At 41.5% G+C, this 42,658-nt stretch carries 45 protein-coding genes; 41 read left to right on the forward strand and 4 right to left on the reverse strand.

Annotated elements, in window-relative coordinates; genetic code table 11:
* Position 1: 1 nt before the first annotated feature.
* A complete protein-coding gene (locus CWC14_RS14310) occupies positions 2-604 on the reverse strand; it encodes a DNA-3-methyladenine glycosylase I (protein ID WP_138563520.1) in 603 nt (200 codons plus the stop codon).
* Positions 605-733: 129 nt separating this feature from the next.
* Here CWC14_RS14310 and CWC14_RS14315 point away from each other — a divergent pair, with 129 nt between their 5' ends.
* The 31 genes from CWC14_RS14315 (at position 734) to CWC14_RS14465 (ending at position 30,566) form a co-directional block, all read left to right on the forward strand.
* On the forward strand, positions 734-1,846 hold the full coding sequence (locus tag CWC14_RS14315) for a sensor histidine kinase (protein ID WP_013465561.1): 1,113 nt from the start codon (positions 734-736) through the stop codon (positions 1,844-1,846).
* Entirely contained in the window at positions 1,843-3,267 is a 1,425-nt protein-coding gene (locus CWC14_RS14320; RefSeq protein WP_138563522.1) for a sigma-54-dependent transcriptional regulator, read from the forward strand. Before CWC14_RS14315 ends, CWC14_RS14320 begins: the two co-directional genes overlap by 4 nt.
* A gap of 157 nt (positions 3,268-3,424) precedes the next feature.
* Entirely contained in the window at positions 3,425-3,757 is a 333-nt protein-coding gene (gene fliE / locus CWC14_RS14325) for a flagellar hook-basal body complex protein FliE (RefSeq protein ID WP_016899229.1), read from the forward strand.
* Positions 3,758-3,777: 20 nt separating this feature from the next.
* On the forward strand, positions 3,778-5,493 hold the full coding sequence (fliF, locus tag CWC14_RS14330; protein ID WP_138563524.1) for a flagellar basal-body MS-ring/collar protein FliF: 1,716 nt from the start codon (positions 3,778-3,780) through the stop codon (positions 5,491-5,493).
* Positions 5,486-6,526, forward strand: a complete 1,041-nt coding sequence (gene fliG, locus CWC14_RS14335) for a flagellar motor switch protein FliG (RefSeq protein ID WP_138563526.1) — start codon at positions 5,486-5,488, stop codon at positions 6,524-6,526. The genes fliF and fliG overlap by 8 nt, the downstream gene beginning before the upstream one ends.
* Positions 6,527-6,529: 3 nt before the next feature.
* Complete coding sequence (fliH, locus tag CWC14_RS14340; RefSeq protein WP_138563528.1) at positions 6,530-7,324, forward strand: flagellar assembly protein FliH; 795 nt, start codon at positions 6,530-6,532, stop codon at positions 7,322-7,324.
* Positions 7,325-7,342: 18 nt separating this feature from the next.
* The gene (gene fliI, locus CWC14_RS14345; RefSeq protein ID WP_008112184.1) at positions 7,343-8,677 is read left to right on the forward strand and encodes a flagellar protein export ATPase FliI; all 1,335 of its coding nucleotides are present in this window, start codon (positions 7,343-7,345) and stop codon (positions 8,675-8,677) included.
* Entirely contained in the window at positions 8,677-9,123 is a 447-nt protein-coding gene (gene fliJ, locus CWC14_RS14350; RefSeq protein ID WP_008112186.1) for a flagellar export protein FliJ, read from the forward strand. Before fliI ends, fliJ begins: the two co-directional genes overlap by 1 nt.
* Before the next feature lie 87 nt (positions 9,124-9,210).
* The gene (locus tag CWC14_RS14355) at positions 9,211-11,022 is read left to right on the forward strand and encodes a flagellar hook-length control protein FliK (RefSeq protein WP_138563530.1); all 1,812 of its coding nucleotides are present in this window, start codon (positions 9,211-9,213) and stop codon (positions 11,020-11,022) included.
* 57 nt (positions 11,023-11,079) lie between these two features.
* Complete coding sequence (fliL, locus tag CWC14_RS14360; protein ID WP_138563532.1) at positions 11,080-11,586, forward strand: flagellar basal body-associated protein FliL; 507 nt, start codon at positions 11,080-11,082, stop codon at positions 11,584-11,586.
* A 9-nt stretch (positions 11,587-11,595) separates the two neighbouring features.
* Positions 11,596-12,687: a flagellar motor switch protein FliM gene (gene fliM / locus CWC14_RS14365; protein WP_138563534.1), complete on the forward strand. Its 1,092-nt coding sequence runs from the start codon at positions 11,596-11,598 to the stop codon at positions 12,685-12,687.
* Between the two features lie 20 nt (positions 12,688-12,707).
* Entirely contained in the window at positions 12,708-13,106 is a 399-nt protein-coding gene (gene fliN, locus CWC14_RS14370; RefSeq protein WP_138563536.1) for a flagellar motor switch protein FliN, read from the forward strand.
* Positions 13,103-13,486 (forward strand): flagellar biosynthetic protein FliO, encoded by a 384-nt coding sequence (gene fliO, locus CWC14_RS14375; RefSeq protein WP_010387917.1) that lies wholly within the window; start codon positions 13,103-13,105, stop codon positions 13,484-13,486. Before fliN ends, fliO begins: the two co-directional genes overlap by 4 nt.
* 4 nt (positions 13,487-13,490) lie before the next feature.
* A complete protein-coding gene (gene fliP, locus CWC14_RS14380) occupies positions 13,491-14,231 on the forward strand; it encodes a flagellar type III secretion system pore protein FliP (protein WP_013465552.1) in 741 nt (246 codons plus the stop codon).
* A 41-nt stretch (positions 14,232-14,272) separates the two neighbouring features.
* Positions 14,273-14,542: a flagellar biosynthetic protein FliQ gene (locus tag CWC14_RS14385; RefSeq protein ID WP_010387922.1), complete on the forward strand. Its 270-nt coding sequence runs from the start codon at positions 14,273-14,275 to the stop codon at positions 14,540-14,542.
* Between the two features lie 2 nt (positions 14,543-14,544).
* Positions 14,545-15,324: a flagellar biosynthetic protein FliR gene (fliR, locus tag CWC14_RS14390; protein WP_024602030.1), complete on the forward strand. Its 780-nt coding sequence runs from the start codon at positions 14,545-14,547 to the stop codon at positions 15,322-15,324.
* Positions 15,325-15,333: 9 nt separating this feature from the next.
* Positions 15,334-16,464 (forward strand): flagellar biosynthesis protein FlhB, encoded by a 1,131-nt coding sequence (flhB, locus tag CWC14_RS14395; RefSeq protein WP_008112201.1) that lies wholly within the window; start codon positions 15,334-15,336, stop codon positions 16,462-16,464.
* A 71-nt stretch (positions 16,465-16,535) separates the two neighbouring features.
* A complete protein-coding gene (gene flhA / locus CWC14_RS14400; RefSeq protein WP_138563538.1) occupies positions 16,536-18,644 on the forward strand; it encodes a flagellar biosynthesis protein FlhA in 2,109 nt (702 codons plus the stop codon).
* A 21-nt stretch (positions 18,645-18,665) separates the two neighbouring features.
* On the forward strand, positions 18,666-20,156 hold the full coding sequence (flhF, locus tag CWC14_RS14405) for a flagellar biosynthesis GTPase FlhF (protein WP_138563540.1): 1,491 nt from the start codon (positions 18,666-18,668) through the stop codon (positions 20,154-20,156).
* Positions 20,149-21,006, forward strand: coding sequence for a MinD/ParA family ATP-binding protein (locus tag CWC14_RS14410; protein WP_138563542.1), 858 nt, complete (start codon positions 20,149-20,151; stop codon positions 21,004-21,006). Before flhF ends, CWC14_RS14410 begins: the two co-directional genes overlap by 8 nt.
* A gap of 26 nt (positions 21,007-21,032) precedes the next feature.
* Entirely contained in the window at positions 21,033-21,743 is a 711-nt protein-coding gene (locus tag CWC14_RS14415) for an RNA polymerase sigma factor FliA (RefSeq protein ID WP_138563544.1), read from the forward strand.
* Between the two features lie 40 nt (positions 21,744-21,783).
* Positions 21,784-22,167, forward strand: a complete 384-nt coding sequence (cheY, locus tag CWC14_RS14420; protein ID WP_008112210.1) for a chemotaxis response regulator CheY — start codon at positions 21,784-21,786, stop codon at positions 22,165-22,167.
* A gap of 16 nt (positions 22,168-22,183) precedes the next feature.
* On the forward strand, positions 22,184-22,957 hold the full coding sequence (locus CWC14_RS14425) for a protein phosphatase CheZ (RefSeq protein ID WP_054201713.1): 774 nt from the start codon (positions 22,184-22,186) through the stop codon (positions 22,955-22,957).
* 14 nt (positions 22,958-22,971) lie between these two features.
* Positions 22,972-25,188, forward strand: coding sequence for a chemotaxis protein CheA (locus CWC14_RS14430; protein WP_138563546.1), 2,217 nt, complete (start codon positions 22,972-22,974; stop codon positions 25,186-25,188).
* A gap of 53 nt (positions 25,189-25,241) precedes the next feature.
* A complete protein-coding gene (locus tag CWC14_RS14435; RefSeq protein WP_138563548.1) occupies positions 25,242-26,393 on the forward strand; it encodes a protein-glutamate methylesterase/protein-glutamine glutaminase in 1,152 nt (383 codons plus the stop codon).
* The gene (locus CWC14_RS14440; protein WP_028833993.1) at positions 26,386-27,150 is read left to right on the forward strand and encodes a flagellar motor protein; all 765 of its coding nucleotides are present in this window, start codon (positions 26,386-26,388) and stop codon (positions 27,148-27,150) included. The genes CWC14_RS14435 and CWC14_RS14440 overlap by 8 nt, the downstream gene beginning before the upstream one ends.
* A 5-nt stretch (positions 27,151-27,155) precedes the next feature.
* Complete coding sequence (locus tag CWC14_RS14445) at positions 27,156-28,118, forward strand: flagellar motor protein MotB (protein ID WP_138563550.1); 963 nt, start codon at positions 27,156-27,158, stop codon at positions 28,116-28,118.
* Positions 28,119-28,130: 12 nt separating this feature from the next.
* Entirely contained in the window at positions 28,131-28,901 is a 771-nt protein-coding gene (locus tag CWC14_RS14450; protein ID WP_008112222.1) for a ParA family protein, read from the forward strand.
* A gap of 3 nt (positions 28,902-28,904) precedes the next feature.
* Positions 28,905-29,627, forward strand: a complete 723-nt coding sequence (locus CWC14_RS14455) for a chemotaxis protein CheW (protein WP_138563552.1) — start codon at positions 28,905-28,907, stop codon at positions 29,625-29,627.
* 21 nt (positions 29,628-29,648) lie between these two features.
* On the forward strand, positions 29,649-30,146 hold the full coding sequence (locus tag CWC14_RS14460; RefSeq protein WP_008112225.1) for a chemotaxis protein CheW: 498 nt from the start codon (positions 29,649-29,651) through the stop codon (positions 30,144-30,146).
* A gap of 18 nt (positions 30,147-30,164) precedes the next feature.
* Positions 30,165-30,566: a DUF2802 domain-containing protein gene (locus CWC14_RS14465; protein WP_036981774.1), complete on the forward strand. Its 402-nt coding sequence runs from the start codon at positions 30,165-30,167 to the stop codon at positions 30,564-30,566.
* A 27-nt stretch (positions 30,567-30,593) separates the two neighbouring features.
* On the opposite strand, the gene CWC14_RS14470 is transcribed toward CWC14_RS14465, so the two are convergent.
* Both CWC14_RS14470 and fliK read right to left on the reverse strand, forming a co-directional pair.
* Entirely contained in the window at positions 30,594-30,902 is a 309-nt protein-coding gene (locus CWC14_RS14470) for an EscU/YscU/HrcU family type III secretion system export apparatus switch protein (RefSeq protein WP_138563554.1), read from the reverse strand.
* 2 nt (positions 30,903-30,904) lie between these two features.
* Positions 30,905-33,070: a flagellar hook-length control protein FliK gene (gene fliK, locus CWC14_RS14475; protein WP_138563556.1), complete on the reverse strand. Its 2,166-nt coding sequence runs from the start codon at positions 33,068-33,070 to the stop codon at positions 30,905-30,907.
* A gap of 113 nt (positions 33,071-33,183) precedes the next feature.
* Here fliK and ccmA point away from each other — a divergent pair, with 113 nt between their 5' ends.
* The 10 genes from ccmA to CWC14_RS14525 are packed head-to-tail and all read left to right on the forward strand — an operon-like array spanning position 33,184 to position 40,899.
* Positions 33,184-33,804 carry a cytochrome c biogenesis heme-transporting ATPase CcmA gene (gene ccmA / locus CWC14_RS14480; protein WP_076920609.1) on the forward strand — a complete coding sequence of 207 codons (621 nt, stop codon included), beginning with the start codon at positions 33,184-33,186 and terminating at the stop codon, positions 33,802-33,804.
* The gene (ccmB, locus tag CWC14_RS14485) at positions 33,804-34,490 is read left to right on the forward strand and encodes a heme exporter protein CcmB (RefSeq protein ID WP_090494420.1); all 687 of its coding nucleotides are present in this window, start codon (positions 33,804-33,806) and stop codon (positions 34,488-34,490) included. Before ccmA ends, ccmB begins: the two co-directional genes overlap by 1 nt.
* Before the next feature lies 1 nt (position 34,491).
* Entirely contained in the window at positions 34,492-35,229 is a 738-nt protein-coding gene (locus CWC14_RS14490) for a heme ABC transporter permease (RefSeq protein ID WP_036933067.1), read from the forward strand.
* Between the two features lie 2 nt (positions 35,230-35,231).
* Complete coding sequence (gene ccmD, locus CWC14_RS14495; RefSeq protein WP_008112240.1) at positions 35,232-35,435, forward strand: heme exporter protein CcmD; 204 nt, start codon at positions 35,232-35,234, stop codon at positions 35,433-35,435.
* A complete protein-coding gene (ccmE, locus tag CWC14_RS14500; RefSeq protein ID WP_008465420.1) occupies positions 35,432-35,911 on the forward strand; it encodes a cytochrome c maturation protein CcmE in 480 nt (159 codons plus the stop codon). Before ccmD ends, ccmE begins: the two co-directional genes overlap by 4 nt.
* A 1-nt stretch (position 35,912) precedes the next feature.
* A complete protein-coding gene (locus CWC14_RS14505) occupies positions 35,913-37,874 on the forward strand; it encodes a heme lyase CcmF/NrfE family subunit (RefSeq protein WP_013465538.1) in 1,962 nt (653 codons plus the stop codon).
* A complete protein-coding gene (locus CWC14_RS14510) occupies positions 37,871-38,443 on the forward strand; it encodes a DsbE family thiol:disulfide interchange protein (protein WP_013465537.1) in 573 nt (190 codons plus the stop codon). Before CWC14_RS14505 ends, CWC14_RS14510 begins: the two co-directional genes overlap by 4 nt.
* Positions 38,440-38,901, forward strand: coding sequence for a cytochrome c-type biogenesis protein (locus tag CWC14_RS14515; RefSeq protein ID WP_013465536.1), 462 nt, complete (start codon positions 38,440-38,442; stop codon positions 38,899-38,901). The genes CWC14_RS14510 and CWC14_RS14515 overlap by 4 nt, the downstream gene beginning before the upstream one ends.
* Positions 38,902-40,158, forward strand: a complete 1,257-nt coding sequence (gene ccmI / locus CWC14_RS14520) for a c-type cytochrome biogenesis protein CcmI (protein ID WP_138563558.1) — start codon at positions 38,902-38,904, stop codon at positions 40,156-40,158.
* 9 nt (positions 40,159-40,167) lie between these two features.
* Positions 40,168-40,899 carry an MlaA family lipoprotein gene (locus tag CWC14_RS14525; RefSeq protein ID WP_008112252.1) on the forward strand — a complete coding sequence of 244 codons (732 nt, stop codon included), beginning with the start codon at positions 40,168-40,170 and terminating at the stop codon, positions 40,897-40,899.
* Positions 40,900-41,102: 203 nt separating this feature from the next.
* Here CWC14_RS14525 and CWC14_RS14530 read toward each other — a convergent pair whose 3' ends face one another.
* Entirely contained in the window at positions 41,103-42,518 is a 1,416-nt protein-coding gene (locus CWC14_RS14530; protein WP_138563560.1) for an IS4 family transposase, read from the reverse strand.
* Between the last annotated feature and the right edge of the window lie 140 nt (positions 42,519-42,658).

Consider the following 42,658-nt stretch of genomic DNA (forward strand, 5'->3'; position numbering starts at 1 on the left):
TTTAACCTTTAACCTTTAACCCTAACTTTTTAACTTCTTCCTTCCTAAAACAGTTATTACTATGATCGTTAACCATTCCGCACGCCTGCATGTAAGCATACACCGTGGTTGGGCCTAAAAACTTAAAACCGCGCTTTTTTAAATCTTTTGCAAATAACGTTGATGCTTCAGTAACTGCAGGGTAATCCGCAAGCGTCTCTAAATCGTTTACCTGAGGTTTATTACCAACAAACCGCCACTGGTAATCACTAAAGCTGCCAAACTCTTTTTGAATAGCAATGAAGCACTTTGCATTATTAATTGTTGCGGCTATTTTTAAGCGATTGCGAACAATTCCCTCATTTTGCATTAATTTTTCTATGTCGTGTTCAGTAAAGGCCGCTACTTTATTTACGTCAAAGTTTGCAAAGGCGTTTTTATAATTAGCGCGCTTTTTTAATATGGTGTACCAGCTGAGCCCCGCTTGTGCCGATTCTAACGTTAAAAACTCAAAAAGTAGGTGATCGTTATACACAGGTACGCCCCATTCATGGTCATGGTAATCCACGTAGTCTGGTTTTGAAGTATCTAACCATGGACAGCGATACTGAGCTTTCTCTTTCATGCTTATTCCTTAGCGCGTCATTTTTACGGCACGTATTTTAACTGTTTAAATTGTTGATATTATAAGGAAATAATTTTGGTACATATTGTGCATTAGCCAGTATATCTACATTATTTTAGAGAGTTGATTATGGCCCTTGCAAGTGTGCTAAAACCCCAGTTTATTTCTGCTAATCAGTATAACCCATGTTTACTGCAAGAGGAGTATGTTGGTGAGTTGAGTGATTTGCGTCAACAAGCAAGTTGGCTCTCTCATCTGGTTGATACCATGCCTGCGGGCGTGATTGTACTTGATGGTAAGGGAATGATCGCTAAGGCAAACCAAATAGCTATCGATATGCTCGGCGAGCCATTAGAAGGAGAGAAGTGGTTTAGCGTTATTCAGCGCTCATTTCGTCCTCATCAAGATGATGGTCATGAAGTGTCGTTAAAAGATGGGCGCTTAATAAAGCTCGATATTACTGCACTCGCGCCTGAGCCTGGGCAATTAATATTAATGACAGATTTAACAGAAACGCGCCGTTTGCAAAAGCGCGTCGCGCATATGCAGCGTTTAAGTGCCTTAGGTAAAATGGTTGCGTCTTTAGCTCATCAAGTACGCACACCGTTATCAGCGGCTATGTTGTATGCCGCAAATTTAGGCTCAAAACGCTTACCCGAAGCGTCTCGCGGCAGTTTTCATACTAAATTAATGTCACGTTTAAAAGATTTAGAAACCCAAGTAAACGACATGCTGTTATTTGCTAAAAGTGGTGATCAGCAAGTGGTTGAGCAAGTGTCGATGCAACAGCTACTAAGTGAAGTTAAAGCCGGTGCCGATGCTATGGTAGCGCTCAATGATAGCGAATTAAATGTGAGCTTACCTGAACCCGATATTGAAATTATGGGTAACAAAACAGCATTGGCTAGCGCAATTCAAAACCTAATTCATAATAGTATTCAAGTCATTGGCAGTGGTGCACAAGTACATCTTAGTGCTTTGCGTGATATGCAAGACCCTGATTATGTTCGCATTAGTGTTAGTGATAATGGCCCTGGGCTTGATTTAGCACAAACTGAAAAAATATTTGAACCCTTTTATACCACTAAAAGCCAAGGTACTGGTTTAGGACTTGCCGTTGTAAGTTCAGTGGCCAGTGCACATCAGGGACGTGTTGAAGCAAACAACAACCCACAAGGGGGAGCAATTTTTAGTATGTTGCTACCTATTAGTGTCACATCTAAATTAGGGGAGTCACAATGAGTAACACTATTTTAGTTGTAGAAGATGACGCCGGACTTCGTGAAGCATTAATTGATACGCTTGAAATGTCAGGTATAGCCTGTATGGCGGCCAATAGTGCCGAGCAAGCTATGGTGCTACTAAAAAAAGAAGCATTTTCATTGGTGGTCAGTGATGTACAAATGGGCGCAATGAGCGGCTTGGATTTATTACGTAGTATTAAATTAAATTACCCTGATTTACCCGTACTAATGATGACGGCCTACGCCACTATTGATGATGCTGTAGAGGCAATGCGTTTAGGCGCGATTGATTATATGGCTAAGCCATTTGCACCAGAAGTACTATTGAATATGGTGAGTCGTTACTTACCAGAAAAAGAAAAAGAAACAGACGGGCCCATTGTCGCCGACCCTAGTAGTATTCAATTACTCGAACTTGCTAATAAAGTTGCTCGATCAGATGCCAGTGTGATGGTGCTTGGCCCAAGTGGCTCTGGTAAAGAAGTACTGGCGCGTTATATTCATGACAAATCAAAACGCTGTAACGAACCGTTTGTAGCGATTAACTGTGCGGCTATTCCCGAAAATATGCTCGAAGCCACTTTATTTGGTTATGAGAAAGGCGCGTTTACCGGTGCTATTCAAGCTTGCCCTGGTAAGTTTGAACAAGCACAGGGCGGTACTATTTTACTTGATGAAATCACCGAAATGGATTTAGGCCTGCAAGCCAAGCTGTTACGTGTACTACAAGAGCGTGAAGTTGAGCGTTTAGGTGGTCGTAAAACCATTGCACTGGATGTACGTGTGCTTGCCACAAGTAACCGAGAGTTAAAAGAAGCGGTTGCTGAAAACCAGTTCCGCGAAGATTTATACTATCGACTCAATGTTTTCCCACTGCTGTGGCGACCACTGTGTGAGCGCCCAGGTGACATTATTGTGTTGGCTAAACATTTGATTGAACGTCACTTAAGTAAAAGCAAAGAGCCAATGGCGTATTTAGATAGCAGTGCAGAGCAAAAACTGCTTAGCCATAGTTGGCCCGGGAATGTACGCGAACTAGATAACGTTATTCAGCGAGCACTAATTTTACGCAGTGGAAATAGTATTGATGAGCATGCTATTTTTATCGAAAATCTAGCCCCAACGCATTTTGTGGTAGAAACTAAAGCTGACATTGAGCCTGTAAAAAGTAGTCTCAGTAACGCTTATTATGATGAAAAAGCAGCGCCTGCAGATGAGCAAAAAAATGATTTGTTAGCCGTCGATACAGGTAGTTACAAAGATGAGCTTAAAGATAAAGAACATCGTATTATTTTAGAAACCTTGGCACGCTGCCAAGGAAAACGTAAAGAGGTCGCCGAAACCTTAGGTATTAGCCCGCGTACTTTACGCTACAAATTAGCACAAATGCGTGATTTAGGTATTTCCCTCCCAGCATAACCCCCATAAGCCCTAAGTTCAATCACTTGAATTTAGGGCTGTCAAAACTCTGACTGCTTAATTATTTTACTTAAATCGTTGTTTTAATTGGTTTTAATTTTTGGCATGTTTTGTGCTTTATTCTCTTTAAGAGTTTACTGCATTATCAGAGACAATTATGAAAATTCAAAACAGTGCTTTATTTCAAGAAATGCAATCAATGGCTGCAGAGGCCACACGTAGTAATCAAGTTAATAACTTGCCAACGCAAGTGCAATCAACCTCTACAGCACAGTTTGGTGACATGTTGAGTAATGCCCTTAATACAGTGCATGAACTTCAGCAAGACACAGGACAAAAAGTAAAAGCGGTAGAGAATGGCGACAGAAGCGTATCACTTGCTGAGGCTATGATTGCTTCGCAAAAGTCTTCTGTGGCATTTGAAGCTACGGTACAGGTTCGTAATAAGCTTGTTGAGTCTTATAAAGAAATTATGAACATGCCTGTTTAACTAGGTAGTGGAGAATTATTGTGGCGCAATCTAATCAATCTACAGATCTGGCACTTGCTGATGGCATGATGGAGCAAAGTGAAAACGAAGATCAACAAGAGCAAAAATCAGGCTATTTCAGTTCCCTTGGTGGTGTTGATGTTTTACGTCAAATTACCCTGATTGTTGCATTAGCTATTTGTTTAGCCATTGCTATTTTCGTTATTATTTGGGCTCGTCAGCCAGATATGCGCCCTTTAGGTAAAATGCAAACTGAAGAGTTAATAGAAACACTCGACTTTTTAGATGCACAAAAAATTGACTACCAACTTGATGGCAATGTGGTCTCGGTGGATGAAACTGAATATCAAAATATCAAGTTATTGATGACCCGTGAAGGTTTAGATCAAGGGCCTACATCAGGTAGCGACATTATTATGCAAGACATGGGGTTTGGGGTAAGCCAGCGTTTAGAACGTGAGCGCCTTAAACATGGCCGTGAGCAACAACTTGCCCGTACTATAGAAGAGCTAAATAATGTTACTCGCGCCAAAGTATTGTTAGCGATTCCCAAAGAAAATGTATTTGCCCGTAGAGAGAAAAAACCCTCTGCGACTGTTGTACTTACTCTTAAACGCGGTCGCTCTCTAGATGGCGAAGAAGTTGACTCGGTTGTTGATATGATAGCTTCAGCGGTACAAGGGCTTGAGCCTTCGCGCGTTACTGTGACCGATCAAAATGGTCGCTTATTAAATTCAGGCTCGCAAACCTCTTTAGCTGCACGCTCGCGTAAAGAATACGATATAGAACGTAAACGTGAGCAAGAATACCTAGAAAAAATCGACAGTATTTTAATTCCCGTGGTTGGATTAGGTAATTACACCGCACAAGTAGATTTAAGTATGGACTTTAGTGCGGTAGAAGAAACACAAAAACGTTACAACCCAGATTTACCGGCGGTAAGAAGTGAAACGACCTTTGAAGAAAATAATATTGGTGGCCTAGCGGTTGGTATTCCAGGCGCGCTTACTAATCAGCCACCAGTTAACTCAACTATTTCTGAAGATGCGATGGCGGGCGGTGCAGGCACTGCAACCTCACCGAGTAGAACTCACAAAGAAGCCACTCGTAACTATGAACTCGATACCACTATTTCACATAAGCGTCAGCAAACTGGAGTGATCCGCAGAATAAGTGTCTCTGTTGCGGTTGATTACCTGCCTACGGTGGGTGAAAATGGTGAAACAACTATGACGCCACGCTCGGTTGAAGCCCTGTCAAATATTCGTCGCTTGTTACAAGGTGGCGTAGGCTTTGATATGCAACGTGGCGATGCACTTGAAGTAGTGACCGTGCCATTTGTTCGTGAAGACTCAGCGCTTGATTTTGAGTTGCCTTTATGGGAACAAGACTGGTTTATGAAAATGATGCGCTTAGTATTAGGTGCGCTGGTTATTATTGTACTGATTTTAGCTGTCGTTAAACCTATGCTTAAGCGATTAATTTACCCAGATAATACACTTGAAGAATATGATGAAGACTCTCTTAGTTCAGGTGTTGATCTTGGTGACAGCACATTAGATATGCTAAATAATGACTTTGATTCTGCTTCTGTTGGCTTCTCAAGCGATGGTACACTACAGTTACCAGACCTACATGGCGACGAAGACTTACTCAAAGCGGTTCGTGCCCTTGTAGCCAATGAACCAGAACTATCATCACAAGTAGTGAAAGCGTGGTTAACAGAAGATGACTGATCAAGAACAAAAACAACTACCACCGGCGTTTGATGTTGATAAACTTGATGGTGTAGATAAAGCGGCGATATTATTGCTGAGTTTATCTGAAGAAGATGCAGCGCAAATCCTAAAGCACTTAGAGCCAAAGCAAGTGCAAAAGGTAGGTATGGCCATGGCGGCAATCGATGATTTGTCGCAAGCTAAAATCAGCGCAGTGCACAACTTGTTTATCGAACAAATTCAGAGCTTTAGTACGATAGGTTTTCAGTCTGAAGATTTTATCAAAAAAGCACTTACGGCTGCATTAGGTGAAGATAAAGCCGCCAGCTTGATAGACCAAATAGTGATGGGCTCAGGCGCCAAAGGGCTTGATTCATTAAAATGGATGGACTCAAAGCAGGTAGCGAATATCATTCGTAATGAGCATCCACAAATTCAAACAATTGTGCTTTCTTATTTAGAGCCTGAACAGTCGGCTGAAATTTTAGCGCAATTTCCTGAAAAAGTGCGCCTCGATTTAACCATGCGTATTGCTAATTTAGAAGAAGTACAACCGGCAGCATTGCAAGAATTAAACGAAATTATGGAAAAACAATTTGCTGGTCAAGCGGGTGTACAAGCTGCGAAAATGGGTGGCTTAAAAGCGGCTGCAGATATCATGAACTACCTCGATACAAATGTTGAAGGGCAGTTAATGGATTCTATCCGTGAGCATGACGAAGAAATGTCGCAACAAATTCAAGACTTAATGTTTGTCTTCGAAAACTTAATGGATGTAGACGACAGAGGCATTCAAGCAATCCTGCGTGAAGTGCCGCAAGATGTACTGATGAAAGCCATTAAAGGCACTGACGATGCCCTTAAAGAGAAGATTTTGGGTAACATGTCAAAACGTGCTGCTGAAATGCTCGCTGATGATTTAGAGGCTATGGCACCAGTGCGCATTAGTGAAGTAGAAGCGGCGCAAAAAGAAATTTTATCAACAGCACGTCGCCTTTCTGATTCAGGTGAAATTATGCTTGGTGGTGGCGGTGGTGAGGAGTTCTTATAACCTATGAGTCACTCTAAAGGTCGCCCATTACATGCAGATGAAGCTGATGAGTTATTAAAAAATTGGCCAATTCCTGATGTTGCTCCCGATGAGCGAAGTTTTGGCAATCGCTCTACGGCTTATGGCACACCCTTAGCCGAGCTATACCGTAAAGAAATAGCAAAAGAACAAGTAGAAGAACCAGAGCTGCCTTCATTAACTATGGTAGAGCTGGAGCGTATTCGCCAAGATGCCTACGAAGAAGGCCTTAAACAAGGGCACGAACAAGGCTATATAGATGGCTTTGACAAAGGCGTAACCGAGGGTAAAGAGGCGGGTTACAAAGAAGGTGTAGAGCTGGGTAAAACACAAGGCCAAGAAGACGTTAAACCATTAATTGATGAGCAGTTGACCAGCCTGCGTGGCTTACTAGATAGTTTAAGCGACCCGCTTAAAAAAGTGGACGAGCAAGCAGAAAAACAGCTGGTACAGCTAGCCACTATGCTCAGTGAAGCGATTATTTATCAAGAAGTAAAAACATCACCTGATATTATTTTACATACTTTGAAAAAAAGCATTGATGCACTTAATGCAGAACAAGAAAAAGTTCGAATTCATCTTCATCCAGATGACTTAACGCTGATAAAAGCCAGTTATGGTGAACAAGCTATTGAAGATAATCATTGGCAACTAATTGCAGAACCCACTCTAGAGCGGGGCGGTTGTGAAGTTAAAACAACGTTATCATCTTTAGATATGACCTTGAAAACCCGTGTCAAAGAAACGTTGGAAAGCTTTTTGCATAACAGTGGTATCTAACTTTTTTATTGGCGTGTTATGTCTGTGAGCGATACTTCATTAAGCGAACGCTTATCTCAATACCAACGGCATATTAAAATTCCAGCGCCTGCAGTCGCGGGAGTTTTAACGCGTGTGGTTGGTTTAACACTGGAAGCCAAAGGTTTGCGCGCTCCGGTAGGCAGCCAATGTAAAATTGAAACAATGAACGGCTTTGTTGACGCTGAAATTGTTGGATTTAACGATCAAACTTTGTATTTAATGCCTAACGACCACATTTCAGGTGTACTGCCTGGTGCGCGAGTTATCCCCCAAGTTAATGACACAGGTTTGCCTGTTGGCATGAGCTTACTTGGTCGAGTGGTAGACGGCTTAGGCCGACCTTTAGATGGCTTAGGTAAAATTAATGCAGAACATACACTCAAATTTGCTCAAAATGCAATAAACCCTCTTGCAAGACGCCCCATTAGTAAGCCTATGGATGTGGGGGTACGTGCTATTAACTCGGTGATTACTGTCGGCCAAGGCCAGCGCATGGGCTTATTTGCAGGCTCTGGTGTGGGTAAATCAGTATTATTAGGCATGATGACCCGAGGCAGTGAAGCCGATGTGATTGTAGTGGGTTTAGTCGGTGAGCGTGGTCGAGAAGTAAAAGAATTTATTGAAGAAATACTGGGTGTTGAAGGGCGTAAACGTTCAGTTGTTGTTGCAGCCCCCGCTGATGCCTCACCATTAATGCGATTAAAAGGCTGCGAAAGTGCGGTAACCATTGCAGAGTATTTTCGAGATCAAGGTTTAAACGTATTGTTATTACTCGACTCGGTGACGCGTTATGCTATGGCACAGCGTGAAATCGCGCTGGCTGTAGGTGAGCCCCCTGCAACAAAAGGCTACCCACCTTCAGTATTTGCTAAATTACCTGCGCTGGTGGAAAGAGCGGGTAATGGCGGGGAAGGGCAAGGCTCTATTACTGCCTTTTTTACCGTACTGAGTGAAGGCGATGACATGCAAGACCCGATTGCTGATGCTGCACGTGCCATACTTGACGGACATATTGTTTTATCGCGTGATTTAGCCGACAGCGGCCATTATCCTGCCATTGACATAGAAAAATCGATTTCTCGAGTTATGCCTCAAGTGGTGTCTGAATCGCACATGCAACAAGCTCGGGTGCTTAAGCAAGTGTATTCAATGTATCAACAGAACAAAGACATGATCACCTTGGGCGCTTATCAAAAAGGCAGTGATCAAATGCTCGATCAGGCGATAAACATGATGCCAAGAGTGAACGCATTTTTACAACAAGGGATGCGTGATGTGATTAGCTATGATGATGGCCTTCAAGGGCTAGCGCAATTATTAGGACAAGCATAATGGCAAAAAATAAACTGCATTTGTTGCTCAGGCTTGAAAACGAAAAAGAAGAAACGTTACGCATGAGCTACTTGCAAGCTAATCAAAATTTGCAAGTAAATCAGCAAAAGCTGCAGGGCTTAAATGACTTTCGACTTGAATACACGCAGCAACTTCATATTAAGGGGCAGTCGGGTTTATCAAGTGCCGGATTTAGTCAGTATCATGCATTCATTGCTAAGATTGAAGAAGCGATACGTCAACAAGCAAGCACTGTTAACACTGCAAAGCAGGTGGTTAGCCAGCGTAAAACCTTGTGGTTAAAGCAACAAGTAAAAGCGAAAGCGGTTGCTAAGTTAATTGAAAAACAACAGATAAAAGCGGATATGTTGGCCGCTAAAAGTGAGCAAAAAATGCTCGATGAATTTTCCTCTAATCAGTTTTATCAAAGGCATAAAGCACTATAAGGTAGGCATGCTAATTGCTTAGATTCTACAAGAGCAATGATTTTTAGGATTGTGCGGTGGGCTGTTGCCGCTTTTATTAGGTGATTTATGGCGATAAATGATATTTCAATGTTAGCGGTATCTGAGCAAGACTCATACTTAGTTAAAAAAGACAGTGATAAAACAAAGCTAGATAGCAGTAATGATGCTGGCTTTTTTGATCAATTAGCCCTTGCTAACCAAGCTTCTGAAACACACAGTACGCAAGCTAAAGCGCCAAACAAACAATCAGCAGATCAACAATCCGATCTAAAAGGGCAAAGTAGCGAAGAAAAGCCTTTGAGCGGTGAAGATATGCTGGCGCAAATTAATGCGGCACAAGTCATCGATACCTCAGTAAAAAATAACCCCCATGGTGGTGCGCAGTTAATAGACAAAGACGCTGTTAAAATAAACGCTAAGCCTGAAGATAAGCTGGCACCTATTATTATTAATTTACCAAGTGATGAAATTGTTGATGATACGGCCATTGTGCAGTCACAAAAGACTGTAGGTTCTGAATCAGCAAGCAAAACTGCAGCTGAGTCTTCACAGCTTGACACGAAACCTTTAGCTACAGCTGCCCCAACCGGACAGTATGAGGCTGTTACAAATGAACTCGCGGCTGCTAAACCATCGGATAAGCCGACCGAGACTATGAACATTAAAGCATCGCTAGATGCTTCCGTTTTGGCGCTGTTATCAAAAGATGATAATGCCATTAAAGCAGATAAATTATTGACAAATTTAACACCTGCTCAGCAAGGTGAATTAGCCACTGAGCTTAATGCGATGAGCAAGCCAATTAATAAAGATAATCTAGCGGATTTAAAGCAATTACTCAGTAAGTATGTGAGTGAAAGTGAGAAGCCGCAAACACCTCAGCAGACCATTAATGCACAAATAAGTACGTTAACTACCTCAGAAAAACAGGCCTTACTCAATCAGTTGCAGGATTACGTTAAAAATGAATCTTTATCAACGAAAGAACTTACCTCGCTAAAAGGAGTAATCAGTGATTTAGAGACCGCGATTAACGCGGACAGCTTGTTTAGCGCCAAAGATAAGCCACTATTTTCAAATAATGCTTTGGCGGGAGCAATAGCGCCAAAAGCACAGGCTGGTACTGAATCAGCCAATGTAAAACCTGAGCTAAAATTAGAGAGTTCAAAATCGGTAGCTGATAACCCTGAAGAGCTTGCCAAACAGTTAGACGCATTACAAAAAGAGAGCATGCGCGGCACTAATGCTGAGCAAATGCCACCGCGTGCAGCACAAATTTTCTCTCAGATCATTAATATATTTGACAAACAGTCGCTTAGTAGTCTCGCTAAATACGATACTTTAGGGTACGAACAAGCTATTATTGAAGCGCAAAGCTTGCAAGCAGGACAGTTACAAAGTACAGCACAAGCGAAACAAGTAAGCATTGATCCTGCCACGTTACAGGCTTTAAACATTATTAAAAGTGATGCGGCAAAAATGCTACAAGAGCGGGTTAGCTCAATGTTAAGTATTAATAATAAAGAAGCTGAAATTCGCCTAGATCCGCCAGAAATGGGCAGCATGCAAATTCGTATTAGAAGTGATGCTGAGCAAGCACAAATCAACTTTGTAGTGCAAAACCAGCAAGCCAAAGAAGCGCTGGAGCAGTCGTTACCTAGGCTTAGAGACATGCTGATGCAGCAAGGTTTAGAACTAGGTGAAAGCAGTATTTCTTACGGTGATTCCTCAGGTGAGCAAGCACAGCAACAAGAAGGTGATGCACAAGGGCAAATGGCCAATAATCGCTCTACAGATGAGACAAATAGTGAGCAACCAGATAAGCAAATACAGGGTTCTGGACAACAAACGTCATCATCAATAGATTACTATGCCTAAGTCCTGCTATTATAATAGTTAAAACAAGCAAATACCTTTGCAAATAAAGGAAATACAATGGCTGAAGATACTAATTTAGAAATAGAAGAAGTAAGTAAAAGTAAAAGCAAACTCATAATAATTATTGCCGCTGTATTACTTATTGTTGGCGCTGTGGCAGGGTACTTTTTATTATCAGGTGGTGATGAGCCAGTAGAAACCCTTGCAGATGATGCTGCGCCAACAAGTTCTTCGGCAACGGTTGGCATTGCTTTATATGTTGCGATGCCTAGACCGTTTATTTTTAATGTGCCAGGGGCTAGTCGCGATAGAGTTGTACAGATTAAAGTGCAATTATTAGTGCGCGGCGATGATAATGAAGAAACGGCTAAAAAACACATTCCACTGATTGAAGGCACACTCCTGAGTGTATTTTCCATGACAACGGCTGATGAACTTAGCACCAGTGTAGGCAAAGAAACACTGCGTTTTACTGCACTTGATAAAGTACAGGCCGCTATGATGGATGTTGAAGGGAATAAAGTAATTGAGCGGGTACTATTTACCGGCTTTGTGATGCAATAAGGGGCCAGTGTGAGCGATTTATTATCCCAAGACGAAATTGATGCACTATTACATGGTGTCGATGAAGTCGAAGAGGAAGATACACACGACGGTGAAGATGGTGAGGGAAGTACACTACAGTACGACTTTTCTTCGCAAGATCGCATCGTGCGTGGTCGCATGCCGACACTTGAAATTGTTAACGAGCGATTTGCCCGTCACATGCGAATTAGCTTATTTAACATGATGCGCCGCACCGCTGAGGTGTCAATTAACGGCGTGCAAATGATCAAGTTTGGTGAGTACATACATACCTTGTTTGTACCAACGAGTTTGAATATGGTGCGTTTTCGTCCACTAAAAGGCACCGGCCTTATTACCATGGAAGCACGCTTAGTATTTATACTGGTAGACAACTTCTTTGGTGGCGATGGCCGTTATCATGCCAAAATTGAAGGACGTGAATTTACCCCAACAGAACGCCGAATCGTGCAAATGCTGCTGAAAATAATTTTTGAAGATTACAAAGAAGCATGGGCACCAGTGATGGATGTGTCGTTCGAGTACCTCGATTCTGAGGTAAACCCTGCGATGGCTAATATTGTTAGCCCAACCGAAGTGGTGGTTATTAGCTCTTTTCATATTGAGCTGGATGGTGGCGGGGGAGACTTCCATATTGCGCTACCTTATTCAATGCTCGAACCTATCAGAGAGCTATTGGATGCGGGTGTTCAGTCTGATACTGAAGATACCGATTTACGTTGGAGTAAGGCGCTTCGTGACGAAATAATGGACGTAGAAGTCGATTTATCGACCCAGCTACTTGAAGTTGATTTAAGCTTAAAACAAATAATGGAGCTCAAAGCCGGGGATATAATTCCAGTTGAAATGCCTGAGCATATTACCGTATTTGTGGAAGAACTCCCTACATTTAGAGCTAAAATGGGTCGTTCACGCGATAACGTTGCGCTACAAATTAGTGAAAAAATTAAACGCCCTGATTCAGTTAAATCTGAGCTACATGTCTTTACCAAAGGCGGCAAAAAAATTGATTCAGATGCAGAATTAGCAGAACTAGAAGATGATTTACACCTTTCAAACGGTGTAGACTTAGACTGGTAATTGATTAAAAGGTTAAAAGTATGAGCGATGATCAAGATACAATGGACGAATGGGCAGCAGCACTTGCTGAAGCTGAAGGCACTGACGATAGTCCTGAGGTCAAAGTAACCGAGCTTGATGAGCTTGATGATTCAAAGCATGAACTCAGCGGTGAAGAAAAACGTAAACTCGATACTATTTTAGACATTCCCGTTACTATTTCTATGGAAGTAGGGCGTTCTAAAATTAATATTCGTAATTTATTACAACTTAACCAAGGTTCGGTCATTGAGCTTGACAGGGTTGCCGGCGAACCGCTTGATGTTTTAGTTAATGGTACTTTGATTGCGCATGGCGAAGTGGTTGTGGTGAACGATAAGTTCGGTATTCGTTTAACGGATGTAATTAGTCAGGTTGAACGGATCAAAAAATTACGATGATAGCATTACTTGGTTTAAGCAATTCAGTGTTTGCAGCTACCGATGCTGCAACACCCACCACAGACATTATTTCAATGGTTATGTCGTTAGGTGTGGTGGTAGTGTTAATTTTAGTGTTGGCTTTTTTTGTTAAAAAGCTTAATCCAAATTTAACCAATAACGATGAATTCAAAGTGATCCGCAGTCTTCCGTTGGGATCACGCGAGCGCTTAATGGTGGTTGAAATAGATAATGCACAGCACCTATTAGGGGTTACTCCACACAGTATTAATTATCTACACAAGTTAGAAACCCCCCTAACAGAAAAAGAGTTACCAGAATTAGCGAAGCGGTTTGGCAAAATGTTGAATCCGCAACTTAATCAAAATAAAAAGAACTAATATTATGACTAAATGGCTGCTTTTCCTATTTGCCATGGTGTTCGTCCCAGGGGTCAATGCCGAGGGGATTGACGCGCTGACGATCACCACTAATGCCGATGGCACCCAAGACTACTCAGTGACGCTACAAGTGTTGGCGATCATGACGGCTATGAGCTTTATTCCAGCCGCCATTATCATGATGACTTCTTTCACTCGAATTATTGTTGTTTTAGCTATTTTGCGCCAAGCCATTGGTTTGCAGCAAACGCCTTCGAACCAAGTATTACTAGGTATGTCGCTGTTTTTAAGTATTTTTATTATGGCGCCAATTTATGAGCAAATAAATGAGCGCGCTATCGAACCGTATTTAAGTGAACAAGTAACGTCACTTGAAGCACTTGATTTAGCCAAAGAGCCAATGAAAGCGTTTATGCTCTCACAGGTACGTATAAAAGATTTAGAAACCTTTGCTAAAATAGCAGGTTACGATCAGCTTGACTCGCCTGAAGCAACGCCAATGGTTGTGCTTATTCCTGCGTTTGTGACCAGTGAGTTACAAACCGCTTTTATTATTGGTTTTATGTTTTTTATTCCCTTTTTGATTGTCGATTTGGTGGTTGCATCGGTATTGATGGCCATGGGTATGATGATGTTATCGCCCATGATTGTGTCGCTACCGTTTAAAATTATGTTGTTTGTATTGGTTGATGGGTGGAGCTTGGTGATGGGTACACTCGCTAAAAGCTTTGGCTTGGGCACGTAGTTGTGCACTCTTCATTGAACCAACCACACTAGGAGTCGTCCATGGAACCTGAAGTATTTGTTGATATTTTAAGTGGAGCCCTATTTTTAGTGATTAAGCTGGTGTCTGCCATTGTGGTACCTGGCTTAATTATTGGGTTGGTTGTGGCTGTGTTTCAGGCAGCAACCTCAATTAACGAACAAACACTGAGTTTTTTACCGCGTTTATTAATTACCATCAGTGCCCTGATTGTGGGAGGTCATTGGTTTACTCAAGAGCTAATGGACTTTTTTAATCGCTTAGTGCTGCTTATCCCCGAAATTGCAGGTTAACAATGGAATTTCCATTTTCCGTTGTCATTCAATGGTTAAGTGATTTTTTACTGCCCTTAGTGCGCATCAGCTCAATGATCATGATCATGGCGGGTATTGGCGCAAAAAACGTACCTGCTCGAATAAAAATGGGCTTGGCTGTAGTGGTCACCTTCTTAGTTGTTCCTGTTCTTCCTGCTGCTACATTTACTAATCTATTTTCTTTTGAAATGATTTTAGTGGTACTCCAACAAATGTTGATTGGTGTCGCAATTGGTTTTGCGTCCACACTATTACTCAATACGTTTGTGTTAGCCGGTCAAATTCTTGCTATGCAAACCGGTTTAGGTTTTGCATCTGTTGTTGACCCCTCTAATGGGATGAGTGTGCCTGCAGTGGGGCAATTTTATCTAATATTAGCTACCTTATTATTTTTTGTGTTTAATGGTCATTTAATGATGATTCAAATGGTGGTGCACAGTTTTGAAGTACTCCCGATTGATGGCAATTGGTGGGCGGTTGATCATTACTGGGACATAGTGACATGGGGTGGTTGGATGTTTACCACTGCATTAGTGCTGTCATTAGCACCATTAACCGCCATGCTGGTTATTAATATGGCATTTGGTATTATGACCCGTGCTGCACCGCAGTTAAATATTTTCTCGATAGGCTTCCCGTTTACCTTAGTGGCAGGGCTCGTTATTATTTGGGCAACGCTCGGTAACTTTGTCACTCAGTTTGAGTTCCAATGGCTAAAAATGGTTGAGCTGATGTGTACTCTAATTGGTTGTTCCCCTTAGGAGAGCGTAATGGCTGAAGATTCCGGACAAGAAAAAACCGAAGAACCCACCCCAAAAAAAGTTGATGATGCTAAAAAGAAAGGCCAAATAGCGCGTTCTAAAGAGTTAGGTACCATGTTTGTGCTTATTTTTTCTGCTATTTCCTTATTAATGTATGGGCCTGAAATTGGCAAAGGCTTGTACCGCATTATGGGAAGAATGCTTAGTCTTAATCGCAATGAAACCTACGACACCACCAAAATGTTTGCCGTATGGGGAGAGGTGGCCGACGTACTGTTATTTCCTATGTCGATGTTTGTACTCATTATTGTATTGGCTGCATTTATCGGTAATACCATGCTTGGCGGCTTTAATTTTAGTTGGCAAGCAGCTGCGCCCAAAGCCAGTAAAATGTCGCCAATGAAAGGCTTTACCCGCATGTTTGGTCCACAAGCGGCTATAGAATTGCTTAAGTCATTATTAAAGTTTGGCTTGGTGGCCGCATTTGCTATTTTTTTAATTAATACGTTTTTTGATGAAATCTTACATTTAAGTATAGAAAGTGCGCCTGGCAATATTGTTCATGCTTTGGAAATTTTAGCGTGGATGTTTTTAGCCATGTCTTGCACCTTAATTATTATTGCTGCTATTGACGCCCCATTTCAAAGCTATAGTCATAACAAACAGCTTAAAATGACTATGCAAGAGGTAAAAGACGAATATAAAAACTCAGAAGGTGATCCGCAGATTAAAGCGCGCATAAGGCAAACCCAACGTCAAATGTCGCAAAAGAGAATGATGCAGGATGTGCCAGACGCCGATGTTATTGTTACCAACCCTACTCACTATTCCGTAGCTTTAAAATACGATACAGAGCGAGCAGGCGCGCCTATTGTATTAGCCAAAGGTGTGGATGAGCTCGCCATGCAAATTCGTAAAATTGCATTGGGTAATGAAGTGCCTATTGTTGAGTCTCCAACTTTAACCCGAGCGCTTTATCATACTGCAGAAGTGGGTGAGCAAATCCCCGATCAGCTATTTACTGCGGTTGCTCAAGTGCTTGCTTATGTGTTTCAGCTTAAACGGTTTAAAAAAGGCCGTGGAAAACGCCCTGTTGCCCTTAATAAAAAGCTGCCTATCCCCGATGAATTTAAGTATTAACTGCTAACCAACTAACTTGGAATAGTTATTGCAATTTCAGCGTAGTGTCAATTTTTTGAAATTGTAGAGTTATGGAATTTAAAGCGGTATTACAACAACTTAATAAAGATAAAAAAGAATATGCGAAGGGCGTTGGTACACCGCTTTTGGTGTTGGCTGCGCTGGGTATGGTTATTTTACCACTGCCTCCATTCCTGCTTGATATATTATTTTCGTTTAATATCGCGCTTGCGTTAGTTGTATTACTGGTCACTGTATACACCATGAAACCGCTTGAGTTTGGTATGTTCCCAGCCGTGCTGTTAATTGCAACCATAATGCGCTTAGCACTCAATGTGGCCAGTACCCGGGTGGTACTGCTTGAGGGCCATAACGGTGGGGATGCCGCAGGTAAAGTCATTGAAGCATTTGGTTCAGTGGTAATCGGTGGTAACTACGCCGTGGGCTTGGTGGTGTTTTTAATTCTGATCATCATTAACTTTGTGGTAATCACCAAAGGTGCTGGTCGTATTTCAGAAGTATCAGCGCGTTTTACTCTAGATGCTATGCCAGGTAAGCAAATGGCCATAGATGCAGATATGAATGCCGGTTTTATCAGTGCCGAGCAAGCCAGAGAACGTCGTGAGGAAGTAACCCGTGAAGCTGACTTTTATGGTTCTATGGATGGTGCTAGTAAATTTGTAAAAGGCGATGCTATTGCTGGCATAGTCATTTTAGTGATCAATATTGTGGGTGGTTTATTTGTTGGCATGATCCAGCATGACTTGAGCTTTTCACGTGCTATGGAAGTGTACACACTATTGACCATTGGTGATGGCTTAGTCGCGCAATTACCTTCATTACTACTTTCAATTGGTACTGCAATTGTTGTAACCCGTCAAAATGAATCGCACAACATGGGCGATCAGTTTAAGAAGCAATTAGGTAACGAAAAGTCGTTATTTATTGCCTCAGGTATCCTTATTACTATGGGCTTAGTCCCAGGTATGCCACACCTTGCATTTTTAAGCTTAGGGGCGCTTTTAGGTTACCTTGCATACTATACTCAGCAAAATAAACTGAAATTAGCCGCTGCAGAAGCAGAAGAAGCCGAAAATGCCGCCTCAGGTACCGGAATTGCGGTTAAACAAGAGCAAAAAGAACTGGGTTGGGATGATGTTCAACAAGTTGATGTTATTGGTCTAGAAGTCGGTTACCGACTCATTCCTCTCGTTGACCAATCACAAGGTGGCGAGCTGTTAAACCGTATTAAAGGAGTGCGTAAAAAACTATCTCAAGAGCTGGGCTTTTTAGTGCCGCCGGTGCATATACGCGATAATCTAGAACTCGACCCAAATGCATACCGCATAACCATGATGGGTGTATCAAGTGGTGAGGGTGAGCTTAAACATGGTGATGAATTAGCGATTAACCCAGGCCAAGTATTTGGCCCGTTAAAAGGAATTGAAACTAAAGATCCTGCGTTTGGTTTAGATGCAGTTTGGATAAAACCTGATCAAAAAGATGAAGCACAGTCTTTAGGTTACACGGTGGTTGATTCGGCTACCGTGGTGGCCACTCATATTAGTCAGTTACTCACTAATAGCGCCGCATTATTACTCGGACATGAAGAAGTACAAAACTTATTAGATATGTTAGGTAAAAGTCACCCTCGCTTAGTTGAAGGGCTAGTACCTGAGGTATTACCACTAACCACCATCGTTAAAGTACTACAAAATTTATTAAATGAAGGGGTAGCAATACGAGATATGCGCTCAATTGTTCAAACCCTTGTTGAGTATGGCCCTCGTAGCCAAGACCCAGATGTATTAACGGCTGCAGTGAGAATATCGTTGCGTAGATTAATCGTTCAAGATGCTGTTGGTATGTCTTCTGAAATCCCTGTCATAACCTTGGCGCCTGAGTTGGAACAGATGTTGCATCAGTCACTTCAAAATGCAGGTGATGAAGGTGCCGGAATAGAACCAGGGCTTGCTGATAGACTTCAAACATCATTGAATGAAGCGCATCAAAATCAAGAAATGGCCGGTGAACCTTCAATATTGCTAACGTCAGGAATGTTACGCACTGTGTTATCTCGATTTGTTAAATACACCATTCCAGGATTGCGGGTGATGTCTTATCAAGAGATACCAGATGAAAGACAGATCAAGATTGTCAGCTCTGTAGGCCAACAATAAGATTTTAAAGGGGTTTGAATTATGAAAATTAAACGTTTTTTTGCTAAAGACATGCGCACTGCACTAAAAGAAGTCAAAGAAGAGTTGGGTGTTGATGCGGTTATTATGTCAAATAAAAAACTAGCTAATGGCGTTGAAATTGTTGCTGCAGTTGATTACGACAAAGCAGCGACAAAACCGCCAGAGCAGACTCAAAGCCAACCTGCTGCAAGCGCTTCATTTGCACATACTGAGCAAAGCTCACATAATTTTGTTAAACCAGAACCACAACGTGCTCAACCTAAGCCACAAGCAAAGGTAGCTGATAGTTTACAAGCTTTATTAGAACGTCAATCTCCCCGTCCTCGTTCAGCAGAGCTTGCGTCAATGTTTTCACACTCTGGCATTGACACTTCTGGTCACTATCAAGAACAAGAGCCTGTGCAATCTCGACCTAAAAATATGTTTGAGCGTGAACCAAGCGCACCTGCACGTCCTCGTACTCAAGCTGATAGCTTGGGTTTTGATGATTTAGACAGTGGTTTTGACGATTTAGACTCACCGAGTGCACCTCGTCAGCAAACTATGCAAAACGAGTCGAGTGATATAAGCACTATGCGCGAAGAAATGAACGCAATTCGTCAATTACTAGAACATCAAGTATCAGGTTTAATGCAACAAGATATGGCACGTCGCGATCCAACCCGTGCATGCATGATTGACCGTTTAGTGGGTATGGGGATAGATAAAGAGGTTGCTGAGCAAATGGCATGCTTTGTACCCGACGATGTATCTCGCCAACAAGGTTGGAAAGCCTTATTGAATATGGTTGAAGATCAAATGCAAACCACTAACAACGAAATTCTTCGCCAAGGTGGTGTTTATGCACTAGTAGGCCCAACAGGGGTAGGTAAAACCACCACAGTTGCAAAACTGGCAGCATTGGGTGCACAAAAATACGGTGCCGATAAAGTAGCGCTTATTACGACTGATACCTACCGTATTGGTGCTTATGAGCAGCTAGCAACGTATGGTCGTATTATAGGTTGTGGCGTTAAACAAGTTAAAGATGCAAATGAATTAGCAGAAGTTTTATACCATTTACGAAATAAACGCCTAGTTTTAATTGATACAGCAGGAATGAGTCAGCGAGATTTGCGTTTAACTGAGCAGCTTAATACCTTAATGCGTAATCAGCGTGTAGATATACGTAGTTATTTAGTATTAAGTGCTACAGCACAAATTAACGTATTACAAGAAACAGTAAGGCATTTTAAAAAAGTACAGCTAAGTGGATGTATTTTTACTAAGTTAGATGAGTCATTGAGTTTAGGTGAGATTATTAGTATTGCGATTCAAAATCGTCTCCCAATAGGGTATCTTACTAACGGCCAGCGAGTACCAGAAGATATTAGAGTGGCAAATGCCGAAAAACTAGTAAAAAAAGCTGAGCAATTGTATTTGAAAAGAATAAAAGCACAACAATCACGACACCAATCAGTGGCGTCGAGCACAGTAGAGATGTATGATTAACACAGTTTTAGATCAAGCAAGCGGCCTTCGCAAAATGAGCAACAATAATAACGGCGTAAAAGTTATCGCTGTCACCGGCGGCAAAGGTGGAGTAGGTAAAACAAACGTATCCCTTAACACGGCAATCGCGCTAGGCCAACAAGGCAAACGAGTGCTGGTTTTAGATGCTGATTTAGGGTTAGCTAATTGTGATGTTATGCTTGGACTGCGTGTAGAGCGCAATTTATCTCATGTTTTATCAGGTGAGTGTGAACTTGAAGATATTTTAGTTGAAGGCCCTGCAGGTGTAAAAATAGTACCTGCAACATCGGGTTCGCAAAGTATGGTTGAGTTATCACCCTCAGAGCACGCTGGACTTATTCGTGCATTTAGCGAGCTTAACACTGATTTTGATATTTTAATTGTTGATACCGCTGCGGGTATTTCTGACATGGTATTGAGCTTTTCTCGTGCCGCACAGGATGTGGTTGTGGTGGTATGTGATGAGCCAACATCAATTACCGATGCCTATGCGCTCATTAAAGTACTGAGCCGTGAGCACGGCGTATACAAATTTAAAATTGTTGCCAACATGGTGCGTAGCTTACGTGAAGGGCAGGAATTATTTGCTAAACTTTCAAAAGTAACCGACCGATTTTTAGATATATCAATGGAGCTGGTTGCAACAGTTCCTTATGATGAGAATATGCGCAAATCAACGCGTCGCCAAAAAGTGATAGTTGAAGTTTTTCCAGGATCTCCTGCTGCGATTGCTTTTAAAACACTGGCGACAAAAATTACTAAGTGGCCAACACCTAGTCAAGCCTCGGGTCATTTAGAGTTTTTTATTGAGAAGCTAGTTAGTAAATAATAATAACAATACCGGTGAATAGAGCTATGGGATATCAGTCAACACAGAGTTTAAATATGATTGTTGAAAAGCATGCCTCGTTAGTCAAGAAAGTGGCGTGCCATTTAATTGCTCGTTTACCGGCCAGTGTGCAGCTAGATGATTTAATTCAATCGGGTATGATTGGTTTAATTGAAGCTTCAAAAAACTTTGATGCAAGCAAAGGCGCAAGCTTTGAAACCTTTGCTGGTATTCGTATTCGTGGTGCGATGATAGACGAAATGCGCCGAGGCGATTGGGTTCCACGTTCAGTTCACAGAAAAAGCCGTTTGGTTGCAGAGACTATTGTTGCGCTTGAGAACAGTTTAAACCGTGAACCTAAAGATAGTGAAGTTGCTGAAAAACTTGAAATTTCGCTAAATGAGTACCATCATATTTTAAACGATGTAAATGTAAGCAAAGTGTTAGGCATTGAAGACCTTGGTATAGATGATGATGTGATTACACCTCATAGCCAAGATTTAGCACTAGACAAACCGTTCAATAATGTTAAAAATGAACGGTTTAATGAGTCTTTACTCAGTGCAATAAAGTCGTTACCTGAAAAAGATGCAATGGTGCTTTCTTTGTACTACAACGATGAGATGAATTTAAAAGAAATTGGGCATATACTCGATGTAAGTGAATCGCGTGTAAGTCAGATACATGGTCAGGCGATGATTAAGCTTAAAGCAAAAATCAATGACTGGATAAACTAGAAGTAAGTAAATAAAGGTTCAGGCCTCACTGGAGGATGTTTTGGATAAAAACATTAAAATTCTTGTTGTTGATGATTTCTCAACAATGAGACGTATTATTAAAAACCTGTTGCGCGATTTAGGTTTTACCAATGTTCAAGAAGCAGATGACGGCTCAACTGCTTTGCCTATGTTGCAAAATCAAGCGTTTGATTTTGTTGTAACAGATTGGAATATGCCAGGCATGCAAGGTATTGATCTTTTAAGGGCAATTCGAGCTGATGAAAAATTAAAGCATATTCCTGTTTTAATGGTTACAGCAGAAGCTAAAAAAGAACAAATAATTGCTGCGGCCCAAGCAGGTGTTAATGGCTATATTGTTAAACCATTTACTGCAGGTACATTGAAAACTAAATTAGAAAAAGTGTTCGAACGCTTAGGTTAATGAGAGGGAGAGGCTTATGTCAGCACCTGCTGCGCCTCAGATTACTTTAGAACAAGCTCGCCAGTTAGTGGTTTTTTTAGAAAATGGTGAGCAAGATAAAGCGAATCAGTTAATTTTAGAAACAGCTTCACAAGAGCAATCACAGCTATTTGCTGAGGTGGGTAAGTTGACGCGTCAACTGCACGAAGCTTTAAAGAGTTTCGAGTTAGACACGCGTTTAACAGACATTACCACTGATGCCATCCCTGACGCAAAAAAACGCCTTAACTATGTCATGGAAATGACAGAAAACGCAGCCAATAAGACAATGGATGCGGTTGAAGCAAGCTTACCATTAGCACAAGAAATCGCTGACGAAATAGCTGATATCAAGCCAACGTGGGATCGCTTAATGAACCGCGAAATAGAGCTTGGTGAGTTTAAATCACTTTGTCATAGTATTGATAAGTTTATGAACAGCTCTCATCATAAAACTGATGAGTTGCAAATGTTGATGACCAATGTATTGATGGCTCAAGACTATCAAGATTTAACTGGTCAGGTTATTCGTCGTGTTATTGAACTTGTGCGTGAAGTTGAAGAAAGCTTAATCCACTTGTTAACTGCATTTGCAGCACAAGGTGAAGTTGAGCCAGCACAACTGACCGAACAACCAGAAGAAACAGAAGATTCCATTGTTGCACAAACACTAGCAGGCCCAGAAGGGCCTATTATTGATAAAGAATCGCGTAATGATGTTGTATCTGATCAAGATGAAGTTGATGATCTATTATCAAGTTTGGGCTTCTAATAGGAGAGTGCTGCATGAGCTTTGAAGTCGATGAAGATATTTTACAAGACTTTTTAGTAGAGGCCGGAGAAATCCTTGAGCTTTTATCTGAACAGTTAGTAGAACTGGAAAACAACCCAGGTGATACTGAACTACTAAACGCAATATTTCGTGGTTTCCACACTGTAAAAGGTGGCGCCGGCTTTTTGGCAATGACAGAGCTTGTTGATGCATGTCATGGTGCTGAAAACGTGTTTGATTTATTGCGCCAAGGTGTAAGAACAGTTAACTCTGAATTAATGGATGTAATTTTACAAGCACTCGACACCATTAATGAAATGTTTGCCACAATTAAAAATCGTGACCAACCAGAACCTGCTGATCCAGAGTTACTTGCAGTCCTTCATAAACTTGGACAACCACCGACGGCAGAAGAGCTTGCTGGCGATTCTGTAGTTGAAGACACAGCCCCTGTTGAAACTCCCTCGGTAGAACCTGAACCTGTAGCTGAGCAGCCAAGCAATGATGCGGAAGAAGATCCGTTTGCTTTTGATGAATTATTTAGCGGCCCAGATAGCAGTAGCTCAGACTCTCAGATTGATGAAATAACTGAAGATGAATTCGAAAGCTTACTTGATGAGTTACATGGTAAAGGTCAAGCTCCACAAGAAGAACAGTCCTCATCAAGTGATAATGATGTCAGTGGCGATATAACTGACGATGAATTTGATAGCTTATTAGATGAGCTTCATGGTGTTGGTAGTTTTGGCGAAGTCACTCAAAACGCCCCAAGCACACCACAGCAAGCACCATCGGCTCCTGTGGCTTCACCAAGTAACGAGCAAAGCGCGAGCGATGATGAAATAAGTGACGATGAATTTGAAGCTTTGCTAGATGAACTTCATGGCAAAGGTGCACCTAAATCGTTAGAAACATCGGCTCCAGAAAGTAAACCAGAACCAGTGGCAGCTAAAAAGCCAGAACCAGTTGCTGCAGCTAAGCCACAGCCTAAACCAGAGCCAGCTAAGCCTGCTCCTGCGGCACAAGCAGCTAAGGCAGCGCCGCCTAAAAAAGCAGCGCCTCCACCGGCGGAGACAACAGTACGTGTTGATACCAAACGTTTAGACCAAATAATGAACATGGTTGGTGAATTGGTACTTGTGCGAAATCGTTTGGTAAGCTTGGCAACAAACTCTGACAGCGAGGCTATGGGTAAAGCTATTTCTAATTTAGATGTAGTGACTGCTGATATCCAAGGTGCGGTAATGCAAACACGAATGCAGCCAATTAAAAAAGTGTTTGGCCGTTTCCCCCGTGTAGTACGAGATTTAGCACGAACGCTGCAAAAAGATATTAATTTATTACTTGTTGGTGAAGACACCGATTTAGATAAAAATTTAGTGGAAGCATTGGCAGATCCACTCGTGCATTTAGTGCGCAACTCAGTGGATCATGGTATTGAAATGCCAGATGTTCGTGAAGCATCGGGTAAACCTAGAACCGGTACTGTTACTTTATCAGCGTCTCAGCAAGGCGACCATATCCTGCTTACCATCCAAGATGATGGTGCCGGTATGGATGCTGAAAAGCTTAAAAAGATTGCGATTAGTAAAGGGGTGCTTGATCACGACCAAGCGAGTCGTCTTTCTGATACTGAAGCGTATAACCTTATTTTTGCACCTGGTTTTTCAACTAAAGAAGAGATCTCAGATATTTCTGGCCGTGGTGTTGGTATGGATGTGGTTAAAACAAAAATCACTCAGCTCAATGGCTCGGTTAACATAAAATCAGAAATGGGCGTAGGGACTACTTTAGAGATTAAAGTACCACTGACACTGGCAATACTGCCTACCTTAATGGTAGTGGTAGGCGAACAAACCTTTGCGTTGCCGCTGGCGGGTGTAAGTGAAATATTCCACTTAGATTTAACAAAAACTAATGTGGTTGATGGCCAGCTAACGATTATTGTTCGTAAAAAATCGATTCCGTTATTCTACCTTGAACATTGGCTCATAAAAGGGGCCGATAGAGGTCAGCGAAAAGCACAAGGTCATGTGGTTATTGTACAAATAGGAACTCAAAAAGTGGGTTTCGTTGTTGACTCGCTTATTGGTCAAGAGGAAGTGGTAATTAAGCCTTTAGACGCATTACTTCAAGGTACGCCTGGTATGGCAGGTGCAACAATCACCTCTGATGGCGGCATTGCACTGATATTAGATGTGCCAAGTATGTTAAAGCATTACGCTGGATAATTAAAAGTAGGCATATATTTTATGCCTACCCATTCATTGAATAAGAGAGCGAAATGGCTGTTAAAGTTTTAGTAGTTGATGATTCAAGCTTTTTTCGCCGCAGAGTGAGTGAAATTCTTGAACAAGACAGCGGCATTGAAGTTATTGGTTTCGCTGTAAATGGTCGAGAAGCTGTCGATAAAACAGCTCAATTACGACCTGACGTGATCACCATGGATGTTGAAATGCCGGTGCTTGATGGTATTAGTGCTGTGAAAGAGATCATGGCGAGTAACCCAACTCCTATTTTAATGTTCTCCTCGTTAACACGCGCAGGCGCATCTGCCACCTTAGATGCACTTGATGCCGGCGCGATGGACTTTTTACCGAAAAAGTTTGAAGATATTGCTCGTAATAACGATGATGCAATTAAGTTATTGCAAAATAAGGTTAAGGAAATGGGCCGCCAGCGTATTGGAAGAATTACGAGAACGGCCCCATCTCCAAGTATTAGTAAACCAGCGTCAAACAGCTCTGAGCGCTTTTCTAACCTTGCTAAAAAGCCGATAGTTCAACCTGATCGTAGCTTTAATAATGCGAGTCCTGCACCTACTAGCAGCAGTGCCTCAGCGCGTGCCAGTGGTAAGCAGTATCAGTTAGTTGCTATTGGTACATCCACAGGTGGGCCGGTTGCACTGCAAACTATTTTGACGCAATTACCTGCTAATTTTCCACACCCTATTTTACTTATACAGCATATGCCTGCTGCATTTACCCCGGCCTTTGCTACTCGCTTAGATGGCTTGTGTAAGATTAAGGTAAAAGAAGCGCAGCAAGGTGATAGATTGCAACCTGGGTGCGCTTATTTAGCGCCAGGTGGCCAGCAAATGATGGTAGAAGGACGTGCCTCTAATAGAACCCTTCGTGTGTTTGAAGATAAAAATGAACGAGTAAACTATAAACCAAGTGTTGATATTACCTTTGCCAGTGCGGCCAAAGCGTATCAAGGAGATGTACTTGCCATTATTTTGACAGGCATGGGTGCAGATGGTCGTGATGGTGCTCGCATGCTTAAGCAAACTGGCGCTACAATTTGGGCTCAGGATGAAAAAAGCTGTGTTGTCTATGGTATGCCTCAGGCGATAGCCAGTGCAGGTTTAGCAAGCGAAAGCATTAGCCTTCATGATGTGGCTGCACGCTTAAAAAGAGAGGTTGGCTGTGGATAAGCTTTCTGTTTTAGGATTACTGGTTGCATTAGGTGCTATTGCAATCGGTTATTCTTTAGAGGGAGGTGTGGTATCTGCGCTGTTTAATGGGCCTGCACTAATTATTGTATTAGGTGGTACATTAGGTGCGGTGATGCTACAAACATCAGCCAATACATTTAAAAAAATGCTTAGTATTACTCATTGGGTTTTTGTTACCGACGACCATGATATTGAAGATGCTATTGAGCAAGTAAAACGTTGGTCGCATAAAGCCCGTCAAGAAGGGTATTTAGCATTAGAAAACGAAGCACTTGCGCATTCAGATCCCTATGCCGCCAAAGGACTGAGTTTATTAGTTGATGGCTGTTCAGAGCAAAAACTACGCGATACCCTCGAGATTGACTTATTACTTGAGCGAGAACGATTACTTGAGGCTAGCCGGGTATATGAAGCAATGGGTGGGTATAGCCCAACTATTGGTATTTTAGGTGCGGTACTTGGGCTTATTCAAGCCATGTCATTTATTAACGATCCTGAGCAGTTAGGAACGGGTATTGCCACCGCGTTCATTGCAACTATATATGGTGTTGGTTTGGCTAATTTATTATTTTTACCTATGGCCAATAAGCTAAAGCAACGGGTTGAACAAAAGATGCTTTATCACGAAATGTTAGCGGAAGGTGTAATTGCTATTAGCCAAGGTGAGAGCCCTATTAATATTGAACTAAAGCTTGAAGCCTACCGCGTTGAACGTCCAATTTTACAGGCCCATTAGCGCCTATGTTACGCCGTCGCTTACGTCATCACCAATTAAAGAGCCAACATACTGAGCGTTGGTTAGTTTCTTATGCGGATTATATGACCATAATGTTTGCATTTTTTGTTGTATTGTATGCAATTGCGATAAACAAAGAAGACAACATCAAGGTTTTATCTGATTCTCTTGAGCATGTTTTTGATAAGTCTGCAAAACAATATTCTCAGCAGGGTAACGGGGTAAATGGTGATGCTTTATTGCTTGAAAGGGTGACCCCTGAGGCTGAAATACTCTATGGCGAAAGTATTCAAGAGCAAGAGCAAGGCCCAATGTTACTCGATGGTCAAAGTGACAATAGCAATATTAGTCAACGCCACTTAGGTAAGCCGCTGGATAGTTTATTGGCTAAATTACAATCGTCGCTGATTGATGAGATAAGCAGTGGCGAGGCTAGCTTAGAACTAAGCCAAGACTGGTTGGTTATTGAGCTCAATTCCGGATTGTTGTTTGCCAGTGGTAGTGCTGTTGCACATAACAAGGCCAAAGAGATTGTAAAAAAAATTGAAGCAATCATCGCATCAGTCGATAACTATATAAGAGTACGCGGGTATACAGATAACGAAACCATACGAAATGAAATATTTCGTTCTAATTGGGAGTTATCAGTGGCGCGTGCAACCTCAATATTGGTTGAGCTAGAGCGTTTGGGCATTGAATCCGCGCGCATGGCCATTGAGGGGTATGGCCAATACTCGCCCTTTGCCGATAATAATACCGAAGCTGGGCGTGCTGAAAACCGTAAAGTCGTGATTGCACTTTCTAAATATGGTTTAGCACCAGAGCCCTCTGATGAACAAACGAAATCATCAATTTCAGTATCAGAGCAAAGTCAGCCAGAAATTGAGCTACCTGCCCAAGACGATACAATAAAAATAATTCGTTTAGAGCATGGTGGCATCCGTGTTACCACGCGCAACGAACAGTAATTAGGATGTAATGTGAAAGTTTGGACAGTAGCCAATCAAAAAGGGGGAGTAGGCAAAACCACTACAGCGGTTAGCCTTGCAGGGATCCTTGCGCTTCAAGGCAAGCGCGTGTTATTGATTGATACAGATCCTCATGCTTCACTAACCTATTACTTTGGTATTGATTCAGAAGATTTAGAGGTCAGTGTTTACGATATTTTTACTCGCGGCTCGAGTATGAAAAGTGAAGAAATACTGCAAGCATTATGCCCCTCAACAATTGAAAACCTAGATATTTTACCTGCAACTATGGCGATCGCGACACTTGACCGTAGCATGGGTAATAAAACGGGAATGGGCCTGATTTTAAAAAAAACACTGGCTAAAATTAGCGAGTATTACGATTACGCAATTTTAGATTGCCCACCTGTTTTAGGTGTGCTGATGGTCAATGCGCTTGCCGCCTGTGAAAGAGTGTTAGTGCCGGTGCAAACTGAGTTCTTGGCGCTTAAAGGGCTCGATAGAATGATGCGTACTATGGAATTAATGCAAACCTCTCAAGCGAAAAGCTATGAATATACTATAATTCCAACTATGTATGATAAACGAACCAAAGCATCGCTTGAGGCCTATAAAACACTACAAGAAACGTATAAAGAAAAAGTATGGCCAGGCGTTATTCCAGTTGATACTAAATTTAGAGATGCAAGTTTAGCGCAAAAAGTACCGGTAGATTTTTGCCCAAATGCGCGTGGAGTCTATGCTTATAAAGCATTACTTAAATATTTAATAAAACAAGGTTAATAAATGAGTAAGCAATTATTTGCTAATGAAAAAGTAGTCACTCAGTACTTAGGGGCGTTATTATCTGATGACGAACCAACAAAAGACCTTGAGCCTGTTGCTAAACTGCTTGAGCAGGTAACGTATGAAGAGCAAAAAGAACAACCAGTAATAGTTGAGCCTGTTGTTGAAGTTGAAAAGCTTAATAAGCAAGTATCGAATGTAGAAATTGACACTCTCCAAAAGCAACACGTCGTGCCTGAGCAAGAGGTGGCTGTAGGTGGTGAAGCTGACTACTTTGATGGTGAGTTTCAAGCGCTGTTTTTTGAAGTGGCAGGGCTTACTTTAGCGGTGCCGCTAAAAGCCTTAGGTGGTATTCATGAGCTTGGAGAAGTAAATCATTTATTTGGCAAGCCTAAGTGGTTTAAAGGGGTTATGATCAACCGAGAAGAAAAGCTCAATGTTGTTGATACCGCTCGCTGGGTTGTGCCTGAAAAGTACGATGAGCAGTTAGAGGCATCTTTAAATTATCAATACCTCATCACTTTAGGTGATAGCCAATGGGGTTTATTAGCAGAAAAACTAATAAATAACATTACATTGAGTAAAGAAGATGTAAAATGGCGTACAAATAACAGTAAGCGCCCATGGCTTGCTGGAGTAATTAAAGAAAAAATGTGTGCTTTAATAGATGTTAATAATTTAAACGCACTATTAGAGAAAGGCTTAGATAGCCGTCACAAGTAATGACCATTACGAGGTAAGAGCATGAGTGAAGATAAATTACTGTCAGCTAAGAAAAATGCAGATAATAATGATGAGATTTTGCAGTGGGTTACGTTCAAGCTAGAAGATGAAACTTATGGCGTAAATGTAATGCAAGTGCAAGAAATACTGCGTTACACCGAGATTGCTCCTGTACCAGGAGCGCCTTCGTATGTGATTGGTATTATTAACTTACGTGGTAATGTTGTTACCGTTATTGATACTCGCTCTCGTTTTGGTTTACCTGATATTGAAGCGACGGATAATTCACGTATTTTAATTATTGAAGCAGAAGAGCAAGTGATTGGCATTTTAGCCGATAGCGTTTCTGAGGTTGTTTACCTACGTAGCTCTGAAATTGACAGTGCGCCAAATGTAGGTACAGAGGAAAGTGCTAAATTTATTCAAGGTGTATGTAACCGCGACAATGAGTTACTTATTCTGGTTGATTTAAATAAACTACTTAGTGATGACGAATGGGATGAGTTAAGCGATATATAAGCTTCTCTACATAAAACTATGTTATTACTTGGTATTGCTATTGCGGGTTTAGTTTTTGGGCTACTCTCGCTGCTTTTAATTGTGATGTTTAAAAAGCGCTATGCGAGTGAGCTTGGCGCGCAATTACAACAGTTTAAAGATTCATCAGAGCAGATTAATATTTTACGTAGCGAAGTGTCAGAGTTGCGAACCGGTTTACTGAGTATTGGTAAGCGTTTGCTTGAGGTAGAACAACAAAACCAAGAGCTGATACAGCAACAAGCAGCTCAAAAATACGATGACCCCGATGCTAAAATATACTCTCGTGCAGTAAAAATGGTTGAGCTAGGAGCTGATTTAGATGAGGTTATTCGCGAGTGTGAATTACCCCGCGCCGAAGCAGAGCTGTTATTTTCTTTACATAAACAAAAAGGCGCTTAGCGCCTTTTTTGTTTTTATCATATTGGCTCATGCTTTTATATTGAGCTTTCCTTGAAAGTCCCGCCATCCGGGCGGGAATTTCCCTCTTACCACATATGAAAAAGCAATCAGTTCAGCAATAACAAAGTAAAGCTCTTTAGAGATCTCTTCGCCAAGCTCTAATTTCGAAAGTGTATTTGCAAGTGCTTCATCCTGATGGATTAAAATACCTTTATCTTTAGCTAGGGCAATAATTTCATCCGCCAATTCTCCAAACCCTTTAGCGCTTACGGTGGGTGAATTACCCGTTTCGTAGAGCAGTCCAATTGCTGAATTGTTTTTAAATGAATCCGTCATGGCTAAACCTTAATATTTATAATGGCATGCGATTGGTAAAATGCTTGATGGTTGTCATCCGCTCGTTTTAGTTTAAGCTCACCCACTTGTAAGCCCTGTTTTGCTAGTTTTGAGCGTAAATTATCAAGGTGTGGATGAGCCAACGCGCTCACAGCTTGAGTGGACGCTAATAACTGACAATCTAATGCTTTGTCCATCAACTCTGCGGTTATTTGCAGCTTACCTAGTTCAGCATAATCAAAATTTAATCTTACAAACCACACGTTTTTATCCGCTAATTTGTCATTGTTTGGTTTTTTATATTGTCCTAACGATATTTCTGTTTGTGCCGCCTCTGGTGGCAGTTTCATAGGCAATAAAAATTGCACTAAGGCGTTTGTGTCAGGTTGTTGGCTAATAGCAGGCGTTTGTACTTGACTTAATGTATTTTTAATTTGGGTTAATTCACCTGCTAATGCTTGTACTTGTGGTTGCTGTAATTGTTCCAACAATTTATTGGCGCTATTACCCACTTTAAACGTCGGTAATAAAACCTGCAGTAAAGCTTCTAAACCCGTTTGATTATTAATACTCACCGCACTTGGATTTTGGTTAATGATAGGCGCGGCTAAAATGCTTAATGAAAGCTGTTCAACACCTCTATTAAACGAGCTTTGTAAGATGTCGCTTTGAAGTTGTGTGGGCTTTATGGTGCTGAGTATTTCGCGCTGTATGGTTGCTGGGTGCAAATTACTATCTGACAACATGCGATTAAAAGCCTGATTAACTAAACGGTTTAAATCGGTTCCTTGATCAGTCAGTTTGCTTGTAATGGTATTAAGTTGGCTGCTTACTATTTGGTTGGTCGCATCTTTTTGTTCTATTGAGGTGTTTGGACTGTGTTTTAAAACCGTCGCTAATAAGAGTTTTTCTAAAGGCTGTAAGCTCTGGCCAAATGTAGCCGCGTTAGTTGGTGAGGATGAAAAAGGAGTCACTAAAGGAGATAAAGCGTGTGCTGCTAACGGTTGTTGTTGCCACATAGAAACGCTTGATTTTATTTGCTGGGTAAATTGCATTAGGGGCGGCGCTAAATTTGACACGTTTTTTAATTGTGTCATGTCAATTTTTTGCATTGGGGTGAGCCATTTTTGCTGAGCATTGCCTGTAAATTCTGGTTTTTGAGATGAGCTTACCGAGGTCGTAAATGGCTTGCTTTCAAAGTACTTTACCGCATCTAAAATACGTGTTTTAAAATCAGCAAAACTGCTTTTTAACCATGATTGTATGGGACTGTTTATCGTGCTGAGCGGATGCTGTTTACTTGGCGAGGGATTAATTAGGCCTTGCGACTGTTGCAAAGAGAGCATCTCATTAAACGGTTTACTAAATGAGTTTTTAAGGCTCACAGTCATAGTGTGGTAAGCGGTTTTGATCAGTAATTTATCTGCTTGGTGGGTAATGTTTACCTTAGTCGGGATGGTAGGTAGTTCACTTAATTGTCGATGACTTAGGTTAATAGTTAATGAGTCTTTAAAAGAGTTTGGGCTTAATACAGCAAACTTAGGCATAGCATGAAGTTGAGCAGAGGTTAAATTACTGGCAAGCAACTGTGTTAGTTTGGCTTGGTTTAGTGGCTGTGAATGTACTATATCAGCAAAACGGTTAATAATATTAAGTCGTGTACCTTTGCTATCCGTTTCAATCATCCCCTTTATTAAAGGCTCATCTGCGAGTAATTGTGCAACGTGTTTATTAATAGCAATACTGGCATTAAATTTTTCAATGACCAACTTTGGTGTGGGTTGTAATACCACCTGAAGTGATAGTGGACTGTTTTGAATATCACTTTGGGTGTTTATAAAATTTAAAAATCGTTGCAACTGAGCCGGTTGTTTAATTGTTAACGTTGTATTGTTAGGGATGATGGTTAAGCTTTTACCATCTGCACTTAACTGTATGTTAGCACTTGCTATTTTTTCAACGTTTGTGAATGTCTCAGTTGTCCCAAGGCGAATCGTTTGCCAATGCTTATTCATAAACACATCAAGCGTCACTGAATCTTTAGAAAACTGAATGTTTTTTGCTGCTAGTACTTCAGGCGGCAGTATTGGTAACGCAGTTTTACCCGAATCGGTTGTTTGATTACTAACCTGTGGGTTAGTCACTGTAATGTGCGTTGGTGTATTCATTATTTTATATCAAGTTTTCTTTATTTTAAGTAAATCGATTCTAAAGCAATATTCGTATTACCCTATCATTATGGTAGACTTACGGCTAATTTTTGGCAGAGAGAATCGTCATCTTGTTACACATTAAGTCCGTTACTTGTATCAAGCAAGAGCGTTGTTTGTTTGATGAACTTAATTTTAGCCTTAAAAGCGGTCAAATCATGCAGTTAGCTGGCCCTAATGGGGCTGGTAAAACATCATTACTGCGCATTATTGCTGGTTTTTCGCTGCCGGATGAAGGTGATATTTTATACCTAAATCAATCTATCAAAAAATATTATGACGAATATGCCAGAGACTTATTATTTATAGGCCATAAAACCGGTGTTAACGTACAACTTAGTGCACTTGAAAATGTAGCACATTGGTTGGCTATTAATGGTTATGTTGATACTCCTGACTTATACCCTTTATTAAGTAAGTTAGGTTTAGTGGGGCTGGAAGATGTGCCTGTAAGAATGTTATCTGCGGGTCAACAGCGGCGGGTGGCACTCGTTCGATTATGGTTATCTGAAGCGAAGTTATGGATTTTAGATGAACCTTTCACGGCGCTAGATAAAAGCGGGGTTGCCTTTTTACAGCAACGTTTTACTGAGCACTTATCAAAGGGGGGCGCTATTTTGTTAACAACACACCAAGATTTAACCACCCACTTTAGTGACTTACAAACGTTGACTTTGGAGTACCGCCACTAATGATACGACAGCATTCATATTGGCAGTTATTTGTCGCGGTATTTAGCAAAGACGTTAAGCTCGCTTTTCGTCAGCGCGCTGAAATAGTTAATCCTATCTTGTTTTTTTTAATTGTTATCTCGTTGTTTCCATTAGCCATAGGGCCTGAGCCAGGCTTGTTATCAAGGATGGCACCGGGCATTATTTGGGTTGCGGCTTTATTATCGACCATGCTTGGCCTTGATAAACTGTTTAGAGATGATTACCACGACGGCTCTTTGGAGCAGCTCATTGCTTCGTCATACCCATTATCATTAACGGTACTGGGCAAAGTAGCCGCACACTGGGTGATCACCGGCCTCCCGTTAGTGCTAATGACTCCTTTATTTGCTTTACTACTAAATTTAGATACGACGGCCCTAATGGCTACGTTATTAACGCTATTATTGGGTACGCCTTTATTGAGCTTCATAGGCGCAATAGGGGCGGGCTTGACTGTGGGATTACAAAAAGGCGGCATTTTAATGAGTCTGCTCGTTTTGCCTTTATATATTCCGGTTTTAATTTTTGCAACTTCCGCTATTGATACCAGCACTATGTCGCTGGATTACAGTGGTCAGCTTGCAATCCTTGGTGCGATGTTAGTCGTTGCGACTATCAGTGCGCCAATTGCCATATCATCAGCATTAAAAGTGAGTGTAAGTTAATATGTGGAAGTGGTTACATCCGTATGCGAAAGCAGAGCGAGCATATCAATTATGCAATACTCTACTGCCATATTTTGCAGTAGTAACGGTTATTAGTATGGTTGTTGGTTGGATATGGGGATTAGGTTTTGCTCCTGCCGATTACCAACAAAAAGACAGTTACCGTATTATTTTTATTCACGTGCCCTCCGCTATTTTATCTATGGGCGCCTATTCATCAATGGCGATTGCAGCCATTGTTGCGCTTGTATGGCAATTACGCAATGCAGAGCTTGCGGTGATTGCAATAGCACCCGTAGGTGCCTGCATGACCGCAATAGCCTTAATCACCGGTGCTGCGTGGGGTAAACCTATGTGGGGTGCTTGGTGGGTATGGGATGCACGACTGACCTCTGAACTCATTTTGTTATTTTTATATCTAGGGGTGTTGTCTTTGTACCATGCCTTTGAAGATAAAAAATCAGCCGGTCGCGCCGCGTCTATTTTAGCTATTGTTGGGGTTATTAACTTGCCTATCATTCACTTTTCGGTGGAATGGTGGAATACCCTGCATCAAGGGGCAAGCATCACTAAGTTTAACCGTGACGCGGTAGATCCAAGTATGTTTTGGCCGTTAATGATTAATATTTTAGCCTTTGCCGCGTTTGTTGGTACTGTGACTTTAATTCGTCTTAAAAATGAAATTTTACACCGTGAAAAGCACCGCCCATGGGTGCGACAGTTGTTAACTAAGGGGTAATTATGCAGTTTGACTCGTTTTCAGATTTTATTGCAATGGGAGGCTATGGCTTTTATGTATGGCTTTCTTTTGGTACATGCGCATTAATTTTATTAGGCATTTTATTTAGCTCGTTACGCGACAAAAAACAAATTTTAGCGTCGGTAGAGCAGCAAATTGCGCGTGAAACTCGAATTAAAAATTCTAAGCAGGAGCAAACCTCGTGAACCCTAGACGTAAAAAACGCCTTTTGGTTATTATTGCCGTACTCTTTGGTATTGGTGGATCAATTGGTTTAGTGTTGTACGCCTTACAAGAAAACATTAATTTGTTTTACACCCCCAGTGAATTAATTGATGGTAAAGGCCCGAATAAAGAAAAGCCTCATATAGGACAAAAGCTCCGCATTGGCGGTATGGTTGTCCCTGGTACAGTGCAAAGAAATGAGCAAAGCTTACAGGTAAGCTTTAAGTTGATTGATACTGGCCCATTGGTCACGGTGCGTTATCAAGGAATTTTGCCTGATCTATTTCGTGAAGGGCAAGGAATTGTTGCACAAGGTGTGCTAGTTGAACCTAACGTCATTGAAGCGTTTGAAGTACTGGCTAAACATGATGAAGAATATATGCCAGCCGAGGTTGCCGAGGCAGTAAAAGGAATTAAGCACGAGAAACCAAAATACAATTTAGATAGTGGGAGCTAATATGATCCCAGAACTTGGTTATTTTTCCCTAACATTGGCCATGGTACTGAGTATTCTGTTGTGTATTTTCCCACTTTGGGGTGCACACACAGGAAACCTTCGTTTGATGCGCGCTGCGCCATCACTTGCTATTGGTCAGTTTGCATTTGTTGCTTTGTCTTTTGCTGCGCTTATTTATGCCAGCTTAACTGATGATTTTACCGTATCTTATGTAGCGTATCACTCAAGTAGCACCTTGCCTTGGTATTATAAAATAACCTCAACATGGGGTGGCCATGAAGGCGCTATTTTACTGTGGTTATTAATGCAGGCCGGTTGGACCGCCGTTGTTGCTGTGCGTTCAAAGTCACTGCCTTGGGTACTTCGTGCTCGCGTATTAGGTGTGCTTGGCTTTTTAGGTGTCGGATTTATGATGTACACCTTGCTACTTTCAAGTCCGTTTGAACGTTTACTGCCCTATTTCCCTGTTGAGGGACGCGATTTAAATCCATTATTACAAGACCCAGGGATGATCATTCACCCTCCATTACTTTATATGGGGTATGTCGGTCTTTCTGTTGCTTTTGCCTTTGCTATTGCCGCGTTGTTAACCGGCAAGCTTGATAACACCTGGGCAAAATGGTCACGCCCATGGACAATGACGGCATGGGGCTTTTTAACCTTAGGTATCACCATAGGTAGTTGGTGGGCCTATTCAGAGCTAGGCTGGGGCGGCTGGTGGTTCTGGGATCCTGTTGAAAATGCATCACTCATGCCATGGTTAGTCGCAACCGCGTTACTGCACTCTTTAAGTGTGACTGAAAAACGTGGCGTATTTAAATCATGGACAGTGTTACTGGCTATTGCGGCATTTTCATTAAGTTTACTAGGCACCTTTATCGTTCGCTCAGGAATTATTGTTTCGGTGCATGCCTTTGCAACAGACCCTGATCGTGGCTTATTTATTCTTGGCTTTTTGGCCGTAGTTGTTGGCGGCGGTTTAGCGTTATATGGCTTGCGTGTCTCACAAGTTAAAAGTGAAGGGCGTTATAAATTTGTATCGCGTGAAGTGGCACTTTGGTTAAACAATATTTTCTTAGTGGTTGCTACGTTAATTGTACTGTTAGGTACATTATTACCTATGGTGCACAAGGAAATGGGGCTAGGCAGTATTTCAATTGGCGAACCTTTCTTTAATAAAATGTTTGCTATTTTACTGGTGCCATTTGCTATTTTAATGGGCATTGGGCCTTTCCTGCGTTGGAAGCAAAATAAGTGGGCCTTTTTACAAAATAAAATATTTGTAGGCGCATTAGTCAGTATTATCATTACCTGTGCGTGGTTATTTAGTAGCTATGAGGTAGTGACTCCATTAACACTTTTAGCAACCACGCTAGGTGTATGGATATTTGTTGCCACTTTTATTGATTTATATACCAAAGCAGCGGTTCATGGCTCGCTTAAACTCGGTATAAAGCGCTTAGGTTTAAGCTATTGGGCAATGGTGCTGGGGCATGTTGGTTTAGCCTTTGTTATAGCGGGCATTACACTCACCTCGGCGTATTCAGTTGAGCGTGATGTATCAATGAAGCCTGGTGATAGCGTACAGCTAAATCAGTATCAATACCGCTTTGAAGGTGTGAAGACTATTCGTGGTGCAAACTACAGTGGTCATGCAGGTGTCGTGACGGTATTAAAAGGGAATGACACTGTAACGCGTTTATATGCAGAAAAGCGTCGTTACGATATTGGTATGCAATTTATGACCGAAGCCGCTATTGATGCCGGATTCACTCGTGATTTATATCTTGCGCTTGGTGAGCAACTAAGTGAAGGGGCATGGTCATTACGTATTTACCATAAGCCGTTTGTACGTTGGATGTGGATTGGCGGTATTCTGATCTCACTCGCTGGTTTTGTGATTTTATTCGATAAGCGCTATCGCGCCTCACCGCGAAAAGATGAAATAGAGGGGGCAGTATGAACCGTAAACTTATCGCAATTGCCCCTTTATTAATTTTTATCTTTATCTGTGTGTTTTTATACCAAGGGTTGTTTGCCAACCCGCGGGAAATACAAACAGGGCGAATTGGTCAAACGGTGCCTGCGTTTAATTTACCTGATTTAATGCAAGACGATAAACGTTGGACTGATGAGCAGCTAAAGGGTGACGTGTATTTGCTAAACGTTTGGGGCACATGGTGTCCGACGTGTTTAGCTGAGCTTGGCTATTTAACTAAGCTACGCGAGCAAGGGGTTAAAATTATCGGCTTGTATTATGTACAAAGTTACGACGCCGATTTTGATGGCCCATTTGATATGCAAGCGCTGCGTGATGATGTGAGTAATATGCTTTCACGTGCGGGCGACCCTTATCAATTTAATATTTTAGATTTAGAACGTTCATTGTCTTTAGATTTAGGGGTGTCCGGTGCACCAGAGACATTTTTAGTAGATAAAAATGGCACCATTTTGTTACATCACACTGGTGATATAAACCCTCGAGTTTGGCGTGCTAAGTTTGCGCCTATTATGCAGGAGCTGCAGCCATGAGATTGTTTTTATTAACCCTTAGCTTGTTTGTTAGTGTAGCTGCGTTTGCTCAGCAAGACCGTTATCAATTTGATAGCAACGAGCAAGCTGTTCGCTTTGAAGAGCTAACAAAAGAATTACGTTGCCCGAAGTGTCAAAATCAGAATATTGCTGACTCTGATGCTGTTGTCGCAAAAGACTTGCGCGAGCGAGTGCTGGCGTTGGTAAAAGATGGCAAAACCAAAGATGAAGTTATTGATTACATGATTGATCGATATGGCTATTTTGTTCATTACGATCCACCGGTAACACCTGCCACGTTAATACTGTGGGTACTTCCGGTACTCATCGTAATAATTGGGTTTGGCTTTATTGTGATTCGCCAACGTAAAGCGTCGGTAAAACAAACTTGGAGTGACGCTGATGAAGTGATGCTCAATAAGCTGATTAAACAAAATAAACATCAGGAGCAAAGTTAAATGATTTTAATGTGGGCGTCTTTTGCTTTACTCACACTCATTGCATTGCTGTTTATTATTGTGCCTTTTTTAAAAAAAGAGCGCATAGTAACCATCACCCACAACGCCAATGCACAGCTTATCAGCATTTATGAACAGCGTTTAGTTGAATTACAGGCAGATTTAGATAATCAACGTATAGACTCGCAAAATCACAGCGAAGCTATTATTGAATTAAAACGCCGTTTACTTAATGAATTATCGCCGGAGAAGTCACTAAATAGCCGTGGTGACAATCGTATATTTGCTTTAACAGGGGCGTCGTTTTTAATTGCATTAGCAGGTATTTTTTATGCAATGACAGGCAGCCAGCAACAAATTGCAGCTTGGCATGATGCAATGGATAACTTGGCCGATTATGGTCAGCGCGCCGTAATGCAAAAGGGCGAGCCATTAACTAAAAATGAGTTACAAGCGTTTGCCCTAGCACTGCGTACTAAGTTAAGCCAAAGCGGTGATGATGAAGTCGCTTGGATGTTGTTAGGGCGTGTTGCTTTAATGCTAAATGAATTTGATATGGCGAAACAGTCATTTGATAAAACATTAAAAATAAACCCTGATAATATGCAGGCGCTTGTTAGCTACTCTCAGGTGCTATTACTTGAGGGCAGTGAAGAGAACATGACTCGTGCAGCGGGTATGCTTTCTAAAGTACTGCAAGCTCAACCAAATAACCTTGATGCGATTTCGTTACTTGCACTGATCGCCTTTGAGAGAAAAGACTGGCTACAGGCAAAGGCAGCGTTTGAGGTGTTACTTGCAAGTATGGATGAGTCTGATACGCGCTATGCTATGATCAACCAACGTATTAGCGAAATCGATCTACAAATTGCTCAGCAAAACGTGGCAACCAGTGGCGATCAGTTAGCGGCTCAAAGTATTCAAGTTACCGTTGATATCGATAGCCAACTTGCAGACAAACAGCCCAATAACGGTATTTTGTTTGTGTTTGCTAAAGCGGCTAAGGGATCACCGATGCCTTTAGCCGTGGTCAAACTAACAGACTATAGCTTTCCAATTACGGTTGAGCTGAGCGATGCTAATGCCATGATGGCAGGGCTAAACTTATCGAGTGCGAGTGAAATTATCATTTCTGCGCGTATCTCTAATGATGATTCAGTTATGCCAAGCACTGGGGAGCTTGAAGGGCATTCTCAAGTGCTTGCTTCTAAAGAGGTGCGCCAAGTGCAACTGAACATTGATACATTAATACCTTAAGGATTTGAGATGTTAAAACAAGGCTTACTTTTATTATGTTTACTCACGTTATCGGGTTGTGCTCAAGTGCCTGAGAGTAAATATGATGAGCGCGATCCCATACAAAGTGTAAACAGACCTATTTATGACTTTAATATGGACGTACTTGATGCTTATATTTTAAGGCCTGCGGCAGTGGGTTATATAACAGTAACCCCACAGCCTGTGCGTCGAAGTATTGTGCATTTTACCGATAATATTACAGCACCGGTTGATATTATTAATGCGGGTCTGCAAGGAAAGCCAAGCAGTGCCGGAATTAATTTTGCGCGCTTTTTAGTGAATTCTACGGTGGGAGTGTTTGGCTTATTTGACGTTGCAAGTTCGTTAGGGCTTGAAGTAACTGATGAAGATTTTGGCCAAACCTTAGGTGTGTGGGGAGTAGGCGATGGTGCCTATTTAATGATCCCGGCAATGGGGCCATCAACTGCACGTAACTTAACCGGTGATGTTGTTGATAATGTGGTTTTACCTAAAATTGCACTGACTACACCACAAACAATTTTAGTGTTTGCGTTAAAGGCGGTTGAGGCAAGGGCGTCTTTAATGGCTCAAGAGGGTTTATTAAATGATTCATTAGACCCATACCTGTTTGTTAAAGACATTTACTTTCAGCGTCAGTTATATGAACTCTACGATGGCAATCCGCCAATAAAAGAAGAGCCTGAAGATTTTGACGAAGATTTCTTAGAAAGCCTTTGATAAAAATAAAAACGCCAGCAAATGCTGGCGTTTTATTTTTAGTTATTAATTACTAGGGTCTGTTGACCTTTGCGGATTACAATTTGTTCAAACTAGGAGCGGTTTAATCGCGGCGCGAGATTTGTAACCTAGTGGGCTAAGTAAAAACCGAGCAAAGCTTCCGCGTCCTGCTCACGCCCCTTACCTACATCCCTGTCTCTTGATCACAACTTTTCTGTCTGCTGAATTGATATTAACAATTCGGCAGATTCGACCATTTCTGCTAATTTCAACCACCCCTGCCAGAGTGCTTTTACGCCAACTCGACCATTTCTTTTACTGTCATACCACCCTCCCAATTTCGCTAAACTATAGTATAGCCAATGAAGAGACGGTACTTTATCCGGCAACACATCCTTTTCAACCTTTGCCCATAGTAATTTCCACGTCATCTCTTTAACACAAGCTGTACATCTCACTTCTTTGTCTAATTCACTCCTTTGCGCCATATTTTGCAGCTGTAATAACCTGACAGCAATAAACGCTTTAATGATCGCAATTCGTAAAATATTATCACTGTGCTGCAAACGTAAATCTTCTACTTCGGTTCCATCTGTTTTCCATGTTTTATGAAACTCCTCTACACGCCAGCGAAGTTCATAGTATCTTACTAATTTCTGGGCATCTTTTGCTGTGTTTACGGGCTCTGTCGTATATAAAATCCAACATAATGGATTTTTTTGCGTGCTTTCTTTTTCCTGACAGACAATGACATTAACACTCAATGTCGGTGATTCTTGCCCTTGAACTCGCTTAGGCTTGGCGAGTGTTATAGGTTGATAGCTCAATGTAATTCGGGCCTGACGCGCTTTTCTTCCCGCACGTTGCGCTATATTAATAGTGTAACAACACTGACCCTGCGCTGTTTCTATTAACTGGTTGAGATTGCATTGAGGCTCTATTAATTTTCTATTTTCTTTTGCTCTGACTAAAAATCGATGCCCTTCATCTTTTTGGTAAGTCATGTACTCATAAATGTCAGCTTCTCTGTCGCAGATGTTAAGTATATTTGATAATTCACCTGTACGTTTTTTTATATCCATTAATGTTTGTTGCCAGCGATAGCTTTCTTTCTCTTCGTAAGGGCGTTGCTGTTGTTGATCTTTAGTCCCTTTAACCTTTGATTTCCTAAACCAATAGTATTGGTCGAGTAAACCAATAACGTGCTCCGTATCTGCATCAATTGCTAAAGTTGAATGCGCATATAGCGTTCTTGTTTTTGATGGTTTTCCTAATGTATTTGCACAGTTCACATCGCCTAATTCTTTGCAAACACTGTGTTTAAATGTCAATCCTGTCGTATCTTGGATAGCGAGAACCAAAGGCAACTGCTTTACCGCTTCACTCGTTTGTGAGAACCCCGAATCGGCAATCGCTTGAGGGGATATTTTCTCATTTCTAATGAAACGATAAGCGGCTTCAATTTTTGCGGGTGTATCAGAAGCCTTAACAATTGAGCTGTCTGCATTCTCAGCCATATCGCTTGCTAGTAGAGCTAATCGTCGGGTGCGTCTCGGATCTCCTAAATTAGCATTACCAAAAATTAATTGAGCCCATTCTTCAGAAGTGTTTATGTGCATACGATAAATCTATGAGTGATGATGATCGATTAGATCACAGATTTATCGATATTCAAAGACTTGTGTATAAGAGACAGACCTACATCCATGTAGGCAACAAAGAGTAAATCGCTCCTAGACAGAACCCGAAGGGCAGCGCC

Origin of the sequence: Pseudoalteromonas sp. S3260, assembly GCF_005886925.1 — a bacterium.
In the GTDB taxonomy this organism is placed as follows: Bacteria; Pseudomonadota; Gammaproteobacteria; order Enterobacterales; family Alteromonadaceae; genus Pseudoalteromonas; species Pseudoalteromonas tetraodonis.

Bases quoted from the DNA above. Each gene is read 5' to 3' on its own strand.
- CWC14_RS14310 (WP_138563520.1), bottom strand. From the start codon at position 604: ATGAAAGAGAAAGCTCAGTATCGCTGTCCATGGTTAGATACTTCAAAA.
- CWC14_RS14315 (WP_013465561.1), top strand. From the start codon at position 734: ATGGCCCTTGCAAGTGTGCTAAAACCCCAGTTTATTTCTGCTAATCAG.
- CWC14_RS14320 (WP_138563522.1), top strand. From the start codon at position 1,843: ATGAGTAACACTATTTTAGTTGTAGAAGATGACGCCGGACTTCGTGAA.
- fliE (WP_016899229.1), top strand. From the start codon at position 3,425: ATGAAAATTCAAAACAGTGCTTTATTTCAAGAAATGCAATCAATGGCT.
- fliG (WP_138563526.1), top strand. From the start codon at position 5,486: ATGACTGATCAAGAACAAAAACAACTACCACCGGCGTTTGATGTTGAT.
- fliH (WP_138563528.1), top strand. From the start codon at position 6,530: ATGAGTCACTCTAAAGGTCGCCCATTACATGCAGATGAAGCTGATGAG.
- fliI (WP_008112184.1), top strand. From the start codon at position 7,343: ATGTCTGTGAGCGATACTTCATTAAGCGAACGCTTATCTCAATACCAA.
- fliJ (WP_008112186.1), top strand. From the start codon at position 8,677: ATGGCAAAAAATAAACTGCATTTGTTGCTCAGGCTTGAAAACGAAAAA.
- CWC14_RS14355 (WP_138563530.1), top strand. From the start codon at position 9,211: ATGGCGATAAATGATATTTCAATGTTAGCGGTATCTGAGCAAGACTCA.
- fliL (WP_138563532.1), top strand. From the start codon at position 11,080: ATGGCTGAAGATACTAATTTAGAAATAGAAGAAGTAAGTAAAAGTAAA.
- fliN (WP_138563536.1), top strand. From the start codon at position 12,708: ATGAGCGATGATCAAGATACAATGGACGAATGGGCAGCAGCACTTGCT.
- fliO (WP_010387917.1), top strand. From the start codon at position 13,103: ATGATAGCATTACTTGGTTTAAGCAATTCAGTGTTTGCAGCTACCGAT.
- fliP (WP_013465552.1), top strand. From the start codon at position 13,491: ATGACTAAATGGCTGCTTTTCCTATTTGCCATGGTGTTCGTCCCAGGG.
- CWC14_RS14385 (WP_010387922.1), top strand. From the start codon at position 14,273: ATGGAACCTGAAGTATTTGTTGATATTTTAAGTGGAGCCCTATTTTTA.
- fliR (WP_024602030.1), top strand. From the start codon at position 14,545: ATGGAATTTCCATTTTCCGTTGTCATTCAATGGTTAAGTGATTTTTTA.
- flhB (WP_008112201.1), top strand. From the start codon at position 15,334: ATGGCTGAAGATTCCGGACAAGAAAAAACCGAAGAACCCACCCCAAAA.
- flhA (WP_138563538.1), top strand. From the start codon at position 16,536: ATGGAATTTAAAGCGGTATTACAACAACTTAATAAAGATAAAAAAGAA.
- flhF (WP_138563540.1), top strand. From the start codon at position 18,666: ATGAAAATTAAACGTTTTTTTGCTAAAGACATGCGCACTGCACTAAAA.
- CWC14_RS14410 (WP_138563542.1), top strand. From the start codon at position 20,149: ATGATTAACACAGTTTTAGATCAAGCAAGCGGCCTTCGCAAAATGAGC.
- CWC14_RS14415 (WP_138563544.1), top strand. From the start codon at position 21,033: ATGGGATATCAGTCAACACAGAGTTTAAATATGATTGTTGAAAAGCAT.
- CWC14_RS14425 (WP_054201713.1), top strand. From the start codon at position 22,184: ATGTCAGCACCTGCTGCGCCTCAGATTACTTTAGAACAAGCTCGCCAG.
- CWC14_RS14430 (WP_138563546.1), top strand. From the start codon at position 22,972: ATGAGCTTTGAAGTCGATGAAGATATTTTACAAGACTTTTTAGTAGAG.
- CWC14_RS14435 (WP_138563548.1), top strand. From the start codon at position 25,242: ATGGCTGTTAAAGTTTTAGTAGTTGATGATTCAAGCTTTTTTCGCCGC.
- CWC14_RS14445 (WP_138563550.1), top strand. From the start codon at position 27,156: ATGTTACGCCGTCGCTTACGTCATCACCAATTAAAGAGCCAACATACT.
- CWC14_RS14455 (WP_138563552.1), top strand. From the start codon at position 28,905: ATGAGTAAGCAATTATTTGCTAATGAAAAAGTAGTCACTCAGTACTTA.
- CWC14_RS14460 (WP_008112225.1), top strand. From the start codon at position 29,649: ATGAGTGAAGATAAATTACTGTCAGCTAAGAAAAATGCAGATAATAAT.
- CWC14_RS14465 (WP_036981774.1), top strand. From the start codon at position 30,165: ATGTTATTACTTGGTATTGCTATTGCGGGTTTAGTTTTTGGGCTACTC.
- CWC14_RS14470 (WP_138563554.1), bottom strand. From the start codon at position 30,902: ATGACGGATTCATTTAAAAACAATTCAGCAATTGGACTGCTCTACGAA.
- fliK (WP_138563556.1), bottom strand. From the start codon at position 33,070: ATGAATACACCAACGCACATTACAGTGACTAACCCACAGGTTAGTAAT.
- ccmB (WP_090494420.1), top strand. From the start codon at position 33,804: ATGATACGACAGCATTCATATTGGCAGTTATTTGTCGCGGTATTTAGC.
- CWC14_RS14490 (WP_036933067.1), top strand. From the start codon at position 34,492: ATGTGGAAGTGGTTACATCCGTATGCGAAAGCAGAGCGAGCATATCAA.
- ccmD (WP_008112240.1), top strand. From the start codon at position 35,232: ATGCAGTTTGACTCGTTTTCAGATTTTATTGCAATGGGAGGCTATGGC.
- CWC14_RS14505 (WP_013465538.1), top strand. From the start codon at position 35,913: ATGATCCCAGAACTTGGTTATTTTTCCCTAACATTGGCCATGGTACTG.
- CWC14_RS14510 (WP_013465537.1), top strand. From the start codon at position 37,871: ATGAACCGTAAACTTATCGCAATTGCCCCTTTATTAATTTTTATCTTT.
- CWC14_RS14515 (WP_013465536.1), top strand. From the start codon at position 38,440: ATGAGATTGTTTTTATTAACCCTTAGCTTGTTTGTTAGTGTAGCTGCG.
- ccmI (WP_138563558.1), top strand. From the start codon at position 38,902: ATGATTTTAATGTGGGCGTCTTTTGCTTTACTCACACTCATTGCATTG.
- CWC14_RS14525 (WP_008112252.1), top strand. From the start codon at position 40,168: ATGTTAAAACAAGGCTTACTTTTATTATGTTTACTCACGTTATCGGGT.
- CWC14_RS14530 (WP_138563560.1), bottom strand. From the start codon at position 42,518: ATGCACATAAACACTTCTGAAGAATGGGCTCAATTAATTTTTGGTAAT.